Genomic DNA, 57,093 nt, shown 5'->3' with positions numbered 1-57,093 from the left:
CCCGCTGGGCGGTGGATCTCCACGGCGGCCGGATCGGAGTGGCCGAATCTGCTCGCGGCTGCCGCATCCGCGTCACTCTTCCGGGGATTCCGCAGCCGCGAAGTTGACATAGAGTTCGAACCGGAAGGCCGCGTTCTACGTGTTCCGGCAACGGAGTACGGTCCAGGTGGCCGCTGCGGCGGCCTCGCGTACCCGGAGCGAAGCGGAACCATGCTTGTTTCCCGCCATTTCCAGTGCCGAAACCCGGCTTCCGATGTGACTTGCACGACGAAGACCTCCCCGGCCTGCAAGGAACGGCTGCGGAGGCGTAGCCTTGATTCCCGCTGTCCATCACCTTGCGAAGCGGAAGAGGGCGGTCACCGCCGTGTCGTCTCAGTCCCCCAGTAACTCGAGCATCTCGACCGACCAGGCCGGCCCGGGCACCAACCCGGCCGCGGCATTCGGCGCCAATGAGTGGCTCGTCGACGAGATCTACCAGCAGTACCTCCAGGACCCCAATTCGGTCGATCGCGCCTGGTGGGACTTCTTCGCCGACTACAAGCCGGGCAAGACCGGCACGGCGGACAAGCCCGGCGCCGCAGCCGCGGGGGCTGCAGCGCCCGCGGCCCCGGCCGCCCCCACCACCGCCCCGGCCGCCCCGGCGCAGCCCGCCGCGCAGGCTCCGGCGCAGCCCGCCGCCCCGGCGAAGGCCGCCCCCGCCGCGCCCAAGGCCCCGGCCCCGGCCGCACCGGCGAAGGCCGCCCCGGCTCCGGCCGCCAAGGCACCCGCCGCGAAGGCCCCCGCCAAGGCCAAGGCCGCCGCGGACACCGAGGCGCCGGCCGGACCGGAGTACGTGACGCTGCGCGGCCCGTCCGCCGCGGTCGCGAAGAACATGAACGCCTCGCTGGAGCTGCCCACGGCCACGTCCGTGCGCGCCGTCCCGGTGAAGCTGCTCTTCGACAACCGCATCGTCATCAACAACCACCTCAAGCGCGCCCGGGGCGGGAAGATCTCCTTCACGCACCTCATCGGGTACGCGATGGTGCAGGCGCTCAAGGCCATGCCGGCCATGAACTACTCCTACGCGGAGAAGGACGGCAAGCCGACCCTCGTCAAGCCCGAGCACGTCAACCTCGGCCTCGCCATCGACCTGGTGAAGCCGAACGGCGACCGCCAGCTGGTCGTCGCGGCCATCAAGAAGGCCGAGACGCTCAACTTCTTCGAGTTCTGGCAGGCGTACGAGGACATCGTCCGGCGCGCCCGCAACGGCAAGCTCGGCATGGACGACTTCACCGGCGTCACCGCCTCGCTGACCAACCCCGGCGGCATCGGCACCGTCCACTCGGTGCCCCGCCTGATGCCCGGTCAGGGCCTCATCATGGGCGTCGGCGCGATGGACTACCCGGCCGAGTTCCAGGGCACCTCGCAGGACACCCTGAACAAGCTGGGCATCTCCAAGGTCATGACCCTGACCTCGACGTACGACCACCGGGTCATCCAGGGTGCCGCGTCGGGCGAGTTCCTGCGCATCCTCTCCCAGCTGCTGCTCGGCGAGAACGAGTTCTACGACGAGATCTTCAAGGCGCTGCGCATCCCCTACGAGCCGGTCCGCTGGCTCAAGGACATCGACGCCTCGCACGACGACGACGTCACCAAGGCCGCGCGGGTCTTCGAGCTGATCCACTCCTACCGGGTCCGGGGCCACGTCATGGCCGACACCGACCCGCTGGAGTACCACCAGCGCAAGCACCCCGACCTCGACATCACCGAGCACGGCCTCACCCTGTGGGACCTGGAGCGGGACTTCGCGGTCGGCGGGTTCGCCGGCAAGTCGATGATGAAGCTCCGCGACATCCTCGGCGTGCTGCGCGAGTCGTACTGCCGCACCACCGGCATCGAGTTCATGCACATCCAGGACCCGAAGCAGCGCAAGTGGCTCCAGGACCGGGTGGAGCGCCCGCGCCCCAAGCCCGAGCGCGAGGAGCAGCTGCGCATCCTGCGCCGGCTCAACGCCGCCGAGGCGTTCGAGACGTTCCTCCAGACCAAGTACGTCGGCCAGAAGCGGTTCTCGCTGGAGGGCGGCGAGTCCGTCATCCCGCTGCTCGACGCGGTCATCGACTCCGCCGCCGAGGCCCGCCTCGACGAGGTCGTCATCGGCATGGCCCACCGCGGCCGGCTGAACGTCCTGGCGAACATCGTGGGCAAGTCGTACGCCCAGATCTTCCGCGAGTTCGAGGGCAACCTCGACCCGCGCTCGATGCACGGCTCCGGCGACGTGAAGTACCACCTGGGCGCCGAGGGCACCTTCACCGGGCTGGACGGCGAGCAGATCAAGGTCTCGCTGGCCGCCAACCCCTCGCACCTGGAGGCGGTCGACCCGGTCCTGGAGGGCATCGCCCGCGCCAAGCAGGACATCATCAACAAGGGCGGCACGGACTTCACCGTCCTGCCCGTCGCCCTGCACGGCGACGCGGCCTTCGCCGGCCAGGGCGTCGTCGCCGAGACGCTGAACATGTCGCAGCTGCGCGGCTACCGCACCGGCGGCACCGTGCACGTGGTGATCAACAACCAGGTCGGCTTCACCGCCGCCCCGGAGTCCTCCCGCTCCTCGATGTACGCCACCGACGTGGCGCGCATGATCGAGGCGCCGATCATCCACGTCAACGGCGACGACCCCGAGGCCGTCGTCCGGGTCGCCCGGCTCGCCTTCGAGTTCCGCCAGGCGTTCAACAAGGACGTCGTGATCGACCTCATCTGCTACCGCCGCCGCGGTCACAACGAGGGCGACAACCCGGAGTTCACCAACCCGCAGATGTACACCCTGATCGACAAGAAGCGCTCGGTGCGCAAGCTCTACACCGAGTCCCTGATCGGTCGCGGCGACATCACCCTGGAAGAGGCGGAGCAGGCGCTCCAGGACTTCCAGGGCCAGCTGGAGAAGGTCTTCGCCGAGGTCCGCGAGGCCACCTCGCAGCCCGCGCAGCCGCACGTCTCCGACCCGCAGGCCCACTTCCCGGTCGCCGTGAACACCGCGGTCTCCGACGAGGTCGTCAAGCGGATCGCCGAGTCGCAGGTCAACATCCCCGAGTCGATCACCGTGCACCCGCGTCTGATGCCGCAGATGCAGCGGCGTGCCGCCTCGGTGGAGAACGGCACGATCGACTGGGGCATGGGCGAGACCCTGGCCATCGGTTCGCTGCTGATGGAGGGCACCCCGGTCCGGCTCGCCGGCCAGGACAGCCGCCGCGGCACCTTCGGCCAGCGCCACGCGGTCCTGGTCGACCAGGTCACGGGCGAGGACTACACCCCGCTTCTCTACCTGACGGACGACCAGGCCCGTTACAACGTCTACGACTCGCTGCTCAGCGAGTACGCGGCGATGGGCTTCGAGTACGGGTACTCGCTGGCCCGCCCGGAGTCGCTGGTCATCTGGGAGGCCCAGTTCGGTGACTTCGTCAACGGCGCGCAGACCGTCGTGGACGAGTTCATCTCCTCGGCCGAGCAGAAGTGGGGCCAGACCTCCGGCGTCACGCTGCTCCTGCCGCACGGTTACGAGGGCCAGGGCCCGGACCACTCGTCCGCCCGCCCGGAGCGCTTCCTCCAGATGTGCGCGCAGGACAACATGACGGTCGCGATGCCGACCCTGCCGTCGAACTACTTCCACCTGCTGCGGTGGCAGGTGCACAACCCGCACCACAAGCCGCTGATCGTCTTCACCCCGAAGTCGATGCTCCGCCTCAAGGCGGCCGCGTCGAAGGTGGAGGAGTTCACCACCGGCGGCTTCCGCCCGGTCATCGGCGACGACTCGGTCGACCCGAGCGCCGTCCGCAAGGTCGTCTTCTGCGCCGGCAAGGTCTACTACGACCTGGAGGCCGAGCGCGAGAAGCGGGGCGTCACGGACACCGCGATCATCCGTCTGGAGCGCCTGTACCCGCTGCCGGGTGCGGAGATCCAGGCCGAGATCGCCAAGTACCCGAACGCCGCGAAGTACCTGTGGGCCCAGGAGGAGCCGGCCAACCAGGGTGCCTGGCCGTTCATCGCCCTGAACCTGATCGACCACCTGGACCTGGCCGTCGGCGCGGACGTCCCGCACGGCGAGCGCCTGCGCCGCATCTCGCGCCCGCACGGCTCGTCCCCGGCGGTCGGCTCGGCCAAGCGCCACCAGGCGGAGCAGACCCAGCTGGTCAACGAGGTCTTCGAGGCCTGACCGGCAGCCCGTACGGCCGAGGGGCCCGTCCCGCGCGCGAGCGCGGGGCGGGCCCCTCGGCCGTATCGCTCAGGTGACCAGCGGTTCGAAGGGCCAGAACCGGGGAGGCGGGTCCGCCGGGCCGGCGGTGAGCAGCTGCCGGCAGGCCGCGGCCAGCGGGTGGCGGGGCCCCAGCACCGCGTCGGCCCGGTCGCTGTTCGTACGCCCCGGCAGCCGCCGGTCCGCGGGCCGCACCAGCGCCGTGTTCAGCGCCCAGCCGATCGACCAGGGATGGTCCTCGCCAACGGCCCGCGCCATCCGGACGACGGCCCGCTCGACGCCCTCGGCCCCCCGGTCCCGGTCCCCGGCCGTCCACCGCATCAGCCCCAGGTTCCCCCGCGTACCGATGGTGTACGGGTGCGCGTCGCCCAGCATGCTCCGGTAGCCGGCCACCACCTGCTCGTGGAGTTCCAGGGCCTCGTCCGGCTCGCCCGCCTCCCGTTGCACGGTGGCGCTTCCGGCGCTGATCAGCAGGGTGAGCGGGGCGTACTCGCCGAAGGCCCGCAGGGCGTCCCGCCTGATGCGGTCCAGGTCCGTGCGCACGGCCGGGGCCCCCCTGGTCGCGTACTGGCACATCGCCAGGTGGTACCGGCCGCGCAGGGTCTGCGGGGCGTTGCCCCCCAGCACCCGCAGATGGTGGTCGACCGTTTCTCGCAGCGCGTGTTCCGCCTCCCGGTACCGGCCGAGGAGCCGCAGGTCCGTGGCGAGGTTGATCTCCGAGTACAGCGCCGGCGGCGCGTCGGGCGACAGCACCGCCCGGCGGGCTTCGAGGCAGCGTTCGTCCAGGGCGAGCGCGTCCCGGTACCGGCCGAGGAGCCGCAGGGAGACGGCGAGGTTGTTCTCCGCGTTGAGGGTGCGCGGGTCCTCGGGGCCGAGGAGCCGGCGGTCGCGTTCCAGGATCGACGCGGACAGCTCCGCCGCCTCCTGATAGCGGCCGAGCCCGCGCAGGTCGGCGGCGAGTCCGCCGGCGGCCCGCAGATGGTCCAGGTCCAGTTCGCCGCGCTCGGCCGCCAGGAAGTCCGCGGTGGCGCGCTCGACCTTCTCGCTGTTCCGGTAGTCGCCGAGGGCCCGCAGCAGGTTGGCGTAGTGGTGGCGCAGGGCCCAGATCCGGGGGTCGGCGGCGCCGAGGGCGCTCTCCCAGGACCGCATCGCCGGTGCGGCGAACCGGATGCCGCTGCCGTACTCGCCGGACAGGTACATGTAGCGCAGGCAGTCGAGGACCAGCTGGTGGACCCGCGGGTCCGTGCTGTCCAGCACCTCCGCCCATTCCAGGTGGGTGGTGAGTGCGGCGTACGCGGGCCAGTGGCGCGGGTCGGAGGGGTCGCCCGGGGCGGTGGCGGCGAGCGCCCGGGCGGCCCCCTCGGCGAGCGCCCGCCGCTCCCGCTCGGGCAGGTCCCTGCGGATGATCTGGTGGACCATGCGGTGCAGGTGGACCGACTCGTCGGCCCCCCGGGACTCCACGCGGATGACGGAGAACCGGCGCAGGTGGCGGATCGCGCTGCTCCACAGCCGCGGTTCGCGCAGCAGCCGGGCGTGGCCCTCGGGCAACACCTCCGGCGGCACGGTCCTGAGCAGGTGCACGGGGACGGCGCCGGGCGCGAAGAAGCAGCAGAGGTGCAGCAGTCCGACGGCTTCCGGGGCGGTCTCGCGGAGTCTGTTCAGCAGGATCGACCAGGCGGTCCGGAAGGCGAGCGGGAAGTCGGCGGACACCCTGACGACGTCCTGGTCGGCGCCTTCTTCGAGCAGTCCGATGTACTCCTCGACCGGCATGGCCGATTCGTTCAGCCAGCCGGCCGCCTGGTCGAGCAGGAGCGGGAGGTCCTCCAGCGCCTCGGCGAGCCGGCCGGCTTCGGCAGGGGTGAGGCGTGGAGCCCGGCTGCGCAGAAGGGCGACCGACTCCTGGCGGGCGTGGGCGGGTACTTCGAGGATGTGGCCGCCGCGCTCGGCCCACTCCGGGTTCCGGGAGGTGATCAGCACGTGTCCGGGCCCGGCGGGCACCAGGTCCCACAGCTGTTCGGGATCGTCCGCCCCGTCCAGGATCAGGAGCCAGTGCGGGGACGGCTCCCCCCGGCCCAGCGCCTCGCGTACGGCTCGGAGCCGTTCGCCGTACTCGTCGCCGGTCGACAGGCCGAGCGCCGGGGCCAGTTCGGCGAACCCCTGCCGGTAGTGGGCGCGCCGGTCCGCGGGCACCCACCAGACGACGTCGTAGTCGGAGACGAAGCGGTGGGCGTACTCCAGCGCCAGCTGCGTCTTGCCGATTCCGGGCATGCCGTGCAGGACGACACGGCGCCGCCCGGGCGCGGCCCGGTGGAACTCCTCGTGGACGGCCGCCAGCAGATCCTCCCGGCCGGTGAAGCGGTGATTGCGGCGCGGTACTCCGCCCCACACGGCGGGCGGGCTCGCCGGGAAGCGGGGTCGCCCCGGTCCGGCCGGGTCCGGCGGCAGCGGGTCGGCGGGCAGTCCCAGCCGGGCGAGGAGCCGCCGCTCCGCCTCCTCGGCGCCGACGCCGGTCAGGTCGACGGCACCGAAGGCGCTCGCGGTTCCGGGGAGCGCGGGCGCGGTGACGCTCACGGCCGCGAACCGGTCCGCCCGGGGGGCGACTTCGGAGCGCAGGGCACGGTCCCACTCCTCGTGGCTCCGGGGTCCGAGCTGGAGGTACCCGTCGCTGAGGATCACCAGAACGCGGCCGGGCGCGAGCGTCAGCTCCCGCAGCGCCTCTTCCAGCGGCACCTCCGGCGCGGGATTCCAGTCCCGCTGGACCACCGGCACCCCGCGCCGCCTCAGCCGGTGACCGATCCACTCCGCCCAGGCCCGGTCGTATCCGGCGGAGCTGATGGTGATGCCCGCGTCGGGCCGCGGGGGGCCCGGCTGCGCGGCCGGCGGGTCCGGGCGGGCGGCGACCGTGCCCCGCACCACCGCTCCGGGGCGGGCCGACTCCGTGATGGCGCAGGGCAGTTCGGCCTTGCGGACCGAGGCGCCCCACTGGTTGAAGATGGTCAGCCGCAGCACACCGGGCCCGGCCGAGGGCCCCGCGGTGACGAGGAACGTCGCGGGCCCGTACGTACCGCCGAAGCGGTGGAGGACGAGGCCGGGGTCCTCGATCGCCTCGCAGACGAAGTGCGGGGCGCCTTCCAGGGCGACGCTGAACGTCAGCTCCTCCTCCTCGTACGGCCAGGCGTCGCCGTCCGTGTCCCCGTGGGCGTCGAGGGGGCCGCGCAGGTCGACGCTGACGCACTGGACCAGGCCCGGCTCCACTTCGGAGAGCCAGCCCACGACGGGCTCGATGAGCAGGGGGCGTTCGTCACGGGTCATGGCCGCCCACCCGCTTCGGCCGGTACGGGCACGCCGGGCCGGCGCGTGGTGAGGCGCAGGGTGCTGAGCGGATGCCCGTAGTACTGGAACATCAGGCTGTACAGGAGCCGCAGCACGTTCCGCTGCCGGTCCGCGTCGAAGGTGCCGTCGTCCTTGACCATCATCGGGACCCCGCCACCCGCCAGGAACGTGTCGTGGACCTGTGCGCGGAAGGCCCGGAGCGCACCGGCGACGGGCCGGCCGGGGTCCTCGGTCACGCTGTCGACGATGCGGCGGATCATCACCCGGGCCTCGGGGTCGCCGACCGCGCCCGCGGAGACGATGCAGCCGCCCGCTCCGTTGCGCAGGAAGATCTGGGTGAACCCGCGCAGGTACTGCCTGCCGTCGCCGCCGTAGTCGAGGAAGCGCCCGGAGTGGCAGGCGTTGAGGCAGACCAGGGCCTCGTCGCGGCCCAGGAGGCGCATGTCCAGGTCGTGGTAGTCGGCCCAGGTGCCACCGGCCAGGGTCAGCTTGCTGAGTTCCTGGTCGAAGGTGCCGTGGCAGCCCATGTAGACCAGGCCGGTGCGCTGCTCGGCGAGATCGTCCAGGTTGTTCAGGAAGCTTTCGATGCCGAAGTGCGGCCGGTGTTCGTACGGCTGGAAGAACTCCTGGTCGCGGGTCATGTCGGCGTGGAAGAAGCTCAGGACCCGGCCGTCCGGGGCGACCGGCCGCTCCGGGAAGTCGTCCAGCCAGCGCGCCACGTCCACGAGCGCGCCGAGCGGCCCGCCGCGCAGCCCGGCGCCCGGCTCGGGGGGCAGGTCCAGGGCCTCCCAGGGCAGCTCGAAGCCGGTCTGGTCCAGGAACACGATCTGGAGGGCGTCGCCGTGGACCCGCCGGCACCGGTTGATCCAGTCCGTCAGCCGGTGCTGGTACCCCGACCAGCGCCGGATGGACCGGAACAGCTCGGAGGGCGGGGTGCCGCCCCGGCGCGCGTGGCCGAACCCGATGTCCGCGGGCCGGAGCTGGCCGGGCCCGGTGGTGTACGGGAGGTGGTCGACGCCCGCGCACCACGCCTCGATGCCGAACGCGTCGGGGTCACCGGCCCCGGTGTGGTGGCGCCCGACCCGGACGCGGGCGTACGCCGTGTCGGGCGGGCGGGCGGCGTCCACGGGTGCGGCGCCCAGGCCGCGAGGTGCCGGGGGGCGCGGACCGGGCAGCGCCTGCGCGGCGGACGCGACCACGCTCCGGATCAGCCGGAGCCGCCCGTCAGCCATGGCTGGCCTGCCGGTCCGGGGCGCCCGGGGCGTCCGCGTCGCCGGCCGGTCCGGCGACCCCGCCGCCCAGGGCCTCGGCCAGGGCCGCCGGAAGCCGGGTGTAGGGGGGCCGGCCGGGGTCCACGACCACGGTGCGGAGGCGGCTGCGGCCCAGGGCACGGATGTGGGCCGCCACCGCCACGGCGTCGTCGACGCCCGTCCGGCGCACCGGGCCGTTCCCCGGCCGGCCGCTGCGGCTCACCGACAGCGGTACGTTGCCCCGGCCGTCGGTGGCGACGACCAGCAGCGCTTCGACCAGTCCGGCGCTGTGGTGCCGGAACGCCCGCCGCAGCGCCTGCCCGGCGAGGTCGAGCCCGTGGGCGAGCGGGGTCGCCCGTCCGGGGCGCCGGGCCAGCGCGGCGGCGATGCGGGGGTCCCGGGTGGAGCGGGCGGTGAACGCGCGGGCCCGGAGCTCATCCGGTTCGCCCTCGCCGCCGACCTCCACCACATGGACGGAGGCCCGGGTGACGTAGGCCCAGCGCAGGAACGGTTCCAGGGCCGGGTACCAGTCCCAGCCGCCCCGGCACGTGTGGTCGAGGACGACGGTCAGCATCCGTACGGGCTCCGGGGCCCGGACGTAGCCGCGCAGGTCCGGCGGGGCGATCACCAGCGGGCCCTCCGCGCCGCCCCGGACGGCCCGGTACTTGGCGGCCTCCATCGCGGTGCGGACCGGGGCCAGGTCCCACAGGTCGCGGGCGCGCCGCACCCCGATGACCGGCCCCCGGGAGGCGCGCGCCGCCGCGTCGCGCCGGGCCGGCAGCCGGAGGGTGGCCTCGCCGTGCCCGGGTCCCGCCACGTCCTCCGGGTACGGGAGGTCCGGGGCCGGTGGCGGCACCCCGGGCGCCTCCGCCGGGCCCAGCGGCTGTGCGGTGTCCGGCCCGTGCACGGGGACACCGGCGTCGGCCTCCTGCTCGGCGCCGCGCGGGCGCTTTGGACGCGGCCCCGGGCGGCCCGCGTCCGGGGGCTCGGGCGCCGCCCGGTCCGGGACGTGCTCGGGCCGCGCTTCCGGGCGGTGCGGGGTGCGGAGCCGGATCAGCCGCGCGGCGCGGTCCACATGGGCGGGGGTGACGGGGAGCGGGGCGTCGGGGCGGGGTGCGTCGGGGCGGGGTGCGTCGGGGCGGGGTGCGTCGGCGTGGGGTGCGTCGGCGCGGGCGCCTTCGGGCTCGCCGTGGCCGTCGAGCCGGGCCAGGGAGCGGGCGATGCGGGCCAGGGCGAGCGCGCGCCGGCCGCCGACGCCCTCCTGCTCGTCCAGGAGGTCCAGCACCACCGAGGCGGCCTCGTCGGTGAGGGTGAGGCGGGGCCGGGGGGTGTCCGGTGCGAGGGCCGTCGCCCAGCCGGCCGGGAGCGGGCCGAGCGGGTCCGGACCGGGGCGCGGGCACAGGTCCGGGGTGGCGAGGCGCAGGGCGAAGCGGTCCAGGAGGTGCGGGGAGAGCAGCGCGGCGTCCTCGGACCGGCAGCACGCCAGCCAGCGTGCGCGGGGCCGCCAGTGGTGCCGTATGCCGGAGTGCTCCAGGACGGCGGTGTCCGAGCCGAGCAGCTGGACGGCGGCGCGCAGGCCGGGGACGCTGAGCCGGGCGAGGTCGGGGACGACGACGAGCCGGGGCCCGTCGTCCGGTTCGGCCAGCGGCCCGGGACCGAAGGTGAACCCGATGCCTTCCGCGCCCCGGCGCACCCGTGGGCGTATCCACAGGTCCTCTTCCACCGTGGCGGCGTCCAGGACGGTCCGGGGCGCTGGGCGGCCCGGCGGGTGCCCGGACGAGCGGCCGAGCAGGTGCGCGAACACCCGGGTGACGACCGGCACGTGCTCGGGCGGGAGGTCGAACAGCAGGACGCCGGCGAGCGAGGGGTCGAGCGCGGCGGAGACGAGCACGGTGAGCAGGCGGCGGAGGGCCCCGTCCGGCTCCTCCGGAGCCTGGTCCCACGTCGTCCGCGCCGGTGTCCGCATGTCAGCCGAAGAGCTCGTCGAGCGCGGATTCCTCTTCCGGTCCCCAGGCCGGCTCGGGCCCGTGCACCGAATCGGGCCTGCGGTGGCGCAGGGCGAGCGGCACCACCCGGCGGACGTGCGCACGCTCCACCGTCCGGGCTCCGTCCTTCGCGGCGAGGGCGCGGGCCGCCTTGGCCACCAGCAGGTCGCCGCGCTGGCCGACGGCTCCGGTGCGGGCGGCGGCCTCGGCGCAGAGCCGGCTGATGTCCCGGTCCAGCCGGACCTCGGTCAGCCGTTCCCGGGCGGCGGTCAGGGCGTCCCGCAGCCGCTCGTTGTCGTCCTCGGCGGCCCGTAACCAGGCGGAGCCGGGGACGAGGCGTTCCTCCTCGAAGGCGAGCACGGTGGTGATCATCCGGTGCCGTTCCTCGATGTCCAGCTCGGCTGCGGTCACCATCAGTCCGAACCGGTCGAGGAGCTGGGCCCGCAGGCTGCCCTCCTCGGGGTTCATCGTGCCGACGAGCCCGAACGAGACATGGGCCTCGGTGTCGATGCCCTCCCGCTGCACGGACAGGACACCGGTGGAGACGACGTCGAGGATGATGTTGACGATGTGGTCGTCCAGGAGGTTGACCTCGTCGACGTACAGCAGCCCCTTCTCGTGCGCCTCCTCCAGGAGGCCGGGCTGCCGTCGCGCCTCTCCGTGCATCAGGGCGTCCAGCTCCCAGCCGCCGAGCACCCGGTCGTCGGTCGCGTTGATCGGCAGGGTCACGGGCAGGCACCCGCCGGTCATCAGGGCGAAGGCCCGCACCACGGTGGACTTGGCCGTGCCGCGCCGGCCCGCGATGAGGACGCCGCCGATGGCCGGTGCGATGTAGTTCAGCTCCAGGGCCAGCTTCAGTTCGTCCTGCCCGACGATGCGGCTGTACGGGAGGATCGGCGCGGGTAACGCCTCGGCCGCCGCGCCGCTCACGAGGGCGCCACCACCGTGGACACCCGGTCCTCACGCCCCGGCTGCCAGCGGAAGGTGACCTGGATCTGCGCCTCCGCCCCGGCCTTCACCACGGCCGCCATGCCCGCCTCGAAGGTGATGCCGACCTGGAGCTCGACCTCGTCGGGCCGCAGCCCGTCCCCGAGGTCGCCCAGCCTGCGCATCGCCTGGGAGGCGCAGCGCCGGGCGAGGTCGAGGCCGTCCCCGTACAGGTCGTGCGCCGCCCCGAGCGCCCGGCGCCCGGCTCCGGCACCGTCCCGGGTGTCCTCGCTGCCGTAGAGGGAGTCGGCGTCGGTGACGGTCGTGAACGCCTCGGCCTCCACGACCACCGGTATGGGGCCGTCCTCGCCGGGTACGGGTGAACCCACGACTACCGTCATTGTCGCCCCCAGTCGCGCGATCGATTTGCGTGAGAAGGTTACTGACAGGACGTCACCGACGCCATGCCGTCAGATCATCTGCGGTTCGAAGTCCCAGTACGGCCTGTTCCGGGAACGGGCCGACACGGTATGCACGTGCTGCGCGCCCAGCGTCGCCACCAGGTCGTCCAGAGCCTCCGTCTCGACCTTCTCCGCGCGCTGCCTGTCCCGGATGCCGCGCAGGTCCGCGGCGTGGGCGACGCGGGCGGAGAGCGTCAGGGGATGGGTGCGGCCCAGGACCTCGATGGCGCGCGTGACCAGGGAGTCGGTCAGGGCCACGGCGCCCTCCACATCGCCGATCAGGTTGCGCACGGCGGAGGCGTTGATGGCGCAGCCCAGCGTCCAGGGGTGATTCTCACCGACGGAACGGCCCATGTCGGCGAGCGCTTCCTCCAACAGGTGGTACGCCTGCTGGCGCTCCCCGACACTGCGGAGGATCAGGGCGTGGTTGGCGCGGGTGCCCGCCACGTACGGGTGCTCCTCGCCCAGCATGTCCACGTAGCCCTGGACGACCCTCTCGCTTATGGCCCTGGCCTGGTCGATGTCGGCGTGCTCACGGGCGAAGAAGCTCTGGCTGGCGGCGAACATCATGGTCAGCGGGTCGCTCTCGCCGAGCACGCGTTCACCACGCTCCAGTACGCGGGTGAACAGCACCGCCGCATTGCTCCGCTCGCCCCCGCGGTACTGGCAGAGCGCCAGGTTGTGCTCCGCGCGCAGGGTCTGCGGGTTGTCGGCACCCATCACGGTCCGGTGGACGCGAGCGCTCAGCGCCTGAATCGACTGGGCCTCGTGGTACCGGCCGAGGAGGCGCAGATCGGTGGCGTAGTTGACCTCGGAGTAGAGCGTCCAGGCGTGACGCGGTCGCAGCAGCTGACGGCGCGCTTCGAGGGTGCGGCGGTTGAGTTCCAGCGCCTCTTCGTAGCGGCCGAGGAGCCGCATCGACGTACCGAGGTTGTTCTGGGCGCTGAGCGTGCGGGAGTCCTGCTCGCCCAGCAGCTCCCGGTACTGCGTCAGGACCCAGCTCGACAGCTCCTGCGCCTCCGCGTACCGGCCGAGCCCCCGGAGGTCCGCCGCCAGACCGCCGGCCGCCCGGAGGTGTTCCAGATCCTGGGGACCGCGTTCGGTCCGCAGGTGTTCGACCGCGGCCCGTTCGATGGCCTCGGTCCCGGCGTAGTCGCCCACGGCCCGCAGCAGGTTGGCGTAGTGGTGGCTCACGTCCCAGACGCGCGGGTGGTTCTCCCCCAGCAGCTCGCGCCAGGCCGTCAGGGCGCGCGCGCCCAGCTTGATCCCGGCACGGTACTCACCGGAGAGATACATGTACCGCAGGCAGTTGAGCACGAGGGTGTGCACCGCCGGCTCCGGGCTGCGCAGGACGTCGGCCCACTTCAGGTGCGGGGTGACCTCGGCGTAGCGGGGCCAGAGCCGGGTGTCCGTCGGCCGGCCGGGGTCGGCGGCGGCGAGTGCGCGCCGGACGACGTCCATGAACTCCTGCCGGTCCCGGTCCGGCATGTCCTTGCGCACGATCTGGTGGACCATGCGGTGCAGGTAGACCGACTCGCCCGAGGACACCTCGTCCACGCCCGACTCGTGGGACTCCAGCCGCACCACGGAGTACTGGCGCAGCTGGCCGATGGCCCTGTTCCACAGCAGCGGGTCGTTCAGCAGCCCCGAGAGCTGTTCGGGCAGCTCCCCCGACGGCATCTCCTTCAGCAGGCGTACGGGGATGGAGCCGGGCGCGAAGAAGCTGCACAGGCGCAGCAGGTCGACGGACTCGGGGACGGTGTCCCGGAGCTTGTTCAGCAGTATCGACCAGGCGGTCTGGAAGGCGAGCGGGAAGTCCGCGGAGACCTTGACGACGTCCTGGTCGATGCCGCCGTTGAGGAGTTCGATGTACTCCTCGACGGACATGTCCGAGTCGTTCAGCCACCCCGCCGTCTGGTCGAGCAGCAGCGGCAGGTCTTCGAGGGCCTCGGCGAGCTGGTCGGCCTCGGCCGGCGTCAGGCGCGGGGCGCGTCGGCGGATGAAGGCCACGGACTCGTCGCGCCGGTAGACCGGCACCTCGACCAGGTTGCTGTTGTGCTCGCTCCACTCGGGGTTGCGGGAGGTGATGAGCACGTGTCCGGGGCCGGTGGGCACCAGGTCCCAGATCTGGTCGGGCTCGTCGGCGCCGTCCAGGATGAGCAGCCAGTGGGGGTGCGGGTCGCCCCTGCGCAGTGAGTCGCGAACGGCTCGGAGCCGTTCACCGTATTCCGGGCCGGTGGACAGGCCGAGCTCCGGGGCGAGTTCGGCGAGCTTCTGCCGGAACAGCGCGCGCCGGTCGGCGGGGACCCACCAGACGACGTCGTAGTCGGAGCCGAAGCGGTACACGTACTCCGCGGCGAGCTGGGTCTTGCCGACGCCGGACATGCCGTGCAGCGTCACCACGCCCGCACCGGTGCCCGCCTCCTGCAGCGCCTGGTACGTCTCGGCCAGCAGTCCCTCGCGGCCGGTGAACCGGGTGTTGCGGCGCGGCACCCCGCCCCAGACCTCGGGGGTGTCCGCGGGGTAGCGGGGCCCGGGCCGCGCGGCGGCGGCGTCCGGGAGCGGGTCGGAGGGCAGCCCGAGACGGACGAGCAGCCGGCGCTCCGCCTCGTCCGCACCGACGTTGGTCAGGTCGGCGGCGGCGAAGGCCGAGGTCGCGCCGGGGAGGGCCGCGGTGGTGATGGACGCGGCGGCGAAGCGGTCCTGATCGGGCACGACCACCTCGCGCAGGGCCCGGTTCCACTCCTCGTGGCTGCGCGGCCCGAGCTGGAAGTACCAGTCGCTGAGCAGGACCAGGATCTGTCCGCGCGCGAGCATCAGGTCGCGGAGCGATTCCTCCAGCGGCACGTCGATCGGCGGGTCCCAGCGCTGCTGGACGACCGTCACCCCGCGCCGCTCCAGCCGGTCCGCGATCCACGCCGCCCAGGCCCGGTTGTAACCGGCGAAGCTCAGGGTGATGGTCTGCGCCCCGATTGCTCCAACTTGCTTACGCGTAGCGGGCATTCAACCGTCTCCCTGACCTCGTTGTGAGCTTTTTCAAGATACACCGGGACATGCCGGCGCCGGTCGTCCTCGCGTCACCGCTCAACTCCTGGACGAGCCGTTCCTCTGCTGCCATATCACTTTGGCGGTGGCCACGTACGCCTCCGCACGCGCAAGGTGACCCGTGGGAGGCGGCGAATCCTCCAGACGGTGGTAAAGAGTGATCATCTCGTTGACGAGCGTGCGCCCCTCGGCGGTGAGCGAGGCCGATCCCGCCAGTACCGGCAGTACGGCCCCGACCTGCTGCCGGCAGCGCGCGTGTTCGGCCCAGGCCGCGTCCCGGTGCGTGACGCGCCGGGCGCAGAGGGCGAAGCGCTGCCAGTAGTCGGCGAGGGCCAGGTGCGAATAGGCGCCCTGCAGCAGCCCGTCGAAGGGCCGGGGGTCGGGGCGCCAGGGCGCGAAGTGCCGGGGCGTCGCGTCCTCGTGGTGCAGGGGGGTGAGGGCGCAGAGGGCGGCGAGTTTGGTGTGCTGGAGTTCGTGCACGAGCGTGGAGGCGAAGTACGCGGCGGTGGCGGGCTTGCTGCTGAGGACCGCGCCGAACGCCTCGCGCCGGGTGCCGCTGCAGTGCGCGGCGCTGCGGCCGGTGGGCCCGGAGCCGGGCGGCGGCCCGAGCGGCACCATGCAGCGCAGCAGGACGGCGGCCTCGGTGAGCCGGTGCTCCCCGCCCAGGCGCAGCAGCGGTTCGACCCCGGACCAGGACTCGATCCACGCCTTGCGCTCCCAGTCGTCGATCTGGGTCGATCCGCTCAGCCCGTGGGCTTCGAGCCCGCTGCCCCGCGTCCGGTACGGGTCGAGGTCGTCCAGCGCCACGGGGCCGGCCCCGGGCACCACGGCCGGCAGCATGACCACCGGCACCCAGCGGGGGTCCGCCGAGCTGGTGGAGCCGTCCTGCTGGACGCGGACGGTGAACGGCGCGCCGCCGGCCGGCCGTACCGACAGCTCCCCTTCGCCGCCGTGGAGTTCGACCGGCCCGGTCTCCGCCCGTACGGCCCCCAGCGTGGGCAGCGACAGCAGTCCGCCCCGGGGGCCGAGCCGCGCCCGGAACCGCACCCCCGCCCGCACCCCCGCCGCCGCCGAGAGCGCCGTCAGGTGGGCCAGGTCGGCCAGGAGGTCGGGCCCCGCCGGAGCGTCGGAGGTCAGGCCGCCCAGCAGCCGTTGCGCCCAGGGACCGACCAGGGGGTGGAAGAGGACCGTGCGCACCGCGCCCCGGTCCGCGTGTTCGGCCGCTTCGAGGAGGGCCCAGTCCGCGCGGAGGCGGTCCAGCAGCGGTGGCGGGCACACGGCGGCCGGGGCGGCCTCCGCCGCGTCGAGCACGGCCCGCAGGAGGAGGAGGCGGCGGGTGTCCTGGTCGCGGACGAGCAGGCCCAGCGATGCGGCGTCGCCCTCGGTGCGCCCGAGTTCGCGCAGGACGTGGTCGGGAACGGCAGAACTCATGGGGGGTCTCCAGCGGTTGCTTCGGCGAGCCGGTCCGCGATGTGGCGGATCAGCCGTTCGAGGTCGGCGCAGTAGACGGAGGGGTTCCGGAAGCCGTTGTCTGCGCGGTAGCGGTGTGCGTAGTGGCCGCCCCCGCACACGGTCAGCAGCGGGCAGGCGCGGCAGGCGGCGGCGAGTGCGCCGGCCCCCGCCTGGCGGGCGGCCACACCGGGGTGGCGCAGCGCCTCGTCGAAGGTGTGGTGGAAGACGTCGAGGCCGGTGGCGGCCGCGCCGTCGTACGCGGACTTGAGCGAGTCGACCTGCTCGATGGAGCCGTCCGTCTCGATCACGACCGCGTTGAGCGGGTCCAGGCCGAGGGATTCGGTCGCGGCGGGCAGCCCGAGGAGCAGCGCGAAGCACTCCTCGAACAGCCGGACGCGGGTCTCCCGCCGGGGCGCCTGCCACCAGCGGTCGAAGACCGCGCACAGCCAGTCGCCGTACGGGGTGGCCCGGCCGGGGACCAGGCCCCCGGGAAGCTCCGCCAGGCCCGGCGGCGGGCTGGACCAGTTGCCGTGCGGCAGCAGGAGGTCCAGGGCCGGAGGGCGCAGCGCGAGCAGCGATTCGTACATCTCGACGGGGTCGGTGCCCGGGTCCACGACCGTGAGGATGCCCGCGTACGCCTCGGGGTGGTGGTCGGCCAGGAGCCGGGCGCCCCGGGAGGCTGCGGGCCAGGACGGGCGGCCCGCGTGGTCGGTGCGCAGGGTGTTGTGGGCGGCGAGTCCGCCGTCGAGGCTGATGCCGACGCGGATGCCGTGCCGGGCGAGGGTGGCGATGCCGGCGTCCGTGAGCAGCGTGGCGTTGGTCTGCACGGTGGTGCGCACGGTGCAGCCGGCCGGCACCCGTGCGCGCACCGCGTCGGCGAGGGCCCCCAGCCGGTCGGGTCCGGCGAGCAGGGGTTCGCCGCCGTGCAGGACGAGGGCGACGCGGCCGAGCCCGTGGGCGGTCGCGTGCTCGGCGATCCGGGCGGCGGTCCGGTCGAGGACGGCGGGCGACGCGGCGGACGGGCGGTCGCGCCAGGTGCGGTCGGGCCCTGCGTACAGGTAGCAGTAACGGCAGGCCAGGTTGCAGCGGCCGTGCACCTTCACGATGAACTGCCCGAAGGGCACCGGTGCCACGCCCGGAGCGCCCGGCGCCCCCGTCGCGTCGTGCTCCGTGTGCCGTCCTCGCGGCGTCGTCCGTCCAGCCACTCACGCACCCCCGTGCTGTACGCCGGCCGAGGCACCCCCGTACCGGCCCGGGGCGAGTGTTCCCGGTGAGGGACAGGGCCAGGCAGCACCCGGGCGATGATGTCTCGATCGGGTGCACCACGGGCCGGAATCGTGCGATGACGCGCAGCGCCTCGCCGACACGATCAAGGCTCAGAAGGCGTTGTTGAACCCCCAGAGCGTCTCCTTCGGCTGCTCCGCCCGCCCCCGCAGATCCGCCACCACCTCGGTCAGCACCGGGTGGTCCATCGTCCGCAGGGTCGCCAGGTCCAGGCCCAGCAGGTCCGGCAGTTCACCCGTGCCGGCCGCGCCCGTCCCGCCGTTCCGTGTCGACTCGCTCATCACGCCTCCCCGTACCGCAGCACCGGGCCGGCCGGTGACCCGCTCGCCGTCGAGCGCGTCCCGCCGGTCCCGCTTCCCTGATCCGGTCTGTCGCCTGCCGCCTCACGTGGGCGCCGGGGCCCGGCCTCGCTCGCCGTCGAGCGCACCGCTCTCACCGCTCCAGCTCCGCCAGCCGCGCGGCGGTCGCCTCACCCGCCGCGCCACCGGTGTCCGGCAGTTTGCGCCACTCCTGGCGGGCCGCCCGGTACGCGTCGCGCGCGGCCCGGGGCCGGCCCGCCCTCTCGTACGTCATACCCCGCCAGTGGTTGGCTGTAGCAGCCAACTCCACTGCTTCCTGGAGATGTTGTGGACTCTCCAGCTCCGTTTGTGCCTCGCCGGCCGCGTCGGCCGCCGACCGGAACGCCTCCGCCGCCTCGTCGCGGCGGGCCGGGCGGTCGAGGACGCCGGCGGCCTGGAGGAGGGCCCGGCCCAGCTCCAGCCAGCAGCGGGCGGCGGTGAGCGGGGCGACGGCCTCCTCGGCCGCCAGCTTGAAGAGGTACTCGGCCTCCCGCAGGTCGACCCGGTCCGCCGTGGCCCGGTGGCGCAGCATCAGGGCGCGGCCCAGCATCAGCAGCCGCTCGGACTGCTGGGCCCCGCCGGCCGGCATCTCGGAGCGGCAGTCGCGCAGGACCCGGACCGCCGCGCCGATGTGCGCGCGGCCGTCCGGGAGTTCGGCGCGGCGCAGCAGGGTGGCGCCCCACTCGGCGAGCAGGTCGGTGTAGGCGCGGGAGTCGCGCGGGATGCCCCGGGCCGCCCGGGCGAACCACTCGGTGGCGGCGACGAGTTCGGCGGGGTCGCCGGTGTGTTCGTAGCGGGCGACCCGGACCCGGCCGGCCCGGGTCTGGAGCTGGGCGCGCTGCCGCTGGTCGCGTACGGTCTCCAGCGACTGGGCGGTGAGGGTGGCGGCCTCCTCCGGCTCGGCGCCCGAGGCGAGCAGCGCGTCCACCAGGTCCAGGACGATGCGGGTCTCGGTGCCCATGGTCTGCCCGGTGGTCAGGGCGAACGCGGTGCGCAGGGACCTGGCCGACTGGCGGGCGTACTCGCGGGACTGTTCGCCGTCCTGGGTGGCGCGGGCCAGCTTCAGCAGGGTGCGGCCGTGCTGGAGGGGCAGGACGGCGGGGCGGTTCTCCTGGTCGGGCCAGGCGTCGGCGAACGCCTCCAGCATCCCGCAGGCGCTCTGGAGCAGGGCGGTGTCGCCGTCGAGCCGCCACTGCGCCTCCAGCGCCCGGACGCGTTCCAGGGTGAGGCGGAGGGCTTCGCCGGGCTCCAGGCCGGGGCTGGCGCAGGCGGCGGTGTACTCGCGGTCGGCGCGCCGGAGCAGTTCCAGCGCGCCGCGCCGGTCGCCGCGCCTGCGCCGGTCGTCGGCGGCCGCGTGCAGCACCTTGGCGAGCACCGCGCGTTCGCGTACGGCGCCGGGGTGGGCGGCGGCCCGTTCGGCGGCGCGTTCGGCCTCGTCGAGCAGGTCGGCGCCGCCCTGGACCTCCCACAGGCGCAGCACGCAGCGCGCGTACTCCGCCCAGAGTTCGGTGTCGTCGGCGGGGGCCGGGCTGTGCTCGGCGGCGCCCCTGAGCAGCTGTACGGCGTCGATGAGGCGCTGCACCATCTTGTCGGCCTCGAAGTGGCGCACGAGTTCCCGTGCGCGGCGCACGGCGAGGCCGGCGGCCTGGGGGATGCCGGAGGTCTTGGGCTCCGGGGTGACGAAGCGTGGGGGTACGGGCATGAATCGCTCCAGTACGCGTGCTGCGACTTCGGCAAAGGCATGGGGGACGCGCGGACCCCCGGGTCTCTCGTTCCCCCCGTTCCCCTCGTTCTCCTCACTGTCGTCGGCGTCTTCCGCGTCCGGCGGGCTGTCCGCCGCGCCCGGGGCGGGCCACGGGGTGCGGTGCGCGGTGTCGAGGGTGGTGCCGTCGCCCAGCTGGGCGTAGGCCAGGGCCGGGAAGTTGGGGCCGCCCTTGCCGAACCGCTGCTCTATGTACTGCGAACAGTGCTTGAGCACGAGGAGGGCCTCGTCGCGGCCGAGGGGCCCGAGCAGTGCTTCCTGGACGTCGGGCTCGAAGGTGTACCACTGGCCGCGTCCGGTGCCGCCCTCGGTGCGCCTGAGGAGTCCGCTGAGCAGGACCTCGGCGAGTTCGGAGGGGCCGGACTGGGGCAGCATCGTGCGCTGGACGAGCTGCATGACGGGCAGGTAGAGGGGGGCCGCCGCGAGGTACACGGCGAGCTGTCCGGCGGCCGGGGAGGCGGCCGAGCGGAACCGGCTGACCAGGTGCAGCGAGGACGGCCGGTCGCCCGGGCGGCGGGCGGGGGCCGCCGGCTGGTCGGCCCGGACCCAGCCGACCGCGCCCGGGACGGAGGCCGCCCCGGTGCCGGAGAGCAGCCGGGCCCAGGCGGCCAGCGCGTCCGCGACCGGCGGCAGCACCGGCACGGCGAGGGCGCCGGGGTGGGCGGGACCCGTCCCGGCGTCGCCGCTGACCTTGAGGAGGGTGGCCCCGGCGGGGCCCTCGCCGCGGGTCAGCGAGCCGAAGGTGACCGGCAGCCTGGTCCGGTTCCACATGCGCTGCGGCAGCGGCTGGAGCACGGCGACCGGGCCGAGCCGGGCGAGCTGGTGCAGCAGCCGGTGGGCGTGTCCGGTGCGCCAGAGGGGGCCCGCGCAGTCGCTGACCACGACGGTCACCCGGCGTCCGGTGGGGTCGCTGAGCCGGTCCGCCGAATGCAGCGGGGCGGCGGCCGGGTCGGGGCTGCGGCTGACCGTGCAACCGCCGTCCGGGCCGGGGTGCAGGTAGCGCATCTGCACGTCGCGGAACGCGCCGATCTGGGCGAAGATCTGCTGGAGTTCCTCGAACAGCCGGTCCCAGACCAGCATCGACGAGGAGGCGTCCATCACGCACTGCACGACGGCGTCGCCGCGCCGGACCCCCCGGAAGACGGGCATGACCACGCCGCCGGCGCGGGCGCTGCGTTCGGCGGTCGCCGTCTCGTCCAGGACGCGGCGCAGCGGCGCGGAGACCGGGCGGTAGCGCTGCAACGGGCGCAGCGCGCGGGTCAGTTCGAGGGGGGCGGGCAGCACGGGCGCGGCCGGTACGCCGAGGGGCAGCACGGCGGTGCGGGAGTCCGCGCCGGGCCGGGTGTCCTCCGGGTCGGGTGCCGCGTCCGGGTCGCCGGGCCGCGTACGGCCGGGGACGGGGTGCAGGGAGATCCGCTCGCCGTCCCCCGGTGCGCGTGTCTCCTCGTGCCGGCCGGCCCGGTCCGGGTCCGGGGCGCGGGTGTCCGGGGTGGCGGTGCGGCGGGGGCCGGGGCGCTCCTCGGGGGCGCGGTGGCCGGGGCGGCGCGCGGCGTCCGGGCCGGTGTCCTCCCCGGGCGCGGTCGCGCCGCGGGTCCACCGGGCCAGCCAGAGGGCGTCGCAGAGCTGCTCGACGTCCGGGTCGAGGCCCGCGCCGCGCAGCCGCGCGACCAGCTCGGGCAGCAACCCGTCGTCGTGGAGCTCCGGGGCGCCTGGGCCGCCGCCACCGTTCTCGTCCGCCGCACCGGACATCAGATCCTCACCTCGGCCGGTCGAGTCGCTGGATGAGCAGGTCGGCGAGCCGGTCGCGGCCCGCCGGTGAGGCGGCGTGCGTGAGGTATATCGCGTTCAGCAGCTGGTCGGTGGCGAGGAGTTCGGTGCGGGACCGTTCCAGGAAGTGGGCGATCAGGTCGTCGCTGGCGCGGGCGGCCTCCTCGCCCAGGTGGGCCTTGACGAAGGAGGCGAGGCGCTTGTGGTCGGGGCGGCCGAGCTCCAGGTGGATGCAGCGGCGCATCAGCGGGGCCGGGAAGTCCCGCTCGCCGTTGCTCGTGAGCACGACGAAGGGGAAGGCCCGGCACTGCACCCGGCCGCCCTTGATGCGGACCTTGTTGCCGTCGTGGTCCAGCACGTCCGCCTCGCCGTCGGGCAGCCGGTCGGCGATCCGCTCCAGCTCGGGGATGGCGAACTCGCCCTCCTCCAGGACGTTCAGCAGGTCGTTCGGCAGGTCGATGTCGCTCTTGTCCAGCTCGTCGATGAGCAGGACGCGCGGCCGGTCCGAGGGCAGCAGCGCGGTGCCGAGGGGCCCGAGCCGGATGTAACTGCCCACGCTCTGTGCCGCGTCGGCCCCGGGCGCGCCGCCGGCCGCCGCGTGCGAGGCGATCTGGACGTCCTGGAGCCTGGCGATGGCGTCGTAGTGGTAGAGGCCGTCCTGGAGCGTGGTGCGGCTGACCACGGGCCAGCGCAGCACCTTGCCGAGTTCGAGCTCCCGCGCCACGGAGTGGGCCAGCGTGCTCTTGCCCGCGCCCGGGTCCCCGGTGACGAGGAGGGGGCGCCGCAGGTACAGCGCCGCGTTGATCATCTCCAGTTCCTCGGCGCCGGGCCGGTGCTCCTCGGCGACGCGGCCGGGGATGCCGAGCCTGCGGTCGGCGGACTCGCCGCCGTCCGCACCGCCGGGCCCGCGGCCCCCGGTGAAGTCGCGCCAGGGCGGCGGGGGCGGCAGCTGGGGCACCTCGTCGTGCGGTTCGCCGATGCCCCGGTAGATGAGCCACTCGCTCGGTTCACTCATAGCGTGTCCCTCGTTGTCACCCGTCCGCCAGGGGCGGCCTGCGTCGGACGTGCCCTACGGTATCGATCCGGTGCAACACCCGTAAGGGAAAGACCGGTTCGCTTACACGACTGATGCGTTGCGCGGTGGCTCACGGCGCCTCCAGGAAGTCGGAGCCCGGCAGCGGACGGTGCGGATCGTCGTAGTAGAGGGCGGCACCGGCGGACCAGTACATCTCCGTCCGCCCGGCGCTCACCCCGCGTCTCAGTTCGTGGATCTTCCACGGCAGCCGGTCGTGGGTACGGGTGTCCGACACCGCCTCGGCCACCCGCCGGTGGAACTCCTTGCAGACCGTGTCGCCCTCCGCCGCGCGCCGCTGGAGCAGCGCCACGCCGAAGCCGCTGTCGAGCAGCCGCACCACCCCGGCCGTGACGTCGGAGTCCGGCCGGCTTCCGTAGCGGCACAGGACGGGCACGGTCTCGTGGGCCAGGGTGCGCAGCCGCGCCGCCTCCGGTACACGTACCCGCAATTCGTCCTCGCAGTCGACCACCTCGGCCCGGATGGCCGCCGCCAGCCCCGCGTCCCACCGGACCGGCCGTTCGTCGGCCGGGCCCTGGTACGGGCTGCGCAGCACCACCGGGCGTACGGCTCCGAGCCGCAGCCCGGACGGCGGCAGCACCCAGTCGTCCACCGGGAGGCCGAACAGCGCGGGCGCGACGACGACCTGGAGCATGGCGGGGCTGCCCGGTTCGTCGCACCGCCGGAACGCCTCGGTCAGCGCGGCGGCGAGCCGGTCCGGGACGGTGCCGAGCGGGGCGCCGCGGCCGTCCTCGTCCACGGGCTCCGCCTCCCCGCCCCGGCGGTCCACGGCGACCCGCCAGTCGTACTGGTCGCGGGCCCAGCCCTGGAGGTCCACGTGGAGCACGACGCAGTCGCGTTCGCCGTAGAGGACGGGGTCGTCCGCCGGGGCGCGGGCGGCCTGCTGGCGGTTCTGTTCCAGCCGCAGCCGGATCTCGGCCCACTCCACGTCGAGCCGGCGGCGCAGGTCGCGGGGCAGTTCGGTGTCGGCGATGCGCTTGACCCAGCCCCAGAGCGCCTTGGCGTTGCGCACGGAGAGCTGGCCGCAGGGGCGGTCGGCCGCGAGGACGCCCATGCAGTAGCGGACGATCAGTTCGAACCGGGCCTCGCGGTCGCGGGCGCGGGCGTCGTACAGCGCGCCGAGTCCGTCGCGCCAGCCGCGCGGGGCCGGGCGGTGGTCGCGGGCGTACACCCCGGGCAGCCGGTCGAGCAGCGTCAGCAGCGACCGGGTGCTCGCCGGGGGCGGCAGCTCGGCGAGCCGGCCGAGGAGTTCGGCGCGCAGCTTGGGGCCGAGGATGCCGCCGGGCGGGTCGGGCAGGTCGCTCTGCGCGTCGGTCCAGGTCCGCTCGGTCCCGGCGGAGCTGGTGTGCCGGTCGGCGTGGTAGCGGTCGTGGGCGTGGAAGACGGACTGGTATATGTCGTCGGTCTCGGTCTCGACGGGCCTGGCCGGCACCTCCAGGGTGCGCAGCCGCTCGACGCCGACGGCGGTGCCGCCCTGGTGGCCGTTGATCTGCGACTTGATCACGCCGACGACCTCGCCCCGGGCCAGGTCGACCAGCGGGCCGCCGGACATGCCGAGCTCCACCCAGTCGCCGTCGATCCTGACGACCTGCTCGGCGTCACCCGATCCCCCGTACGAGCCCTTGACGACGCAGACGCCGCTGCGGTTCTGGAGCCCGCCGCCCTGGACGGGCGCCCAGCCGACGCAGCGGACCTCGCGGCTGCGGAGCATCGCCTCGGACCGCTCGGTGACGTACACGCAGGGGTGCTCGACGGGGCGCTGGAGCTGGATGAGCGCGAGGTCGGGGGCCGGCCAGCCGCCCGGGCCCGGGGGCCGGGTGCCGGGCAGGGCGGCGACGACCCGGCCCGGCACCTCGGTCAGGTCCGTGCTGTAGCGGTCCTCCTTGAACCACACGCCCACCATGCCCCCCTCCCCCCGCATCGCCACGTGCGCGCACGTGAGGACCCAGCTGGGTGCGACGAAGAATCCGCTCCCCAGGAAGTCCCCTTCGGGCCCGTCCTGGGCATACCCGGACGGCGGGCGATGGATGCGTACGGTGGCGTCCTGGACGAGGTCCATGAGGGCAGCCTGGGCGGGGCCGAGGGCTCCCTCTGCGCCCCCCTGTTCCCCGAAGGTCATGCCCCGCCGCCGTCGGTGTCGTCCGCACCGCCGGGGTGTGCCGGTGCGCCGGGGGGTGCCCCGGCGGGCGGGAAACCGGGAGGTGCGCCGGCGCCCGGCGGCGTGGCGGGCGGTGGTGCGGGGGGCGCGAAGGGCGCGGGCTCCGGTGGTGCCGTCTGCGCCGGTACGGGGGCGGGCGGGGGCGGGTCGACGGGCGGTCCGCCGCCGTTCCAGGTGAGCGTGACGGTGATGGCGCCCTTGGCCTCGCCGTCCGCGAGCAGTCCGACGATCTTGCCGGACTTGGCGGTCAGCTCGATGCCGAACTCCACGCTCACCTCGTCCGGCCGCACCGCGCGCAACGGCACGGCGAGCGAGCGCGCGACCCCGGTCACCACGGAGTGCAGGCTCTCGACCCGGGCCTGCACCTGGTCCGCGAAGTCCCCGAAGCCGGTGTCCGTGTAGGTCGGACCGCCGCCGGGCGCCGGCCCGGTCAGCTCCTCGGCCCCGGAGATCCTCGCCCAGACCGGCGTGCCGTCCGGAAGCTCAATGCGCGTAATACGGGACCCACTGTCACCCATGACACCCCCCGTTCGCCAACTACCCGCAGATTAACGGGCGTACCGGTCCGAGGCGAGGCACTTCGGCCATGCCGCGAGTGGCACTGCGGGCAGGGTCCGCCGCCCGTGCGGGCGGCGGACCCTGCGGATCATCCCTGGTTCCACCACCGGATGAGACCGGCGACGAGGGCACCGCCGACGGCGGACGCCAGTCCCCGGGCCAGCCCGTGGCCGGCGGTGCGGGCGAGGGACCGCGGCTGACGGCGGCGACGCGCCGGGATCGACGCGCCTTCCGGATCGTGCGTAGGCTCGCAGGTGCAACCCATGGTTCTCTCCTTCGATCGGGTGGAGCTGCTGGGCAAGGCACGCGGCCTCCTGTTCGCAGCAGGGGGCCGCAGCCGTTCTCGTATGCCTCGTCCCCTCCTTTCGGTGCGACGCACTGTATGCGCGCCGGGAAGCAGCGGTACGGGAAGCGATTGTGCGGTGGACGGCACGACATCCGGCTGCGGACGCCGGGGATCGTCGTAGAGCAGGACGTCCGGGATCGTCATGGAAGAAGGTCCGCGTTCGCGCCGCCGGAACGGCACAGCACCGGGATACCCGACCCCGCACCGGTGGATGCGTGCGTCGGCGGACCGCACGCGGCCACGACCACAGCACGCGCGGGAGCCGTGCCCCGCCTCACCACTAGACTTGGGCCATGTACTTCACCGACCGCGGTATCGAGGAGCTGGAGAAGCGGCGAGGCGAGGAAGAGGTCACCTTCGAGTGGCTCGCCGAGCAGCTTCGTACGTTCGTCGATCTGAATCCCGACTTCGAGGTGCCGGTCGAGCGCCTCGCGACCTGGCTGGCCCGTCTGGACGACGAGGACGAGGACGAGTAGGGGTCACTCCCCGCCGGGGCGGCCCTCGCGGACGCGGTCGTACGCGAGTCCCAGCGCCCCGTGCGCCATCAGGAGCGCCCCGGCGAAGGCCCAGCCGCCGCTGCGCCGGGCCGCTCCCCACAGGGCGAGCGGCAGTCCGGCCGCCAGCTGGACGCCCGCCAGCGCCCGCGCCCGCGGGCCCCGCACCCACGGTCCGAGCCGGCTGCTCTCCACCGCGCCCAGGTCGACCCTGACGGCGTCGCGCCACCCGGGCCACTCGATGCGCTCGGCCCCTTCCCACGCCTCGCCGCCCGGCTCCCCCGCGTCCAGCCCCGCCGGGAGCGCGAGGCCGGTGCGGGTGAGCACGGCGAGCAGCCCGCGCAGCCGGGCCCGGGCGTCGGCGTCCGGGTCGGTGCGGGTGAGCGCTTCGAGCGACTGCACGTCCAGTACGGGGTCGAGCCCCAGCCGTTCGGCGAACGTGCGCATCGCCTCGTCCTCACCGGCCGGGGTGCCGTCCGCCAGCCAGACGTAGCCCACCGGGCGGCGGAACCCCGAGGCGAGGGTGTACCCGGCCCGGTCGCCGTCCCACCACAGCGCGAGCACCGGCCAGGTGGAGCCGACGGCGAGCGCGGTGGCCCAGCCGCCCAGCACCCGGTCGACGGGTTCGGCCCGCTCGTCCTCCCCCGCCCCGGCCCGGCGACCGCCCTGCCAGGGCTCCCCCTCCGGCACGAGCACGCTCCAGCCCGGTCCGGCCGGTGCGAGCAGCAGCGGTTCGCGCAGCAGCCGCGCGACCGGGCGCACGGCGTCCGGCACGGTCCGGCACAGCAGCAGGGCACCCACGGGTGAGGTCGCGTCCATGCCTCACACCGTAGGACACCTTGTGCCTGTTGGCGGTGTTTTGTGCACCCTGCCCGCCTGCCCCGGGGTCCCTCTTCTTGACTTCCGGAAGCCGCGATATATCGTGTTCTTCAAGAGACGCGATATGTTGCGTCGCCAGTGCTATCGGGAGGTCAGATCCATGCCTGTCTCGACGTGGGCCGTCGCCGAGCCTCGGAAACTGGCCTTCGAGGAACCCGTGACCACGCTGAAGGTGCGCGTCGTCAACGGCACGGTCAACGTGGTCGGCACCGACGAGCCGACCGCGCGCCTGGAGGTCTCCGCCATCGACGGCCCGCCGCTGGTCGTGACGCAGGAGGACGGCGTCCTGACCGTGGCGTACGAGGACCTGGCCTGGCAGAACCTGCTGAAGTGGTTCGACCGCAAGGAGTGGCGCCGCACCGCCGTCGTCTCGCTCGCCGTCCCGGCCGGCGCCTCGGTGGAGGTAGGCGTGGTCGGCGCCGGGGCCTTCGTCTCCGGTGTCCGGGGCCGCACGGAGGTACGCGGCGTCACCGGCGACACCACGCTCGTCAAGCTCTCCGGGCCGGTCGGCGCGGAGACCGTGTCGGGCAGCATCGAGGCCCAGTCGGTGACCGGGGACCTGCGCTTCAAGTCGGTGTCCGGCGAGCTGACGGTGGTCGAGGGCGCGGGCGCCTCCGTGAAGGCCGAATCCGTCAGCGGTGGCATGGTGCTCGACCTGGACCCGACCGGGAAGCCCACGGACATCCGGCTGACCACGGTCTCCGGCGAGATCGCCATCCGGCTGCCGCACCCGGCCGACGCGCGGGTGGAGGCGAACACCGCGAGCGGTTCGGTCTCCAACGGCTTCGAGGACCTCCGGGTCAGCGGCCAGTGGGGCGCGAAGAAGATCACCGGCACGCTGGGCTCCGGCACCGGCACCCTGAAGGCGACGACCGTGTCGGGGTCGATCGCGCTCCTGCGCCGCCCGCCGGCCGAGGAGGAACCGTACGACGCCGAGCCGACCGGAAAGGTGCTCTGACATGCCCCCCGTATTCGCCCACGGCCGTCTGCGGCTGTACCTCCTCAAGCTGCTGGACGAGGCCCCCCGGCACGGCTACGAGGTGATCCGCCTGCTGGAGGAGCGCTTCCAGGGCCTGTACGCCCCCTCGGCCGGCACGGTCTACCCCCGGCTGGCCAAGCTGGAGGCCGAGGGGCTGGTCACCCACGCCACCGAGGGCGGCCGCAAGGTGTACTCGATCACCGACGCCGGCCGCGCCGAACTGGCCGACCGCACCGGGGAGCTCGCCGATCTGGAGCTGGAGATCCGCGAGTCGGTCTCCGAGCTGGCCGCCGAGATGCGCGACGACGTGCGCGGGGCGGCGGGCAAGCTGCGCAGCGAGATGCGGGCGGCGGCCGACGAGTCGCGCCACACGCCGGGCGCCGCTCCGGGCGGCAAGGAGCCGTTCGGCGGGTTCGGCGACTTCGGTGACCCCGAGACGTGGCGCACCGCCAAGGACGAGCTGCGCAAGGCCAAGCAGGAGTGGAAGGAGCAGGCCCGCCGCGCGAAGGACGAGTCCCGGCGCGCCCGCCAGGACGCCCAGCAGGCCCGCCGCCAGGCGAAGGAGGCCCAGGACCGGGCGCGCGAGCAGATGCAGAACGCCGCCCGCCAGGTCCAGGAGCACTTCGCCCGGGGCGACTGGCCGGCCGGGGTCCGCGAGGGCCTGGCCGAGATCACCGGCCAGCTCGGCGGCTTCGCCCGTACCGGGGGCTGGGGGCCCTCCGCCGAGCCCGGCTCCGCCGGCACCGACCCCGAGTGGGGCCGGGACGCGGGCGGCACGGGTGACCCGGCCCGCGATCTGGACCGGCTGCTCGACCGCTTCCGCGACGAGATCCGGGACGCGGCCAGGGACCACGGGGTGACGGGGGCCCAGCTCGCGGAGGCCCGCCGCCACTTGGCGACGGCGGCGGCGCAGGTGGGCGCGGTGCTGCGGGGGGACGGGGAGAAGTAGCCACGGGGGCCGGTCGCCCGGCCCCCGTGGGTCAGCCCGCCTTGCGGTCCTGGCCCGCGCCGCCGTTCCCGTACAGCGCGCGCTCCACCGTGCCGTACGTCGCCCCGTGCTCGGCGAGTACGTCGGCGACCGGTCCGGGCATGACGGTCAGGGCCAGCAGGAGGTGCTCCCCGCCGATGAACCGGTCGCCGCGCCCGAGCGCCACCCGCAGCGACTTCTCCAGGACCTTCTTCGCCTCCCGCGAGAAGGCCGGGCGGCCCGCCCGGCGCCGGCGCCCGCCGTCGCCCCGCAGCGCCCCCTCGCCGTGCGCCTCCTCGATGCGCGAGACGACCGCGGTGAGGTCGATGCCGATGTCCGCGAGGGCGTCGGCGTCGGCCCTGCTCATGCCGCCGCGCCTGCGGGCCTCGGCGAGCGCGGCGTCCAGGGACTCCCTGCGGTCGGTGAGGCCCAGCGCGGTCACCGCGAAGGAGGCCCGGCCGCCGTCCTGGTCCAGCAGGGCGACCAGCAGGTGCTCCCCGGTGACCCGGCCGGCCCCGGCCCGCTCGGCGTGTGCCACGGCGCCGGTCACCGTGGCGCGGGCGTCCTTGGTGAATCGCTCGAACATCAATGCCTCCCGTACTTCTTGTGCACGGCCTGCCTGCTGACGCCGAGTTCGGCCGCGATCTCCTGCCACGACCAGCCCTTGGCCCGGGCGCTTCTCACTTGTACGGCTTCCAGCTGCTCCAGCAGCCGCCGCAGCGCGGCGACCGACCGCAGCCCCACCCGGGGGTCGCGGTCGCCCGCCCGCTCGGCAAGATCCGTCGCTTCGGTCATGATGTCAACTTACGTTGACACGGCGACCATGTCAACCGCTGTTGACAGTGAGCACGATCTTCCCGAACTGGTCACCGGCCGCGAGGCGTTCGAAGCCCTCCCGGGCACGGTCCAGGGGCAGCACCTCGTCGATCACCGGGCGCACGCCGGTGGTGGCGCAGAAGGCGAGCAGATCCTCCAGTTCCTCCTTGGAGCCCATGGTGGAGCCGACGACCTTCAGCTCCAGGAAGAAGATCCGGGTCAGCTCGGCGTGCGAGGGGCGGTCGCCGCTGGTGGCGCCGGAGATGACCAGGGTGCCGCCAGGGCGCAGCGACTTGACGGAGTGGGACCAGGTGGCGGCGCCGACCGTCTCGATGACGGCGTCCACCCGGTGCGGCAGCCGCGCGCCCGCCTCGAACGCCTCGACGGCGCCCAGTTCGACGGCCCGCCTGCGCTTGGCCTCGTCGCGGCTGGTGGCGTAGACCCGCAGTCCGGCGGCCCGGCCGAGCACGATCGCGGCGGTCGCGACCCCGCCGCCGGCGCCCTGCACGAGCACGGAGTCCCCGGGGCGCACCCCGGCGTTGGTGAACAGCATCCGGTACGCGGTCAGCCAGGCGGTCGGCAGGCAGGCGGCCTGCTCGAAGCTCAGCTCCCTGGGCTTGGGCAGCACGTTGTACGTGGGAACGGTGACCCGCTCCGCGAAGGTGCCCTGGTAGCGCTCGGTGAGGATGGACCGGGGCTCGTCGGGCCCGACCCCGTGTCCGGTCTGGCCGATGACGGAGTGCAGGACGACCTCGTTGCCGTCCTGGTCGACCCCGGCGGCGTCGCACCCGAGGATCATCGGCAGCTTGTCCTCCGCGAGGCCGACGCCACGCAGGGACCAGAGGTCGTGGTGGTTGAGGGAAGCGGCCCGGACGTCGACGGTGGTCCACCCCGGGCGGTCCCGCGGGGCTGGGCGGTCGCCCAGTGCGAGCCCGTCGAGGGGGTGGGCGGGGTCCAGGCTGGCTGCGTAGGCGGCGAACATGCCGCCGACGATAGGGGGCGGCGTACTGACGCGTAACCGGCTGAGAGTGTGACGCGCCGCGCACCGGGGCGCCATGTCCCCTACCCGCCCCTTCCCGAAACCGGGGCGCTGCCCCGGGCCCCGCGCCTCAAACGCCGGCGAGGCTGATCTTTGCCCCTCGCCGCCGCACATCTGCGGCGACGAGGAGCGAAAATCAAGCCCCTCCGGCGATTGAGGAGCGGGGGTACGGGGGCAGCGCCCCCGCAACGCCTCAGCGCCGGGCGACACCCTCCGCGCGGGCCGCCGCCGCCACCGCGGCCGTGACCGCCGGGGCGACCCGCTCGTCGAACGGCGACGGGATCACGTAGTCCGCCGCCAGTTCGTCGCCGACCACGTCGGCCAGCGCGTTGGCCGCCGCGATCTTCATGCCCTCCGTGATCCGGGACGCCCGCACCTGGAGCGCACCGGCGAAGATCCCCGGGAACGCCAGCACGTTGTTGATCTGGTTCGGGTAGTCCGACCGGCCCGTCGCCACGACGGACGCGTACTTGTGGGCGATGTCCGGGTGGACCTCCGGGTTCGGGTTGGCCATCGCGAAGACGAACGCGCCCGGCGCCATCGAGGCGACCGCCGCCTCCGGCACCGTACCGCCGGAGACGCCGATGAAGACGTCCGCGCCGGCCAGCGCCACCTCCAGGGGGCCCGAGATGCCCGCCCGGTTGGTGAGCTCCGCCAACTCCCGCTTGACGTCGGTCAGGTCTTCGCGGTCCCGGCTGACGATGCCCTTGCGGTCCGCGACGGCCACGTCGCCGAGGCCCGCCTCCAGCAGGAACTTGGCGATGGCCACGCCCGCCGCGCCCGCGCCCGAGATGACGGCGCGCAGGTCGCCCAGGCTGCGCCCGGACAGCTTCGCGGCGTTGCGCAGGGCGGCCAGCGTGACGACGGCCGTGCCGTGCTGGTCGTCGTGGAAGACCGGAATGTCCAGCCGTTCCTGGAGCTTGCGCTCGATCTCGAAGCAGCGCGGCGCCGAGATGTCCTCCAGGTTCACCCCACCGAAGGAGGGGGCGAGCCGGACGACGGTCTCCACGATCTCGTCCGCGTCGGTGGTCGCGAGCGCGATCGGCACCGCGTCCACACCGCCGAACTGCTTGAAGAGGATGGCCTTGCCCTCCATCACGGGGAGGGACGCCTCGGGACCGATGTCGCCGAGGCCGAGCACCGCCGTGCCGTCCGTGACGACGGCGACGACCTGGGACTTCCAGGTGTAGTCGTGGACGAGCTCCGGCTGCTCCGCGATCGCGCTGCACACCTTCGCCACGCCCGGCGTGTACGCGAGGGACAGGTCGTCCCGGTCCCGGATCGGGACGGTGGCCCGCACGGCCATCTTCCCGCCCCGGTGGAGCGCGAAGGCCGGATCGAACGGCTCGTCGGTGGTGCTGTCGGTACTGCTGTCGCTGCGAGGATTGACGATCTCCGCTGCCATGGTGTTGACCCCTTAAGTCTTCATCGTTTGAGGGTGGCCACTCCTGGTTGAGGAGGGGTGGGCGGGCACCGCGTACGTGCCCTGCGCCTGGCGGTTGGCCCGCCCCGGCAGGGAGAGGTACGTACGCGCGGGCGCGCCGCACACGCGCCCTGAGCCCCGGATGAGGGGTGTAAAGGTCTTTCTTACCGGACGGACCTGGTCACGGACGAGTCCATATGCGCTCCGTGACATGACTCATAGTGGGCTGCCATTTCAACAGGTCAGCCTCGTGCCGGACCTGAGTCCGGCACGCGAGACGCGCCGCAGATCCTCCGGCCGCGAGAAGGAAACCCCATAAAAGGTCCGGCCCTGGTGTACCGGCCTCAAGAGGTTCGGGGATCGCCCGTTACCCGATTTTGACATGCCGGGCCCCCTGTTCGGGCTAATCCGCATGGCAACATGCCGTAATCGCACAAGGCGGCGACACCCGACGCCGTGTGCCCTTACCGCCTGGCGAACCGTCCCCACCTGCCGGAGGAACTCGAACATGACCGCACGCTTCACCCGTCGTACGGCCGCGACGACCCGCATCGCCGCGGTCGGCGCCATCGCGGTCGCCGGCACCATGCTGCTGACCGCCTGCGGCGACCAGACGAAGAACAACGACGCCGGATCGACCAAGGCGAGCACCGGCGCCACCGCCTCGTCCGGGGACCTCACCCCCGCCGAGATGCTCCCCCCGGAGATCCAGTCCAAGGGCGTCATCCGCGTCGGCTCCGACATCGCCTACCCGCCGGTCGAGTTCAAGGACGACTCCGGCAAGACCGTCGGTATCGACCCCGACCTCGGCGCCGCGCTCGGCAAGGTGCTGGGCGTCGAGTTCAAGTTCGAGAACGGCACCTTCGACACCCTGGTCACCGGCCTGCGCGCCAAGCGCTACGACATCGCGATGTCGGCGATGACGGACAGCAAGGAGCGCCAGGAGGGCATCGACCCGGAGACGAAGAAGAAGGTCGGCGAGGGCGTCGACTTCGTCGACTACTTCACCGCCGGCGTCTCGATCTACACCAAGAAGGGCGACGACCAGGGCATCAAGACCTGGGCCGACCTCTGCGGCAAGAAGATCGCCGTCCAGCGCAACACCGTCTCGCACGACCTGGCCAAGGACCAGTCCAAGAAGTGCACCGGCGGCAAGAAGATCGCCATCGAGACGTACGACACCGACCTGGAGGCCCAGACCCGCATCCGCTCGGGCGGCGCCGACGCCGGCTCCTCGGACTTCCCGGTCGCCGCGTACGCGGTGAAGACCTCGGGCGGCGGCAAGGACTTCCAGATCGTCGGCGACCAGGTCGAGGCGGCCCCGTACGGCATCGCGATCGCCAAGGGCAACGACAAGCTCACCCAGGCCATCAAGGCGGCCATGGACGAGATCATCAAGAGCGGCGAGTACGACAAGATCATCGCCAAGTGGGGCGTCGAGGCCGGTGCGGTCACCGAGGCCAAGGTGAACGGCGGGTCCTGACCGGATTCCGCGCTGAAAGGCATCAGCCGTGACTGACATCAAGAAGACGGGACCGGCCGACGAGCCGCCCGCACCCTCCGCCACGGCGGCGGCACCGGTACCGGAGGCCATCCAGGCCATCCCGGTCCGGCACTACGGCCGGTACGTCTCGGCGCTGGTCGCCATCGCCGCCCTCGTCGCGCTCGTCTACGCCTTCAGCCAGGGCAGGATCAACTGGGACGCGATCCCGGACTACTTCTTCGACGACCGCATCATCGACGGCGTGGGGCAGACCCTGCTGCTCACCGCCCTGTCGATGCTGATCGGCGTGGCCGGCGGCGTCCTGCTCGCCGTCATGCGCCTGTCGAAGAACCCGGTGACCTCGTCCATCGCGTGGTTCTACATCTGGTTCTTCCGGGGCACCCCCGTCCTGGTGCAGCTGTTCGTGTGGTTCAACCTGGGTCTGGTCTTCGAGTACATCAACCTCGGGCCGATCTACAAGGACTACTGGTCCAGCTTCATGACCCCGCTGCTCACGGCGCTGCTCGGGCTCGGTCTCAACGAGGCCGCGTACATGGCGGAGATCTGCCGGGCCGGCCTGCTCTCGGTGGACGAGGGGCAGACCGAGGCGTCGCACGCACTGGGCATGAGCCACACCAAGACCCTCCGGCGCGTCGTGATCCCGCAGGCCATGCGGGTGATCGTGCCGCCCACGGGCAACGAGGTCATCAACATGCTGAAGACGACCTCGCTGGTGGCGGCCGTGCAGTTCTACGAACTCTTCAAGAACGCCCAGGACATCGGGCAGGCATCCGGGGCGCCGGTGGAGATGTACTTCCTCGCCGCCGCCTGGTACCTGATCATGACCTCGGTGCTGAGCGTCGGGCAGTACTACCTGGAGCGGTACTACGCGCGTGGATCGAGCCGCAGCCTGCCGCCGACCCCGTTCCAGAAACTGAGGGCCACCGTGCTCTCGGTGGGCCGCCCGAAGGGAGGCATCGCATGACCGCGATGGTGAAGGCCGAGGGCGTCCACAAGTCCTTCGGCGCCGCGCACATCCTCAAGGGCATCGACCTGGAGGTCGCCCCGCGGGAGGTCTTCTGCCTGATCGGCCCGTCCGGTTCCGGCAAGTCGACGTTCCTGCGGTGCATCAACCACCTGGAGCAGATCAGTGCCGGCCGGCTGTACGTCGACGGCGAGCTGGTGGGCTACCGCCAGAAGGGCGACAAGCTCTACGAGCTCAAGGACAGCGAAGTCGCCCTGAAGCGCCGGGACATCGGCATGGTCTTCCAGCGCTTCAACCTGTTCCCGCACATGACGGCGCTGGAGAACGTCATGGAGGCGCCCGTCCAGGTGCGCCGCGAGGCCAAGGCGGTCGCCCGGGCCCGTGCCGAGCGGCTCCTCGACCGGGTGGGCCTCCGCGACAAGGCCGGGAACTACCCCTCGCAGCTCTCCGGCGGGCAGCAGCAGCGGGTGGCCATCGCCCGGGCGCTGGCCATGGAGCCGAAGCTGATGCTCTTCGACGAGCCCACGTCGGCGCTCGACCCGGAGCTGGTCGGTGACGTGCTCGACGTGATGCGGGGCCTCGCCGAGGACGGCATGACGATGATCGTCGTCACGCACGAGATGGGCTTCGCCCGCGAGGTCGGCGACGCGCTGGTCTTCATGGACGACGGCGTGGTGGTCGAGTCGGGCCACCCGCGCGAGGTCCTGGGCAATCCGCAGCACGACCGGACGAAGTCGTTCCTGTCCAAGGTGCTGTAGGCGGCAGGGCGCCGCAGGCGATACGGAAGGCGGTACGGACCCCGGGGCCCGTACCGCCTTCCGTCTTCCCGGGGTCACTTCGCCGGCAGCAGCTCCGGACGCAGCATCAGCTCGCGCAGCTGCGCCCGGGTGAGCGGCGGGGACTTCAGCATCGGCCCCTGGACGACATCGGCCTCGAAGCCGGTGCTGTCGCGTACGCCCAGCAGCGAGCCGTCCGCCAGGGTGAGCCGGGCGACCAGCTCCGGCCCCCACTGAGGGGTGCCGTCGCCGTAGTCCATGTCGTCGCTCCAGATGGTCAGCACCCGGCCGCCGGAGAGCTCCTCGCGCACGCAGTCGGTACGGGCGGGCGCCCCCTTCTCGGGTGTGCACAGGTCTTCGGCCGGGGAGCCGCCGCCCATCTTCCGCGCCACCGCCTTCGCGTCCATGACGTCGACGGTCAGATACCCGACACCGCCGTCCTGGCGGATCTCGTACTGCCCGTCGAGCGGCCCGGTCCTGGAGGGCTCGGGCGGCGGGGGCGAGACGTGCTTGATGATGTCGGCGAACGACACCTCTTCGATCGTGCCGGTCAGGTGCGGCAGCAACCTGTGCAGCCGCACGTCCCGCGGCGACTCACCGGGCTCCTGCGCCAGGGACCCCACGGACGAGGTCCGCGGGGAGGCCGGCCCCGAGGTGAGCTGGGGCACGACGAACGCCCCCGCCGCCACCGCGCACACCGCCGTCACCGACACCGCGGTCCGGCGCCGCCACCGGACCCGGCCCGCCTTCGCGTACACGGCCTCCGTGCTGATGACCGGCTGCCCGGCGTCCTCGGCGGCCCGCCCCAGCAGCTCACGCACGTCGTCGCTCATACCCGTACCTCCGCCATCTCGGCGCGCAGCGCCGCCAACCCCCGAGCCGTGTGGCTCTTGACCGTGTTCTCCCGCATCCCGAGCGTCGCGGCGGTGGCCTCGACGCTCAGGTCCTCCCAGTAGCGCAGCACCAGAACCGCCCGCTGCCTGGGCGTGAGCCGGGCGAGCGCCGCCCGTACCGCCAAGCCGGTGTCGGTGTCGGGTGCCTCGACGGCCCGCTCGGGCAGTTCCCCGTACGCCTGCTCGCGGCGCCAGAAGCGGCGGCGGCCCGCGATGAAGGTGTTGACCAGGGTCTTGCGCGCATACGCCTCGATGTTGTCGAGCCGCCCGTGCCGCCGACCGCCGAGCACCACCTTGACCAGGGTCGTCTGGACCAGGTCCTCGGCCTCGTGCCGGTCACCGCAGAGCAGGAACGCGCTGCGGAACAGGGCGGTGCGCCGGCCCTCGACGAAGGCGTGCAGCGCGGCGTGGTCATCGCTCCGCATCCGGTTGTCCTTCCCCCGGCCCGCAGGCGCGGACCGTCTCACCCTTCCAGTGCGGTGGGCGCCACGGCGGGTTGCAGCGTGTACGGGAAGAGTTTCGGGGGCGCCGGCCTCCCGGGCCCCCGCCCCTCCCCCCGTAATAGCCTGTAGGCTGAGCGACCCATTACGCCCGCTTCGCACCGCCCCTGGCCCGACGCCGTAAGGACACCTCGTGGAACTGGCCTATTACGCGGACTACGCCGTGCGCCTGGTCAACACCGAGCAACCGGTCCGGAACAAGGACGCCCTCACCTCGGTCGAGGCGGTCCGGGACCTGTTCGGCCCCAGCGGCCAGGCGGCCCGGCGGGCGACCGACGCGGACGTGACCCGGTTCCGTTCCGTACGGGCCCGGCTGCGCGCGGTGTTCGAGGCGGCCGACGCCGGGGACGAGCGGCTCGCGGTGGACCGGCTGAACTCGCTGCTGATGGAGTTCCCGGTCAGCCCGCAGATCTCCGGGCACGAGGAACGCGACGCGGACGGCAGGCCGGACTGGCACATGCACCTGGCGGACCACCCGTCCAACGCCACCGCGGGCTACGCCGCGATCGCCTCCATGGGCCTGGCCTTCCACCTCACCTCGCACGGTGTGGACCGGCTCGGCCTGTGCGAGGCCGCGCCGTGCCGCAACGCGTACCTCGACACCTCGACCAACCGCTCCCGGCGGTACTGCTCGGACCGCTGCGCGACCCGTGCCAACGTGGCCGCCTACCGGGCCCGCAAGCGCCTGGAGACCGAGCGCGCCGCCGAGACCGGCCGCAGCGCGGAGACCGCCCAGGCCACCACCCCGCGCACCGAGCGCTGATCCTTCGTCAGCGGCCGGTACCGCGCCCGGACCCGGGCCAGCACCAGGTCCTCGGGCACCGTCCCGTAGTCCGTGCTGTCCCCGCCCGCGTAACTGTTGTCCCCGAGCACCCACCAGCCCCCGGCCCGCCGCTCCACGGCCCGCTTCACCACCAGCAGGTCCTGCTGGAACGGATGGCGCAGGATCACCACGTCACCGGGGCGCACCTCCGCCCCGTACTGCACGAGGAGCCAGTCCCCGTGATGCAGCGTGGGCACCATCGAGGGCCCCGTCACCTCCACCACCTGGAACGGCACCCGCCCCGCCAGCCCCCGCGCGGGCTGCTCGTCGGCCAGCTCCGGCACCTCCGGCACCTCCCTCATCTCCTCCCGGTCCGTCCGGTACACCGTCCCTCACAGGATTTCGTACATTCGGCCACTGGTCCCACACTCATCCCGGACTTTTGGCCTAAGCCCCTGGGGGCACTCGCAAAAACACGCTTCTCACGGAGTAATGTCCCACCTGAGAAGACGATCACGAGGAAGGACAGCTCAATGCTCTCCCGCCTGTTTGCCCCCAAGGTGAAGGTCAGCGCCCACTGCGACCTGCCCTGCGGCGTGTACGACCCGGCCCAGGCCCGCATCGAGGCGGAGTCCGTCAAGGCCGTCCAGGAGAAGTACCAGGCCAACGAGGACCCGCACTTCCGGGCCCGCGCCGTGGTCATCAAGGAGCAGCGCGCCGAGCTCGCGAAGCACCACGTCTCGGTTCTGTGGAGCGACTACTTCAAGGCCCCGCACTTCGAGAAGTACCCGCAGCTGCACCAGCTGGTCAACGACACCCTCAAGGCCCTCTCGGCCGCCAAGGGCTCGACCGACCCGGCCACCGGCCAGAAGGCGCTGGACCTGATCGCGGAGATCGACAAGATCTTCTGGGAGACCAAGAAGGCCTGATCTCCGGTTGGGCCGACTGACCTGCCGCTCCTTCGCTGGTCAGCTCGCCCAGCTGTCCGCACCCGGTCCGCAGGCCGCCGAGAACGGCGTCCCTCACGGACCGGGTGCGGTCTTCTTCCCGCGCGCGACGAACCGCCACCCGGAGCCCGGCGTCCCGCTAGTCGCTCCCGCCGGCACCCAGCCCGAAGAACCGCTCGAAGAACCGGGTCAGTGTTTCGATCACGCGCTTCTTCTGGTCACCGTGGCCGGCCTCGCGACTGAAACGAGACGCGGGAGGCAGGATCTTCGTGATCTCCGTGCCGGACGTACGGAGCTGCCCGTCGCGGAACGCGACTTCGACGAACGCCCGTGTCTGCTCGGGCTTGAGCCTGTGCTCCTCGATGATCGCCGCCAGCTCAGCATCCCGCTTCGCATCCACGTACGCCTGCCACTGTTCATCCGCGGCCCCGTCCACGGACAGCGAGTTCACGAAGTCCTCGACGAGGTCGCGCTTGCTCCGCAGGCTCGGACTGGCGGCGACCGCACGCGAGATCTGGGCACGGGTCTCCTGGTCGCCACCGTCCCCCCGCTCCGCGCGCATCCTCTCGACGAGCATCAGGATGTAGTCGACGTTGATCTCGACCTGCTTGACCAGCTCGATCTCGAAGACGACGTCCTCGTTGATGCGTTCCTTCTCCCCGGCGGCATCCGCACGGAACTCGGCGTACAGGTTGAGGTAGATGCTGCGGTAGTCCTGGTGCCGGCGCTCCGTCAGCAGGTCATGTCCGGCGAAGTCGTCGAACTCGGTCAGGACGTTGTGCAGCCGCAGTACGGAACCGAAGAGGTCGATGAAGGCCTTCTGCGCCCGCTCCCCGATGACAGGAGTGCCGAGCGGGAAAGTCTGCAGCAGCTCCGTCACCTTCTCGGCGTACTCCTCGTAGTACTCGCCGTAGGACGGCACGACGACGATGCCCTTGGCATCCTTGTTCCCGAACAGTTCGAGCGCCGCGTTGGTCTGCTCTTCGAGGTCGCGGAAGACGACGATGTTCCCGTGACGCTTGACGGAGTTGAGTATCCGGTTGGTGCGCGAGTAGGCCTGTATCAAGCCGTGCATCCGCAGGTTCTTGTCGACGAACAGCGTGTTGAGCGTGGTCGCGTCGAAGCCGGTGAGGAACATGTTCACCACGATGACCAAGTCGATCTCGCGGTTCTTCATCCGCTGCGACAGGTCCTTGTAGTAGTTCTGGAACTTGTCGGCACTGGTGTCATAGCTGGTGCCGAACATCGCGTTGTAGTCCCGGATCGCGTCTTCCAGGAATGTACGTGCGTCTCCGCCCAGCGCGTCGGTGTCGAATGCCTCGTCGTCCAGGAGCCCGTCCTCGGTGGCCTCGTTCGCACCGTAGGAGAAGATGATGCCCACCTTCAGCCGCCGCTCGGGGGCGAGCTGCTCCTGCTGCAGCTTGAAATGCAGGTAATAGCGCTGCGCTGCCTCGATCGAGGCGGTGGCGAGCAGGGCGTTGAAGCCACGGACCCGCTTCTTCTCCCTGACCGCCTCAGCCTGACGCCTCGTCCGGGACGACTCCGCGACATTGGTGACGACCGCGTGCTCGTAGCTCGTCTGCCGCTTCGTCTTCTGATCGAAGTGCTTCAGGATGTACGCCGTGATCTCGCCGAGCCGGCGCGTGTCCAGCAGGGCGCGCTCCCGGTCGATCGCCGAGACCTGCTTGTCGTCAGGGTTACCGACCTTGATCGTGTTGATGTAGTCGATGCGGAACGGCAGGACGTTCTTGTCCGTGATCGCGTCTATGATCGTGTACGTGTGCAGCCTTTCACCGAAGGCCTGCTCAGTGGTCTTCAGCAGCGGGTTCCCGCCGCTCGACGCATTGGGCGGAAAGATCGGGGTGCCGGTGAAACCGAACAGGTTGTACCGCTTGAAGGCCCGCGTGATGCCGGTGTGCATGTCACCGAACTGCGACCGGTGGCACTCGTCGAAGATGATCACGGAATGGCCCGAGAACACTTCGTGACCGCGGTTCGCCTTGATGAACGTCGACAGCTTCTGGATCGTCGTGATGATGATGCTCGCGTTCGGATCCTCCAGCTGCCGCTTCAAGATCGCCGTGGACGCGTTCGAATTGGCGGCGCCCTTCTCGAAGCGGTCGTACTCCCGCATCGTCTGATAGTCGAGGTCCTTGCGGTCGACGACGAACAACACCTTGGCGACATCGGGCAGCTTCGACGCCAACTGCGCGGCCTTGAACGACGTCAGCGTCTTGCCCGAACCGGTCGTGTGCCAGACGTACCCGCCCGCGTCGGGGGTGCCAAGCGTGCCGAGGTTCGTCGAGCTCTCGATCTTCCGCAGAATCCGCTCCGTCGCCACGATCTGGTACGGCCGCATCACCAGCAGGTCGTGGTCGGCCGTCAGCACGCAGTACTTCGTCAGTACGTTCAGCAACGAGTGCTTCGCGAAGAACGTCTTGACGAACGCGGTCAGCTCCGCGATCGGCTTGTTCCGCGCGTCCGCCCACCACGACGTGAACTCGAAGGAGTTGCTCGACTTCTTGCCCTTGCCCGCACCGGCAGCCTTCTGGTTCTCCTTCAAACGCTTCGAGCGGGTGCTGTTGGAGTAGTACTTCGTCAGCGTGCCGTTGCTGATCACGAACAGCTGCACATACTCGAACAACCCGGAGCCCGCCCAGAAGCTGTCGCGCTGGTACCGGTCTATCTGGTTGAACGCCTCACGGATGTCCACCCCACGGCGCTTGAGCTCGATGTGCACCATCGGCAGACCGTTGACCAGCACCGTCACGTCGTACCGGTTCGAGAATCTCGCACCGCCCTCGCCCCGGTCGACCTCGTACTGGTTGATGACCTGGAGACGATTGTTGTGGACGTTCTTCTTGTCGATGAGGGTGATGTTCTTCGTCGAACCATCGTCACGCTTCAGGATCTGGACGTGGTCTTCCTGGACGCGCACCGTCTTCTCCACGATGCCCTCGTTCTGGCCGGCGATCTTGGTGGAGAAGAACGAATCCCACTCGGAGTCCGAGAACGACACATGGTTCAGCGCCTCGAGCTGAACCCGCAGGTTCGCGACCAGTTGCGCCTCCGATGCGATCGGGAGGTACTCATACGCCTGCGCCTCCAGCAGACGGATCATCTCCCGCTCGAGTGCCGCCTCTGATTGGTACGCCGTTTCCGCGGAGACAGCGGGGAGGTATTCCGCGACAACCGTACTCTCGGCGGAGACCGCAATCGGTTCGTACGTGCGCGCCTGCGCTTCCCTCATGCCACAGCCTCCTTGGGCGTCAAGAGCAGATCGCGGTAGTGCTCGTACTGCTTGCGACGCGCTTTCAATTCACCGGACAGGCCGATGCCGACCTCATTGATGAGCGCACTCAAGTCGTTCAGCTTCGAGGCCACCGCCTCTTGCACGGCGACCGACGGCACTGGCACCTCGATCTTCGAAAAGTCGGTCTTGTTGATCAGAGGCATGGTTCCACCGCTGCGCTCGCCCTGGGTGCGAAGCCCGTCGCGCATCGACGTAAGGAGGTGATAAAAGTAGTCCACGACGATGTCGCGCGTCGGAATGATCGAGTTGATCTGCTGATTTGTTACACATTCATGTTCATTGATGACGGTCTTGCCCATGTCCGCGCCGATGCACGTGACCAGAAGCGATTGTTCGGGCACCACGGCCTTCGCCATCGAGGCAACGCCGGCGGCGGACAGTCTGCGGCCCGGCGCCGAGACCATCTTCATCCCGTTGGCGATATCACTCGGGGTGATGAAGTCGACCTCGGTACCCCATGCCGCCGCATCGGACGACTTCGGCGTCCGCCCGGTGACGATCCGACCGATCTCGCCGAGCGCAACCTTTTCGCCGGCGTGAGCCGCTTCAGCAAGCATCCGTGCTCTGTAGTGTTCGTACTGGTGGCGCCGCGCCTTCAGCTCCGCCTTCAGCTCAGCCGCCAGTTCGGTCTCCAGCCGGGAGAACTGGTCCAGCACCCTCGCGATCTCCCGCTGCACGTCGATCGGCGGGGTGGGGATCAGGATCTTCGACAGCGAATCGCCGGAGATTCGCCGGACCTTGGTCCCGGAGATGAAACGCCGCTTCTGCTTCTGGAAGGACGCCGACTGGAAGAAGTACGACACGTACTTCGGATCAAGTCCGTGCCGGAAGATGTACGCGTCTCCGCTCAGCACGACATCGGAATCGCCGAGCCACGCAGTCGCCTTGCCGACGGCGTCGTCGTCCTCGCTGGTCGTCGCGATCAGGAGGTCGCCGGGTTTCGCGTGGCGGAGCTTGGCCGCGATGCTGCGATCGGTGAAAGACTTGGTCTCGGTGGCCCACACGCCGTAGGAGGTATGGAGCTGCCCGTAATGCACCGCGGGGACGCCCTCATCGCGCAGATCTGCCTTCTGCAGCCCTTGCCCTCGAATGAATTCGCCGATGTGGCCGAGTGCACGGTACTCGACGCAGACGGAGGAAAATTCCTGAAGCATTCCGCTGATCCGACTCACGCGATGCCCCCTCCTGTGATCTCGCTGATGTTCTCGACGTGCCAGCCCAGCTCTTCGGTCGCCCATGGGTATTCATTTGCGGCACCTGAAATGTCACCGCTGCTGCCTATGAGGAACCAGATCTCCACGGATGCCCGGCACTCGACACATTGCAGTGTGGCGTCGATGCTGATCTGGTTGTCGCCGAGACCCGGACAAGACAGCTCGTCGCCGGAGACGAAGGTTCGCTGAGCGTCGCAGGCGCGGCAGTGAAAATTGCGGAGGACCTTCCTCGTTCTGATCCTCTTGTGCTTGCCCCACTTCAGTGCGTGCCCGCCGAGAAAGCTACCCACTTGCATGGCCACCACGGCCGGTGCGTCGGAGAGGAGTTCAGACCGGCGCATTTCCCCCTGCTTCCAGCTCGGAAACGATCGCGTCGATCGACCTGCGCAGTTCCTCCTGCCGTGCCACGATGCCGGCGATCTCGGCGTTCAATTCGGTGATGTCGACCTCCTCGCGCGTGTCCTCCGACTCCACGTAGGAGGACACGGCGAAGTTGTAGTCGTTCGCCGCGATGTCCTCGTTGCCGACCAGCGTGGCGAAGTGATCCTCCGGCTCGCGTGTGGTGAATGCCTCCAGAATCCTGGCCCGGTGCTCCTCGAGAAGCTTGTTCTTGTTGCCGACACGCCTGAACTCGGCCGAGGCGTCGACGAACAGCACATCGTTCGACTTCTTCGACTTCTTCAGCACGAGGATGCACGTGGCGATCGTGGTGCCGAAGAACAGGTCGACGGGCAGCTGGATGACCGCGTCGACGTAGTTGTTGTCGATCAGGTACTTGCGGATCTTCCGCTCCGCACCCCCGCGGTACAGCACGCCGGGGAATTCGACGATCGCGGCCGTACCGTCGACGGCGAGCCAGCTGAGCATATGCATCGTGAAGGCCAGATCGGCCTTCGACTTCGGCGCCAGCACGCCGGCCGGAGCGAACCGCTCATCGTTGATCAGCAGCGGGTTCGCGTCACCTTCCCACCTGATCGAATACGGCGGGTTGGAGACGATCGCCTCGAACGGTTCGTCGTCCCCGTGTGCCGGGTCGATGAGAGTGTCACCGTGCGCGAGGTTGAAGTCCGAGTAGTTCACGTCGTGCAGGAACATGTTGATCCGGGCGAGGTTGTACGTGGTCAGGTTGATCTCCTGACCGTAGAAACCCTGACGGATATTGTTCTTGCCGAGCACCTTGTCGAACTTCAGCAGCAGCGAGCCCGACCCGACCGCCGGGTCGTAGACCTTGTTGACCTGTTTCTTGCCGACGACCGTGATGCGCGCCAGCAGTTCCGAGACCTCCTGCGGCGTGTAGTACTCGCCACCGGACTTGCCCGCGTTGGCCGCGTACATCTGCATCAGGTATTCGTAGGCATCGCCGAACAGGTCGATCGAGTTGTCCTCGAACCGCCCCAGCGGCAGATCGCCGATGGCGGCAAGCAGCTTCACGAGCTTCTGGTTGCGCTTGCCGACCGTCCCTCCGAGCTTGTTGCTGTTGACGTCAAGATCGTCGAACAGCCCCTTCAGGTCGTCCTCGCTGTCGGTTCCCAGCGCCGAGCCCTCGATGTTCTTGAAGACCCGAGCGAGCGTCTCGTTGAGGTTCTCGTCCTCCGCAGCGCGCTCGCGGACATTGGCGAACAGTTCCGACGGCAGAATGAAGAAGCCCTTCTCTGCCACCACCTCGTCCCGAGCGAATTCGGCCTGCGCGTCGGACAGCACCCTGTAGTCGAACGACTCGTCTCCGGCCTCGAACTCACCGCGGTTGATGTACGCCGTCAGGTTCTCGGAGATGAAGCGGTAGAAGAGCAAACCCAGCACATAGCTCTTGAAGTCCCAGCCGTCGACGCTGCCGCGCAGGTCGTTCGCGATGCGCCAGATCGTCTTGTGCAGCTCTGCCCGCTGGCCTTCTTTGGTCGTCGGTGCCATGTTGCAGTTGTTCTCCTCCGCGCCACGGCGCGATCACGTTACTTCGAAGTGTGCAGCCAGGCTACCGGCGGCTGCCCAGCCACAGCGGCGGTCGTTCCACCGCTCCGGAGCGGCACCGGCTGCATCGATGCCCAGCAGCCGAACCGGTGCCGCAGGTGGCCGGTGAAGAGCGCGGGCCATGGGGCTCGGACCGGGCCACCGCAAGGCCCGCCCGGCCCCCGGCGGGACGGGAACGGCCGGGCCCCGAAGGAGCCCGGCCGCACGGGTATTACGGGGTCAGGTCAGCACTTGCCGGCCGGGCGGTCGCGCTTGACCAGGTTGGTGTAGCCGGTCGTGCCGTCGAGCCAGAGGACGCGCGTGCCCTCGTCGGCGGCCGCGTAGACCTGGTCACCGCGGTTGCAGGAGACGCGCTGGGCGCCGCCCTTGCCGTCGGGGGCCGCCTGGTAGATCTTCGGCAGCGTGTCGTTCGTCCAGTCGGTGGCCGGGGGCAGCTCGGTGATGTTGACCGCGTCGTCCGAGGCGGTCACCGAGTAGGCGTAGAGCGCGCCGGCGCCGGACTCGGGAGTGACGGTGATCGGGTTCGTACCGTCGAAGTCCGCCCGGCGCACCGCGGCCTGGCCGGTGTCGGTGGGGTCGTTGTCCTCGACCCAGTAGACGCCGTCGTCGGTCACGGCCGTCTGGCCGACGCCGTACAGCTCGGCCGCGTCGATGGGCATGAGCGTCTTCTTGCCGGTGGCGGTGTCCAGGACCTCCACGCCGAGCATGGCGGTGCCGTCGCTCGCGGGCCACATCTTGGCGTAGGCGATCTTGCCGTCGTGCACCGAGGCGAGCGTCGTGACGCCGACCGGGTTGTTGTACAGCTCCTTGGTCTCGCCCGTCTTGATGTCGATGTAGCGGCTCTGCGTGTAGCCGCTCTGCGGGTTCATGTACGTGTAGACGAGCAGGTCGCCGTCGAAGGCGAGCGCACTGACGTTGGCTCCGACCGCGCCGACGACCTTGTCCATGCCGCCCTTGACGGGGCGGACGTGGAAGTACACGCCGGTCGACGCGTACTCCGCCCACGCGACGTTCGTGCCGTCGGTGTCCGCGTAGACGTTGAAGCTGCCGTTGTTCGGGCTGACCAGTTGCGGTCGGCCCTTGCCGCTGGTGTTGCCGACCCACACCGAGTACGGCTCGCTGCCGTCCTCGTTCGAGCGGGAGACGGCGTACTTGCCGCCGCCGGCACCGAAGCCCGTGCTGTAGATGTTGTCCTTGGCGATCAGGGTGTCGGTGTCGACGCCCAGGGCCTTCTCCCAGCCGGGCACGATGCCGTGCGCGTCGAAGGAGCGCTTCACGATCTTCAGCTGGGCCTTGGTGGCGCCGAGCTCCTGTGCGGCGGCGACGACCGCGGCGCGGCCCTCGGTGAAGCCGTCGAGCGGCGTGATGTACGCGGACAGGGCGCGGTAGACGATCTGGTCGGCGAACTCGGGGTCCAGGTCCTGGCGCATGTCCCAGAGGGCGCCCGAGAAGATGGTGGAGTTGAGGTGGACCCCGCCGTTGTCGCCGCGGTAGGTGACGCCGATAAAGTTCTTCGAGGTGGTGGCGCCGTCGTTGAGGTCGCGCAGGGCGCACTCGCGCGGCCCCGCATCGGTGCACAGGTCCTCGCCGAGGAGGCCGGCGTCCGGGTCGTCCATGGAGACGTGGTTGGCCTCCAGGTCGATGGCGTTGCCGAAGTAGTCGGCGATGGCCTCGTTCATCGCGCCGGACTGGCCCGCGTAGACCAGGTTCGCGGTGTGCGTGACGACGCCGTGTGTCATCTCGTGGCCCACCACGTCGGTGTCGGCCGAGAAGGTGCGGTAGTCGCCGCCGCCCTGGCCGTACACCATCTTGCTGCCGTCCCAGAAGGCGTTGTTGTACGGCTGCCCGCCGTTGACGACGCCCACCAGGGAGTAGATGTAACCGTCCTTGCCGTCGAGGCTGTTCCGGTCGAAGTGGTTCTTGTAGTAGTCGTACACCTTGCCGGCCGCCCAGTGCGCGTCGACCGCACCGGAGTCGGTGTAGTCCTCACCGAGCTCCGGGCTCTCGGGACGGAAGGTCTGGATGCCGGCCGGCCAGACACCCGAGGCGCCGGACGCCTCGCGACCGCGTGCGTCGTAGGTGGCGATCATGGGGCCCTGGTACGGGGAGTCGGCGGCCCGCTTGCTGTAGTCGATCATCTGGTAGACGCCCTTGACGTCCTTGTACAGATTGATGTCGACGGTCTCGCCGTTGTAGCGGACACCACTGCCCTTGACCACGAGCTGGTCGGCCGCGTCGGTGGAGGTCCCGGCGGGGGCCGCCGCACCGTTCGCGGCGCCGGTGGCGGTGCCCGTCGCGCCGAACGTCTGGATGCCGCTGTACTGCATGACCGGGAAGCCGGAGTGCGCGTCGATGTACACCTCCTGCCGGACCGGCGAACCGTCGGCCGGGTCGGTGCCGGTGACGGTGATGTGCCGGGTCAGCACACCGGTGCCCTGCGGAAGGATGGTGACGTCGCCGGCCTTGCCGGTGAACTCGGCAGCCGCCGCCTTCTCGCCCTTGGCCGGTACGCGCAGGATGCCGCCGCCGAACTGCGCGGAGACCGCGCCGACCGCGCGCTCGACGGCGGTCTTCTCGGAGACCTTCGGGGTGACCGTGTCCAGCTTCAGCTCGGTGAAGTAGTTCCCGGAGGTGCCGGTGACGGCGCGCTTGCCGTCCTTCTTGGTCATCCGGACGATGTACTGGCCACCGAGGACCTGGACGCCCTTGTACTTCTGCTGGAGGCGGACCGTCTCCTTGCCGCCCTTCCCGGTGGTGGTCCCGACGGCGGTCAGGTTCTTCGCCGAGGTGTCCGCGATGTGGTAGCGGCCCTTCTTGGCCTTGAGATGGCCCCGGGCCGCGTCGGCCGCGCTTCCGGTGGCGGCGACCTCCTCGTGCAGACCGGTCACGAGCGCGGGGGTGTCGGTCCCGCTGCCGGGCGTGGTGCCGGAGGCGGCGGAGGCTGTCGCCGTGTCGGCGTGTGCTGCCGGCACGGCGGTGGCCATCAGGCCCGCCGTGGCCAGCAGCGCGGCTATGCCCTGTCCGACGACGACGCCGGTGCGGCGCCCCTGTGGTCCAACTGCGCTTCTGCGTACTGAAGTCCGCACGGTACTCCTCCGGTTGCCACGAATGCGTGAACGGTTATCGGATGCGGACATGGAAGACCCGTGGCGGGGAGTGAACAATGCGTTCCACCTGCAGACTTCTGTACGTGCACACTTGTGTGGCCTACACGGAACGGCGAAAATCGGCTCGTGAAATGGGCTGATCTGGACGAGCAGTGGCAGGCCCTCGGGCTCGGTGCGGACGAACTCCGCGTGTACGAGACACTGTTGAACACTCCCGGGGACGGCACCCGGGCAGCGCTCGCCCGGAGCGTCGGCCTCTCGCCCCGGCAGCTCCGCAACGCGCTGGACCGCCTCGGCGAGCGCGGCTTCACCCGCCCCGCCCGGGGCTCCGGACTGCCCGTCCCGGACGCGCCGGCCACCGCGCTGCGCAACCTCATCCATCTGCACCAGGCGGAACTTCTGCGGCGCGAGGCGGAGTTGGAGGAGCTGACCGGCTCGGTGGACCGGATCGCCGCGCAGCTCATGTCCGCCTCGCACGCCCCGCGCACCCTCGGGATCGAGACGCTGCGGGGGCGTAAGGCGATCGCCGAACGGGTCACCTCGCTGGTGGTGTCCGCGACCGAGGAGGTGGCCCTCCTGGACCGGCCCCCGTACGCCGCGAGCGAGCCGGACGGGATGCCCGAGCCGATCGACATGGGCGAGCCGGTCCGGCGCGGGGTGCGGGTGCGGGCCGTGGTCGACCGGGAGGGGCTGAGCTTCCAGGGGCGGGCCCGCGGGCTGAACGAGCTGTCCGCGCAGGGGGTGCGGATCAGGCTCGGCATGGACCTGCCGACGAAGCTGATCACCGTTGACCGCCGGATGACCCTGCTGCCGCCGACCGACGCGGCCGACCCCACCGCCACCGCCCTGGTGGTCAGCGACGCGCTGCTGAGCAACGCCCTGGTGCCGCTGTTCGAGGCGGTGTGGGAGCGGGCCGTACCGATCGGGTCGGTGGACAACGCCCAGGTCACGGACGAGGACCGGGAACTGCTGACGATGCTCTCCTCCGGCCTGAAGGACGAGGCGATAGCCCGCCGCCTGGAGGTGCACGTCCACACCGTCCGCCGACGCATCAGCCGCCTGATGCAGGCGCTGAAGGCGGAGACCCGCTTCCAGGCCGGCGTGCAGGCGGCTTCGCGCGGCTGGCTGACGCTGTGAGCGGCGGGGGCTTCCCGCGCCGCTTCACCTGCCCCGGCGCTCCTTGAGGAAGATGCCCGCGAGCACGGCTCCGGCCAGGACCAGCGCCGAGTTGACCAGAACGGCGACGGAGACCCCGGAGAGGACGCCGGCCGGGCCGGTGTCGCCGAGGGCGGTCATCCGGGCGGTGGCGACGGCGCTCATGACCGGGATGCCGAGGGTGATGCCGACCTGCTGGGTCATCGTGGCGAGGCCGGTGGCGAGGCCCTGTTCCTCGTCGGGGAGGCCCGAGGTCGCGGTGACCATGAAACCGACGATCATCAGCATGTTGCCGACACCCCCAGCGAAGGTGGCGGCCAGCAGCAGCCAGATCCAGCCGCCCGAGGTGCCGAGCGCCACCAGTGAGAGCGTGGCGAGGGCCTGGACGGCGCCCCCCGCGACGATGGTCCTCCGGTTGCCGTACCGGCCCACCGCCCGGCCGCCGAGCATGCCGCCGATCACGGTGCCGACGCCCAGCACGCCGAAGGCGAGACCGGTCGCGAAGGGGGTGTAGCCCAGGACCTCCTGGAGGTAGAGCGTCAGCAGGAAGACCAGGGACGTCTCGGTGACGAAGGCGATGAGCCCGGTGACGTTGCCCCAGACGACGCTGCGGCGCTTGAGGATGTGTACGGGGACGAGCGGCGCGGCCGCCCGCTTCTCCACGGACCGGAAGGCGACCAGCAGCGCGAGTCCGGCGAGGAGTGCCACGAGGGTGGCGGGGGTGGTCCAGCCGGTCGCCCCGGCCTGGGTCAGCCCGTAGACGAGGAGCAGCAGTCCGCCGGTGACGGCCGCGGCGCCGGGGACGTCGAGCCGGGGCCGTTCGGCCGGGCGCGAGTCGGCGATGACGGCCGGGGCCAGGGCGACCACGAGGGCGGCGACGGGGACGTTGACCAGGAAGGCCCACCGCCAGGAGAGCAGATCGGTGAGGAGGCCGCCGAGAATCGCGCCCGCGGTGAACCCGGCGGACATCAGGGCGCCGTTGAGGCCCAGGGCGCGTTCGCGCAGCGGGCCCTCCTTGAACGCGGTGGTCAGCAGGGCGAGCCCGGCGGGCGTGACGGCGGCGGTGGCGAGGCCCTGGAGGACGCGGGCGGTGAGCAGGACCTCCGGCGACGTGGCGAGACCGCCCAGCAGCGAGGACAGGCCCAGGACCGCCATGCCCGCGAGGAACAGGCGCTTACGGCCGACGAGGTCGGCGACGCGGCCGAACAGCAGCGTGAACCCGGCGGCGGCGAGGGCGAACGCGGTGGCAATCCACTGGAGGTCCTGGAGCGCGAAGCCGAGACCGGCCCCGACGACCGGCAGCGCGACGTTGAGGATCGAGAAGTCCACCGCGATCATGAACTGGGCGCCGAGGAGCAGTGTCAGGACGAGCTTCTGCCGCCCGGTCATGCGGGCGGGCGGCATTGCAGGGGCGGGCGGTGCGGCGGGGGCGGGGCGTGACGGGGTGCGACTGGACGCGGACATGGTCGTCCCTCCTCGGACGGAAGCTAAACGGTTCCGTGGTTCCGTTAAGATGGGGGTGACCGTAGCAGAGGAATGCTTCCTAATGGAACTGGAGACCCGTTATGGCATCCGAGGGTGTGGAACCCGGCACCGTGCGGCCCGGCGGGCGGACCGCACGCGTGCGGGAAGCCGTCCTGCAGGCGGCGGGCGACGCGCTGGCCGAGCACGGCTTCGACCGCCTCGACCTCGCCGATGTGGCCCGCCGCGCGGAGGTCGGCAAGACGACCGTCTACCGGCGCTGGTCCTCGCCCACCGGTCTCATCGCGGACCTGCTGGACGACATGGCCGAGCAGTCGTCGCCGCGCGCGCGGACCGGCTCGCTGGCGGACGACCTCAGGGCGAACGCCCGGCTGGTGCTGAAGACGCTCACCGATCCGCGTCAGGGCGCGCTGTTCCGGTCGGTGATCGCGGCGGCCACCTGCGATCCGCGCACGGCCCGGGCGCTGCACCGCTTCTACACGGTCCGGGTCGCGGAGTGGGCCGGCTGTGTCACCGAGGCCGTCGAACGCGGCGAACTGCCCTCCGGCACCGACCCGGACGAGGTCGTACGCGCCGTCTCCGCGCCGCTCTACTACCGCCTGCTGGCCAGCGGCGACCCGCTGGACGAGGCCGCCGCCGACCGGGCCGCCGACGCGGCGGTCCTGGCGGCGAAGGCGGGGGCGTACGTGAGGTGAGGGCGGGGGCCCCTGTAAAGGAGCCGGGCTCGGGGCCCCCGGCCCGCCGCCCCGGCCTACCCCGCGAGTGCCGCCCGCAGCCTGGCCGCCCACGGGTGGTCCGCGCCCTGGGCCAGCGTGATCGTCTCGGCCAGCCAGGCGCGCGCGTGGTCGTCCAGGACGGGCAGCGCCTCGTCGAAGTCCCGCTCGTCCTTGGGCCTGCGGGACTTGGACTTGTACAGGAGCTGGACCTCGGGCGCGAGGTACGGGACGCCTTCCGGGGAGACCCGGCCCAGCCGCTCCAGCGGGAGGCGGACCCGGGCGTCCCGGCGGAACACCCAGTCGCCGCCGTCCGTGCCGTCCAGCATGAACTGGAGCCGCCACGGCTCGTCCGCGCCCGGCCGGCACCAGATGTCGTGGACGCCGGCGGGCAGTGTCTCGCCGGGGCGCCAGGGCCGAAGCGTGCCGGGCGGATCGGCGGCCCACCACTCCCAGCCCGACAGGACCCGCTGCACCTCCGCCTGGTCCCGGCGCAGCAGGAGCACGTCGATGTCACCGTGCTCCCGGTACGCGCGGCCCACGGCGAGCTCGACCGCGTAGCCTCCGGCGATCCACCACGGGGAGCGCAGCGGGGCGAGCAGCCGGACCGCCTCGGCGAGCGGCAGCGGGTCCCAGGGGCCCCACGGAGTCTCCGTACGCACGGCGGATCAGTCCTGTCGCAGAAGGTGGCGGTAACTGGCGGGGTGTTCGCGCAGATAGCCGGCCAGGTCCATGGCGGGGCGGCCGGTCAGCGTCGGCACGGCGTCCGAGACGGTGGCCATCTCCCCGGCCGCGATGGCCTCGTACGAGGTGACCCAGCCGGCCACCTCCCAGTCCGGGGCCCCGTAGCCCGCCCGTGAGGCGTACGCCTCCTCGCGCGTCTCCGGGACGTAGGTGACGGTCCGTCCGGTGACCCGGCTCAGCTCCTCGGCCGCCTCGGCGAGGGTGAACGCCTCGGGGCCGGTCAGGTCGTAGGCGCGGCCGTCGTGCGAGGGGCCGGTCGCGTCGGTGTCCGCGAGGAGCACGGCGGTCGCCGCGTCGGCGATGTCCTCGTGGGCGACGGCGGCGACCCGGCCGTCCCCCGCGGGGCCGCGCAGCACGCCGTCGGCGCCGGTCATGGCGGGGAGCCCGGCGAGATACCAGCTGTCGCGCAGGAAGGTGTACCGGACGTCTGCGGTCCGGATGTGCGCCTCGGTGTTCCAGTGGTCCCGGGCGAAGGTGAAGGTGGCGTCGGGGGCGGCGCCCAGGAAGGAGACGTAGACGATGCGCTCGACGCCGGCCGCGACCGCCGCGTCCACCGCCGTCGTGTGCTCGCGGACCCGGTCGGGGCTCTCGTGCGCCGAGACGAGGAACAGGGTGTGCGCCCCGGCCAGGGCGCGCCGCATGGCCTCACCGTCGCCGTAGGAGGCGGGCGGTGCGAGGTCGGCGCCGGGGAGGGCGGGCAGCCGGGACGGGTCGCGGCCGAGCAGCCGGACGGGGACGCCGGCCCGGGCCAGCCGGGCGGCGACGCGGCCGCCGAGCGCACCGCTCGCCCCGGTCACGGCAGTGGGCGGTCCGCTGGTGACGGCATCGGGGGCGGGGCCGGTCGCGGGGCTCATGCGGGGGTGCCCTCCTCGGCCGGCCAGGGGCGCACCTCGACGACCGCGTCGACGGGAAGCGGTCCGTAGATGTGCGGGAACTCCTCGCCGCCGGGCGCGGCCGCCTCGTACCGCAGGGGTGCGGTGAGCCGGGCGGGGTCGATGACGAGGACCACCAGCTCCTGGTCGGCGGCTCCGGCCCGGCTCTCGGCGCCGTACAGCATCTCGGCCACCCCGGGGAGCTGGTGGGGCAGCGAGCAGTGGATGAAGCCCTCTTCGTGCAGGGTGCGGCCGCGGGTGGACATCTCGTACGTCCCGATCCCGCGCGCCGCCTCCCAGAGCGGTCCTTCGGTGAGGTGCAGCAGTTCGGCCATGGGCCGAGGCTAACTCCGCGACGGGCGCTGCGCCCGGCCCTGTGGATAACCCCTCGCCACGTCGGCGCGGCGGCCCGCTCCTCAGCCGGCCAGCAGCTTCGCCTCGGTCTCCGGGTCGAGCCCCTTGGCGGGGCGGTCGGGGCGCTGGGGCGCCTCACCGCCGATCTCGCGCAGCCACGCCCAGGTGTCCGCGACCGTCTCCTCGACCGGGCGGCAGCGCAGCCCCGTCGCGAGGGCGCGCCCGACGTCGCCCTGGTGGAGCGTGTCGTACACCTCCCCCGGCGGCAGCCACACCGGGAGTTCGGTCCACGGCTCCACGCCCGCCGCGAGGATCTTCTCCGCCGGGGTCCAGCGCAGTTCGGCGTCCGAACCGGTGGCGCGCACACAGGCGTCGAGCAGCCCGCCCATGGTGGTGTGCCCCGGCCGGCTGACCAGGTTGTACGGGCCGTGCAGCCCGCGCTCCGCCGCGTCGAGCACCCATGCGGCGAGGTCGCGCGCGTCGATGTACTGGATGTCCGTGTCCGGGGTGCCGGGGGCCAGGACCGGGCCGCCGCGGGCGATCCGGTTCAGCCACCAGGGCAGCCGGCCGATGTTCTCCCAGGGGCCGAGGATCAGGCCCGCCCGGGCGAGGAGGGCGCGGTCGCCGAAGGCGTCCTGGGCGGCCAGTTCGCCGCCGCGCTTGGCCTGGGCGTACGGCTGGTCGTCACCGGCGTCCGGCGAGGCGCCCGCCACCACGGGGCCGTCCTCGGCGAGTCCCGCCGGGGCCGGGTAGGCGTAGACGGAACGGCTGGAGACGTACGTGTAGCGGGCGGCGCGGGTGGACAGCAGGCGGGCCGCGTCGCGCACGGCGGAAGGCGCGCCGCTCCAGGTGTCGACCACCAGGTCCCAGGCGGGGCCGTCGGCGGCGGCGAGCCCGGCCAGGCCGTCTCCGGCGGTGCGGTCACCGATGATCTCGGCGGTCCCCGGCGGCGGCGCGTGGTGGCCCCGGTGGAAGACCGTGACCTGCCAGCCGCGCGCGAGGGCCGCCTCGGTCACGGCCCGGCCGACGAACTGCGTACCGCCCAGCATCAGAAGCCTCATGTCCCCGACTCTGCCCTCTCGCGGCCCGGTCCGGAACGGCCCACGCTCTCGGCTGAATCACCCGGAGTCGGGAACTCCCCGGCCGGGCCGTCGGTTCGGCCGCGATCCGGCCCCGTTCCGGCCGCGTCCAGCGGCACCGCTGCCCCGGCCGCTCCCACCGCACCCGGCCGCCCCGGGTGTCAGGAGCGGGCCAGCGGGCTGCGGTGGCGCAGCAGCCACTGGTGGTATCCGGCCACCCGTCGCGCCGCGTCCCGGTAGGCGGCCTCCAGTTCCGCGTAGACCGCGGTCATGTCCGCGCCGGGCCGGGAGACCAGGAGCAGCCGGACCGCGAGCGGGTCGTCGCGCAGCGGGCGGATCGCCATGTCGTCGCGGGGGCCCGAGGTCGGCTGGCAGGGGGCCACCGCCTCGCCGAGGACCACGAGAGAGGCGGCGGTGAGGTAGTCGCCGTGCAGCACGACGGGGGCCAGTCCGGCCTGGGCGAACATCCGGCGCAGACCGTCCCATTCGCCGTCCACCGTGGGGTCGACCATCCACCGGTCGGCTGCCAGGTCCGCCAGGTCGACCACGGGCAGCGCGGCGGCCGGGTGGTCGCGGGACATGGAGACGAACTGCGGTTCGCGGTCCACGAGGACCCGCTGGTCCAGCCCGTCCGGGACGGCGAGCGGGTACCCCTCCACCTCGTGCACGAAGGCCACGTCGAGCCGGCCCGCCTCGACCGCGCGGAGCAGGGCGCGGGCGGAGACGTCGACCCGGAGCGAGATGTCGGTCCCGGGCAGCCTCAGCCGGAGCCGGCGCAGCCAGCCTCCGATGACCCGGCTGGCGGTGCAGCCGATGCGCAGCCGGGGCCCTTCGACGGCCGCGGCTTCCGCCTTCGCGTCGCTGACCAGGGCGCTCATGCCGTCGACCAGGGGGCGGGCGCGGCTGAGGACGGCGCGGCCGAGGAGGGTGGGGCGGCAGCCGGTGCGTTCGCGGCTGAAGAGTTCGGCGCCGAGCGCGTTCTCGATCCGGCGCAGCTGGGTGGTGAGTGCGGGCTGGCTCACGCCCAGGGTGCGGGCCGCCCGGTGCAGGCTGCCGGTGTCGGCGATGGCGCACAGCGCCCTGAGGTGTCTCACCTCAAGCTCCATAGTGCCGAGGTTAGGGCGGTCCGCCGGGCCGCACCATGGGCCGTAACCCTGTCAAAGACGGGCGATTCACCGAGCGTTGGGCATGCGGACCGCGGGTGTGCACGCGATGGCCGCTCGTCGGTGATAGGGCCGCGTTATCACCGGCTGACATCATCCGCGCGGGCTCCGCTTCCCCGACACTCTCTGCGTACCGCCCCCGTCCGAGTCCGATCATCGGACGGGTTCCTCTGACAGGTAACTGGTAGGAGACCCCCCACATGAGACACCCCAGGACCGTCATGTCGGCCGTGCTCGGACTCGGCCTCACCGTCGCCGCGCTGGGCGCGGGACCGGCGATCGCCGCTCCGGAGGCGGCGGCCACGGCCGCGCACGTGGCGTACTCGGCCAAGTCCGCCTCGCACGAGGACGCCGCCGCCAACAAGGCGTTCTTCGAGGCGGTCGCGAAGTCGGTGGCCGAGAAGCGGGCCGCCAACCCCGGCGCCCAGTCCGTCACCATCGTCTACAGCGCCGCCAACGCGCCCAGCTTCCGCACCCAGATAGCGAACAGCGCCTCGATCTGGAACAGCTCGGTCTCCAACGTCCGGCTCCAGGAGGGCTCGAACCCCGACTTCGCGTACTACGAGGGCAACGACTCCCGGGGCTCGTACGCGAGCACCGACGGTCACGGCAACGGCTACATCTTCCTGGACTACGCGCAGAACCGGCAGTACAACTCGACCCGGGTCACCGCCCACGAGACCGGGCACGTCCTCGGTCTGCCGGACCACTACTCGGGGCCGTGCAGCGAGCTGATGTCGGGCGGCGGCCCCGGCACGTCCTGCACCAACCCGTACCCGAACGCCAATGAGCGCAGCCGGGTCAACTACCTGTGGCAGTACGGCTTCGCGGCCACGCTGACCAAGGCCGGTTCCTGACCGGACCCCGCTCGCACCGGCGGGCCGCCGCGCAGGACGAGGCGGCCCGCCGCCCAGCCGGCGGCCGGCCGCCGGGGGTGGCGGATTGGGTACGGGCCACGGTCCGCAGTTCGGCCGCCGTGGGGGCCCGGCCCCGGGGCGCGGCCC

General features: G+C 72.1%; 45 protein-coding genes (1 of these 45 only partly in view). 13 read left to right on the top strand and 32 right to left on the bottom strand.

The window, feature by feature from the left end; translation table 11 throughout:
• Together ACFUJY_RS32830 and ACFUJY_RS32825 are read left to right on the top strand one after the other, a co-directional pair.
• Positions 1-107: the 3' end of an ATP-binding protein gene (locus tag ACFUJY_RS32830; RefSeq protein WP_383306417.1), read on the top strand. The gene continues 970 nt to the left of window position 1, outside the view; only the last 107 of its 1,077 coding nucleotides appear in the window; its start codon lies beyond the left edge, outside the window; it ends in the stop codon at positions 105-107.
• A gap of 257 nt (positions 108-364) precedes the next feature.
• Complete coding sequence (locus tag ACFUJY_RS32825) at positions 365-4,186, top strand: multifunctional oxoglutarate decarboxylase/oxoglutarate dehydrogenase thiamine pyrophosphate-binding subunit/dihydrolipoyllysine-residue succinyltransferase subunit (RefSeq protein ID WP_383306415.1); 3,822 nt, start codon at positions 365-367, stop codon at positions 4,184-4,186.
• A gap of 69 nt (positions 4,187-4,255) precedes the next feature.
• Here ACFUJY_RS32825 and fxsT (ACFUJY_RS32820) read toward each other — a convergent pair whose 3' ends face one another.
• From fxsT (ACFUJY_RS32820) to ACFUJY_RS32760, 13 genes are all read right to left on the bottom strand, one after another.
• On the bottom strand, positions 4,256-7,537 hold the full coding sequence (gene fxsT, locus ACFUJY_RS32820) for an FxSxx-COOH system tetratricopeptide repeat protein (RefSeq protein WP_383306413.1): 3,282 nt from the start codon (positions 7,535-7,537) through the stop codon (positions 4,256-4,258).
• On the bottom strand, positions 7,534-8,790 hold the full coding sequence (locus ACFUJY_RS32815; RefSeq protein WP_383306411.1) for a CHAT domain-containing protein: 1,257 nt from the start codon (positions 8,788-8,790) through the stop codon (positions 7,534-7,536). The genes fxsT (ACFUJY_RS32820) and ACFUJY_RS32815 overlap by 4 nt, the downstream gene beginning before the upstream one ends.
• On the bottom strand, positions 8,783-10,774 hold the full coding sequence (locus tag ACFUJY_RS32810) for a hypothetical protein (RefSeq protein ID WP_383306409.1): 1,992 nt from the start codon (positions 10,772-10,774) through the stop codon (positions 8,783-8,785). Before ACFUJY_RS32810 ends, ACFUJY_RS32815 begins: the two co-directional genes overlap by 8 nt.
• Before the next feature lies 1 nt (position 10,775).
• Complete coding sequence (locus ACFUJY_RS32805) at positions 10,776-11,723, bottom strand: AAA family ATPase (RefSeq protein WP_383306408.1); 948 nt, start codon at positions 11,721-11,723, stop codon at positions 10,776-10,778.
• A complete protein-coding gene (locus ACFUJY_RS32800; RefSeq protein ID WP_383306406.1) occupies positions 11,720-12,109 on the bottom strand; it encodes a CU044_2847 family protein in 390 nt (129 codons plus the stop codon). The genes ACFUJY_RS32805 and ACFUJY_RS32800 overlap by 4 nt, the downstream gene beginning before the upstream one ends.
• A gap of 81 nt (positions 12,110-12,190) precedes the next feature.
• Complete coding sequence (gene fxsT, locus ACFUJY_RS32795) at positions 12,191-15,184, bottom strand: FxSxx-COOH system tetratricopeptide repeat protein (protein ID WP_383306404.1); 2,994 nt, start codon at positions 15,182-15,184, stop codon at positions 12,191-12,193.
• Between the two features lie 81 nt (positions 15,185-15,265).
• Positions 15,266-16,657, bottom strand: coding sequence for an aKG-HExxH-type peptide beta-hydroxylase (locus ACFUJY_RS32790; RefSeq protein WP_383306402.1), 1,392 nt, complete (start codon positions 16,655-16,657; stop codon positions 15,266-15,268).
• Positions 16,654-17,811: an FxsB family cyclophane-forming radical SAM/SPASM peptide maturase gene (locus tag ACFUJY_RS32785; RefSeq protein ID WP_383306400.1), complete on the bottom strand. Its 1,158-nt coding sequence runs from the start codon at positions 17,809-17,811 to the stop codon at positions 16,654-16,656. The genes ACFUJY_RS32790 and ACFUJY_RS32785 overlap by 4 nt, the downstream gene beginning before the upstream one ends.
• A 243-nt stretch (positions 17,812-18,054) precedes the next feature.
• Positions 18,055-18,243 (bottom strand): FxSxx-COOH cyclophane-containing RiPP peptide, encoded by a 189-nt coding sequence (gene fxsA / locus ACFUJY_RS32780; RefSeq protein WP_383306398.1) that lies wholly within the window; start codon positions 18,241-18,243, stop codon positions 18,055-18,057.
• A 151-nt stretch (positions 18,244-18,394) separates the two neighbouring features.
• On the bottom strand, positions 18,395-21,811 hold the full coding sequence (locus tag ACFUJY_RS32775; RefSeq protein WP_383306396.1) for an SAV_2336 N-terminal domain-related protein: 3,417 nt from the start codon (positions 21,809-21,811) through the stop codon (positions 18,395-18,397).
• A 7-nt stretch (positions 21,812-21,818) separates the two neighbouring features.
• On the bottom strand, positions 21,819-22,844 hold the full coding sequence (locus ACFUJY_RS32770; protein WP_143622472.1) for a MoxR family ATPase: 1,026 nt from the start codon (positions 22,842-22,844) through the stop codon (positions 21,819-21,821).
• 130 nt (positions 22,845-22,974) lie between these two features.
• A complete protein-coding gene (locus ACFUJY_RS32765) occupies positions 22,975-24,981 on the bottom strand; it encodes a trypsin-like peptidase domain-containing protein (RefSeq protein ID WP_383306394.1) in 2,007 nt (668 codons plus the stop codon).
• Positions 24,982-25,037: 56 nt separating this feature from the next.
• Entirely contained in the window at positions 25,038-25,598 is a 561-nt protein-coding gene (locus ACFUJY_RS32760) for a CU044_2847 family protein (RefSeq protein ID WP_383306393.1), read from the bottom strand.
• A gap of 679 nt (positions 25,599-26,277) precedes the next feature.
• On the opposite strand from ACFUJY_RS32760, the gene ACFUJY_RS32755 reads away from it, so the two are divergent.
• A complete protein-coding gene (locus ACFUJY_RS32755; RefSeq protein WP_003961784.1) occupies positions 26,278-26,460 on the top strand; it encodes a DUF6104 family protein in 183 nt (60 codons plus the stop codon).
• Positions 26,461-26,463: 3 nt separating this feature from the next.
• On the opposite strand, the gene ACFUJY_RS32750 is transcribed toward ACFUJY_RS32755, so the two are convergent.
• Positions 26,464-27,297, bottom strand: coding sequence for a hypothetical protein (locus ACFUJY_RS32750; protein ID WP_383306391.1), 834 nt, complete (start codon positions 27,295-27,297; stop codon positions 26,464-26,466).
• Between the two features lie 160 nt (positions 27,298-27,457).
• Between ACFUJY_RS32750 and ACFUJY_RS32745 the strand changes: the two genes are divergently transcribed.
• Positions 27,458-28,315 carry a DUF4097 domain-containing protein gene (locus ACFUJY_RS32745; protein WP_383306389.1) on the top strand — a complete coding sequence of 286 codons (858 nt, stop codon included), beginning with the start codon at positions 27,458-27,460 and terminating at the stop codon, positions 28,313-28,315.
• Between the two features lies 1 nt (position 28,316).
• Entirely contained in the window at positions 28,317-29,285 is a 969-nt protein-coding gene (locus ACFUJY_RS32740; RefSeq protein WP_383306387.1) for a helix-turn-helix transcriptional regulator, read from the top strand.
• A gap of 31 nt (positions 29,286-29,316) precedes the next feature.
• Here ACFUJY_RS32740 and ACFUJY_RS32735 read toward each other — a convergent pair whose 3' ends face one another.
• From ACFUJY_RS32735 to ACFUJY_RS32720, 4 genes are all read right to left on the bottom strand, one after another.
• Complete coding sequence (locus tag ACFUJY_RS32735; RefSeq protein WP_383306385.1) at positions 29,317-29,889, bottom strand: Clp protease N-terminal domain-containing protein; 573 nt, start codon at positions 29,887-29,889, stop codon at positions 29,317-29,319.
• Complete coding sequence (locus tag ACFUJY_RS32730) at positions 29,889-30,098, bottom strand: helix-turn-helix domain-containing protein (protein ID WP_018102716.1); 210 nt, start codon at positions 30,096-30,098, stop codon at positions 29,889-29,891. The genes ACFUJY_RS32735 and ACFUJY_RS32730 overlap by 1 nt, the downstream gene beginning before the upstream one ends.
• Before the next feature lie 31 nt (positions 30,099-30,129).
• The gene (locus tag ACFUJY_RS32725) at positions 30,130-31,101 is read right to left on the bottom strand and encodes a zinc-binding dehydrogenase (protein ID WP_383306383.1); all 972 of its coding nucleotides are present in this window, start codon (positions 31,099-31,101) and stop codon (positions 30,130-30,132) included.
• Between the two features lie 250 nt (positions 31,102-31,351).
• Positions 31,352-32,563: an NADP-dependent malic enzyme gene (locus ACFUJY_RS32720; RefSeq protein WP_383306381.1), complete on the bottom strand. Its 1,212-nt coding sequence runs from the start codon at positions 32,561-32,563 to the stop codon at positions 31,352-31,354.
• A 526-nt stretch (positions 32,564-33,089) separates the two neighbouring features.
• Here ACFUJY_RS32720 and ACFUJY_RS32715 point away from each other — a divergent pair.
• From ACFUJY_RS32715 to ACFUJY_RS32705, 3 genes are read left to right on the top strand one after another with little or no spacing between them, the layout of a single operon-like run.
• Positions 33,090-34,064, top strand: coding sequence for an ABC transporter substrate-binding protein (locus tag ACFUJY_RS32715; RefSeq protein WP_383306379.1), 975 nt, complete (start codon positions 33,090-33,092; stop codon positions 34,062-34,064).
• A gap of 28 nt (positions 34,065-34,092) precedes the next feature.
• Positions 34,093-35,049 (top strand): amino acid ABC transporter permease, encoded by a 957-nt coding sequence (locus ACFUJY_RS32710; protein ID WP_383306377.1) that lies wholly within the window; start codon positions 34,093-34,095, stop codon positions 35,047-35,049.
• Positions 35,050-35,054: 5 nt separating this feature from the next.
• Complete coding sequence (locus ACFUJY_RS32705; RefSeq protein ID WP_383306447.1) at positions 35,055-35,807, top strand: amino acid ABC transporter ATP-binding protein; 753 nt, start codon at positions 35,055-35,057, stop codon at positions 35,805-35,807.
• A gap of 74 nt (positions 35,808-35,881) precedes the next feature.
• Here the strand turns inward: ACFUJY_RS32705 and ACFUJY_RS32700 are convergent, their stop codons facing one another.
• Both ACFUJY_RS32700 and ACFUJY_RS32695 read right to left on the bottom strand, forming a co-directional pair.
• Complete coding sequence (locus ACFUJY_RS32700; RefSeq protein WP_383306375.1) at positions 35,882-36,658, bottom strand: hypothetical protein; 777 nt, start codon at positions 36,656-36,658, stop codon at positions 35,882-35,884.
• Entirely contained in the window at positions 36,655-37,143 is a 489-nt protein-coding gene (locus ACFUJY_RS32695) for a SigE family RNA polymerase sigma factor (protein WP_383306373.1), read from the bottom strand. The genes ACFUJY_RS32700 and ACFUJY_RS32695 overlap by 4 nt, the downstream gene beginning before the upstream one ends.
• Positions 37,144-37,351: 208 nt before the next feature.
• On the opposite strand from ACFUJY_RS32695, the gene ACFUJY_RS32690 reads away from it, so the two are divergent.
• Entirely contained in the window at positions 37,352-37,981 is a 630-nt protein-coding gene (locus ACFUJY_RS32690) for a CGNR zinc finger domain-containing protein (protein ID WP_383306371.1), read from the top strand.
• Here ACFUJY_RS32690 and sodX read toward each other — a convergent pair.
• Positions 37,885-38,343 carry a nickel-type superoxide dismutase maturation protease gene (sodX, locus tag ACFUJY_RS32685; protein WP_383306369.1) on the bottom strand — a complete coding sequence of 153 codons (459 nt, stop codon included), beginning with the start codon at positions 38,341-38,343 and terminating at the stop codon, positions 37,885-37,887. The two genes, ACFUJY_RS32690 and sodX, sit on opposite strands and share 97 nt — an antisense overlap.
• A gap of 171 nt (positions 38,344-38,514) precedes the next feature.
• Between sodX and sodN the strand changes: the two genes are divergently transcribed.
• Positions 38,515-38,910 (top strand): superoxide dismutase, Ni, encoded by a 396-nt coding sequence (sodN, locus tag ACFUJY_RS32680; protein ID WP_239223397.1) that lies wholly within the window; start codon positions 38,515-38,517, stop codon positions 38,908-38,910.
• Between the two features lie 157 nt (positions 38,911-39,067).
• Here sodN and ACFUJY_RS32675 read toward each other — a convergent pair whose 3' ends face one another.
• The 5 genes from ACFUJY_RS32675 to ACFUJY_RS32655 all read right to left on the bottom strand — a co-directional run bounded on the left by ACFUJY_RS32675 (position 39,068) and on the right by ACFUJY_RS32655 (position 48,506).
• Positions 39,068-42,178, bottom strand: a complete 3,111-nt coding sequence (locus ACFUJY_RS32675; protein ID WP_383306367.1) for a type I restriction endonuclease subunit R — start codon at positions 42,176-42,178, stop codon at positions 39,068-39,070.
• Positions 42,175-43,413 (bottom strand): restriction endonuclease subunit S, encoded by a 1,239-nt coding sequence (locus tag ACFUJY_RS32670; RefSeq protein ID WP_383306365.1) that lies wholly within the window; start codon positions 43,411-43,413, stop codon positions 42,175-42,177. Before ACFUJY_RS32670 ends, ACFUJY_RS32675 begins: the two co-directional genes overlap by 4 nt.
• Positions 43,410-43,796 carry a hypothetical protein gene (locus ACFUJY_RS32665; RefSeq protein WP_383306363.1) on the bottom strand — a complete coding sequence of 129 codons (387 nt, stop codon included), beginning with the start codon at positions 43,794-43,796 and terminating at the stop codon, positions 43,410-43,412. Before ACFUJY_RS32665 ends, ACFUJY_RS32670 begins: the two co-directional genes overlap by 4 nt.
• Positions 43,783-45,363 (bottom strand): type I restriction-modification system subunit M, encoded by a 1,581-nt coding sequence (locus ACFUJY_RS32660; protein ID WP_383306361.1) that lies wholly within the window; start codon positions 45,361-45,363, stop codon positions 43,783-43,785. The genes ACFUJY_RS32665 and ACFUJY_RS32660 overlap by 14 nt, the downstream gene beginning before the upstream one ends.
• Before the next feature lie 281 nt (positions 45,364-45,644).
• A complete protein-coding gene (locus ACFUJY_RS32655) occupies positions 45,645-48,506 on the bottom strand; it encodes a M4 family metallopeptidase (RefSeq protein ID WP_383306359.1) in 2,862 nt (953 codons plus the stop codon).
• Between the two features lie 147 nt (positions 48,507-48,653).
• On the opposite strand from ACFUJY_RS32655, the gene ACFUJY_RS32650 reads away from it, so the two are divergent.
• Positions 48,654-49,664 (top strand): LuxR family transcriptional regulator, encoded by a 1,011-nt coding sequence (locus ACFUJY_RS32650; protein WP_383306357.1) that lies wholly within the window; start codon positions 48,654-48,656, stop codon positions 49,662-49,664.
• A 24-nt stretch (positions 49,665-49,688) separates the two neighbouring features.
• On the opposite strand, the gene ACFUJY_RS32645 is transcribed toward ACFUJY_RS32650, so the two are convergent.
• Positions 49,689-51,146: an MFS transporter gene (locus ACFUJY_RS32645; protein WP_383306355.1), complete on the bottom strand. Its 1,458-nt coding sequence runs from the start codon at positions 51,144-51,146 to the stop codon at positions 49,689-49,691.
• 101 nt (positions 51,147-51,247) lie between these two features.
• On the opposite strand from ACFUJY_RS32645, the gene ACFUJY_RS32640 reads away from it, so the two are divergent.
• Complete coding sequence (locus tag ACFUJY_RS32640) at positions 51,248-51,859, top strand: TetR/AcrR family transcriptional regulator (protein ID WP_383306353.1); 612 nt, start codon at positions 51,248-51,250, stop codon at positions 51,857-51,859.
• 56 nt (positions 51,860-51,915) lie between these two features.
• Here ACFUJY_RS32640 and ACFUJY_RS32635 read toward each other — a convergent pair whose 3' ends face one another.
• The 5 genes from ACFUJY_RS32635 to ACFUJY_RS32615 all read right to left on the bottom strand — a co-directional run bounded on the left by ACFUJY_RS32635 (position 51,916) and on the right by ACFUJY_RS32615 (position 56,032).
• Positions 51,916-52,539: a nucleotidyltransferase domain-containing protein gene (locus ACFUJY_RS32635; protein WP_383306351.1), complete on the bottom strand. Its 624-nt coding sequence runs from the start codon at positions 52,537-52,539 to the stop codon at positions 51,916-51,918.
• 6 nt (positions 52,540-52,545) lie between these two features.
• Positions 52,546-53,475: an SDR family oxidoreductase gene (locus ACFUJY_RS32630; protein ID WP_383306349.1), complete on the bottom strand. Its 930-nt coding sequence runs from the start codon at positions 53,473-53,475 to the stop codon at positions 52,546-52,548.
• A complete protein-coding gene (locus ACFUJY_RS32625) occupies positions 53,472-53,828 on the bottom strand; it encodes a DUF952 domain-containing protein (RefSeq protein WP_383306347.1) in 357 nt (118 codons plus the stop codon). The genes ACFUJY_RS32630 and ACFUJY_RS32625 overlap by 4 nt, the downstream gene beginning before the upstream one ends.
• Before the next feature lie 81 nt (positions 53,829-53,909).
• The gene (locus ACFUJY_RS32620; protein WP_383306445.1) at positions 53,910-54,896 is read right to left on the bottom strand and encodes an NAD-dependent epimerase/dehydratase family protein; all 987 of its coding nucleotides are present in this window, start codon (positions 54,894-54,896) and stop codon (positions 53,910-53,912) included.
• Positions 54,897-55,087: 191 nt separating this feature from the next.
• The gene (locus ACFUJY_RS32615) at positions 55,088-56,032 is read right to left on the bottom strand and encodes a LysR family transcriptional regulator (protein WP_383306345.1); all 945 of its coding nucleotides are present in this window, start codon (positions 56,030-56,032) and stop codon (positions 55,088-55,090) included.
• A gap of 278 nt (positions 56,033-56,310) precedes the next feature.
• Between ACFUJY_RS32615 and snpA the strand changes: the two genes are divergently transcribed.
• Positions 56,311-56,946 carry a snapalysin gene (snpA, locus tag ACFUJY_RS32610; RefSeq protein ID WP_383306443.1) on the top strand — a complete coding sequence of 212 codons (636 nt, stop codon included), beginning with the start codon at positions 56,311-56,313 and terminating at the stop codon, positions 56,944-56,946.
• Positions 56,947-57,093 lie beyond the last annotated feature (147 nt).

Origin of the sequence: Streptomyces sp. NPDC057249 (assembly GCF_042669245.1) — a bacterium.
In the GTDB taxonomy this organism is placed as follows: domain Bacteria; phylum Actinomycetota; class Actinomycetes; order Streptomycetales; family Streptomycetaceae; genus Streptomyces.
Note: the sequence above shows the minus strand (reverse complement) of the source record. Positions and strands in the feature narration are given on the sequence as shown.

Excerpts from the sequence above, each read along its gene's own strand:
- fxsT (WP_383306413.1), bottom strand. The coding sequence starts at position 7,537 with ATGACCCGTGACGAACGCCCCCTGCTCATCGAGCCCGTCGTGGGCTGG.
- ACFUJY_RS32755 (WP_003961784.1), top strand. The coding sequence starts at position 26,278 with ATGTACTTCACCGACCGCGGTATCGAGGAGCTGGAGAAGCGGCGAGGC.
- ACFUJY_RS32815 (WP_383306411.1), bottom strand. The coding sequence starts at position 8,790 with ATGGCTGACGGGCGGCTCCGGCTGATCCGGAGCGTGGTCGCGTCCGCC.
- ACFUJY_RS32770 (WP_143622472.1), bottom strand. The coding sequence starts at position 22,844 with ATGAGTGAACCGAGCGAGTGGCTCATCTACCGGGGCATCGGCGAACCG.
- ACFUJY_RS32620 (WP_383306445.1), bottom strand. The coding sequence starts at position 54,896 with ATGCTGGGCGGTACGCAGTTCGTCGGCCGGGCCGTGACCGAGGCGGCC.
- ACFUJY_RS32700 (WP_383306375.1), bottom strand. The coding sequence starts at position 36,658 with ATGAGCGACGACGTGCGTGAGCTGCTGGGGCGGGCCGCCGAGGACGCC.
- fxsT (WP_383306404.1), bottom strand. The coding sequence starts at position 15,184 with ATGCCCGCTACGCGTAAGCAAGTTGGAGCAATCGGGGCGCAGACCATC.
- sodN (WP_239223397.1), top strand. The coding sequence starts at position 38,515 with ATGCTCTCCCGCCTGTTTGCCCCCAAGGTGAAGGTCAGCGCCCACTGC.
- ACFUJY_RS32725 (WP_383306383.1), bottom strand. The coding sequence starts at position 31,101 with ATGTTCGCCGCCTACGCAGCCAGCCTGGACCCCGCCCACCCCCTCGAC.
- ACFUJY_RS32760 (WP_383306393.1), bottom strand. The coding sequence starts at position 25,598 with ATGGGTGACAGTGGGTCCCGTATTACGCGCATTGAGCTTCCGGACGGC.
- ACFUJY_RS32630 (WP_383306349.1), bottom strand. The coding sequence starts at position 53,475 with ATGAGCCCCGCGACCGGCCCCGCCCCCGATGCCGTCACCAGCGGACCG.
- ACFUJY_RS32740 (WP_383306387.1), top strand. The coding sequence starts at position 28,317 with ATGCCCCCCGTATTCGCCCACGGCCGTCTGCGGCTGTACCTCCTCAAG.
- ACFUJY_RS32695 (WP_383306373.1), bottom strand. The coding sequence starts at position 37,143 with ATGCGGAGCGATGACCACGCCGCGCTGCACGCCTTCGTCGAGGGCCGG.
- ACFUJY_RS32765 (WP_383306394.1), bottom strand. The coding sequence starts at position 24,981 with ATGGACCTCGTCCAGGACGCCACCGTACGCATCCATCGCCCGCCGTCC.
- ACFUJY_RS32675 (WP_383306367.1), bottom strand. The coding sequence starts at position 42,178 with ATGAGGGAAGCGCAGGCGCGCACGTACGAACCGATTGCGGTCTCCGCC.
- sodX (WP_383306369.1), bottom strand. The coding sequence starts at position 38,343 with ATGAGGGAGGTGCCGGAGGTGCCGGAGCTGGCCGACGAGCAGCCCGCG.
- snpA (WP_383306443.1), top strand. The coding sequence starts at position 56,311 with ATGTCGGCCGTGCTCGGACTCGGCCTCACCGTCGCCGCGCTGGGCGCG.
- ACFUJY_RS32775 (WP_383306396.1), bottom strand. The coding sequence starts at position 21,811 with ATGTCCGGTGCGGCGGACGAGAACGGTGGCGGCGGCCCAGGCGCCCCG.
- ACFUJY_RS32790 (WP_383306402.1), bottom strand. The coding sequence starts at position 16,657 with ATGAGTTCTGCCGTTCCCGACCACGTCCTGCGCGAACTCGGGCGCACC.
- ACFUJY_RS32705 (WP_383306447.1), top strand. The coding sequence starts at position 35,055 with ATGGTGAAGGCCGAGGGCGTCCACAAGTCCTTCGGCGCCGCGCACATC.
- ACFUJY_RS32720 (WP_383306381.1), bottom strand. The coding sequence starts at position 32,563 with ATGGCAGCGGAGATCGTCAATCCTCGCAGCGACAGCAGTACCGACAGC.
- ACFUJY_RS32615 (WP_383306345.1), bottom strand. The coding sequence starts at position 56,032 with ATGGAGCTTGAGGTGAGACACCTCAGGGCGCTGTGCGCCATCGCCGAC.
- ACFUJY_RS32745 (WP_383306389.1), top strand. The coding sequence starts at position 27,458 with ATGCCTGTCTCGACGTGGGCCGTCGCCGAGCCTCGGAAACTGGCCTTC.
- ACFUJY_RS32750 (WP_383306391.1), bottom strand. The coding sequence starts at position 27,297 with ATGGACGCGACCTCACCCGTGGGTGCCCTGCTGCTGTGCCGGACCGTG.
- ACFUJY_RS32735 (WP_383306385.1), bottom strand. The coding sequence starts at position 29,889 with ATGTTCGAGCGATTCACCAAGGACGCCCGCGCCACGGTGACCGGCGCC.
- ACFUJY_RS32625 (WP_383306347.1), bottom strand. The coding sequence starts at position 53,828 with ATGGCCGAACTGCTGCACCTCACCGAAGGACCGCTCTGGGAGGCGGCG.
- ACFUJY_RS32715 (WP_383306379.1), top strand. The coding sequence starts at position 33,090 with ATGACCGCACGCTTCACCCGTCGTACGGCCGCGACGACCCGCATCGCC.
- ACFUJY_RS32730 (WP_018102716.1), bottom strand. The coding sequence starts at position 30,098 with ATGACCGAAGCGACGGATCTTGCCGAGCGGGCGGGCGACCGCGACCCC.
- ACFUJY_RS32660 (WP_383306361.1), bottom strand. The coding sequence starts at position 45,363 with ATGGCACCGACGACCAAAGAAGGCCAGCGGGCAGAGCTGCACAAGACG.
- ACFUJY_RS32665 (WP_383306363.1), bottom strand. The coding sequence starts at position 43,796 with ATGCGCCGGTCTGAACTCCTCTCCGACGCACCGGCCGTGGTGGCCATG.
- ACFUJY_RS32810 (WP_383306409.1), bottom strand. The coding sequence starts at position 10,774 with ATGCGGACACCGGCGCGGACGACGTGGGACCAGGCTCCGGAGGAGCCG.
- ACFUJY_RS32645 (WP_383306355.1), bottom strand. The coding sequence starts at position 51,146 with ATGTCCGCGTCCAGTCGCACCCCGTCACGCCCCGCCCCCGCCGCACCG.
- fxsA (WP_383306398.1), bottom strand. The coding sequence starts at position 18,243 with ATGAGCGAGTCGACACGGAACGGCGGGACGGGCGCGGCCGGCACGGGT.
- ACFUJY_RS32640 (WP_383306353.1), top strand. The coding sequence starts at position 51,248 with ATGGCATCCGAGGGTGTGGAACCCGGCACCGTGCGGCCCGGCGGGCGG.